This window comes from Sabulicella rubraurantiaca (assembly GCF_017355885.1).
Classification (GTDB): domain Bacteria; phylum Pseudomonadota; class Alphaproteobacteria; order Acetobacterales; family Acetobacteraceae; genus Roseococcus; species Roseococcus rubraurantiacus.
This window is the reverse complement of sequence record NZ_JAFEUU010000002.1, coordinates 274,853-327,936: the sequence shown is the minus strand read 5'-3', so window position 1 is coordinate 327,936 and position 53,084 is coordinate 274,853. Positions and strand designations below refer to the sequence as shown.

Here is a 53,084-nt window from a genome sequence, read left to right as displayed (position 1 = left end):
CAACGGGCAACGTCATCGTGGACCTGCTGCACAATTTTCACCTGGAATGCGGCGCCCGGCTGCACAAGCTGCGCGTCTATGAAAGCCTGACCGATCCCACGGGCCGCGAAGTCTGCGGCTACCTCCTGGTGCGCGGCTCGGTGCACGCCCACGCCTATGCGCTCGCGATCAAGAAGATCACCGGCGCCGATCTCGACAAGGTGCTGCCCACGCCGAACATCCCGCTCGACAAGATCCCCGAGTGCCAGAAATACCTGGCCGAGGGCTCGCATCGCCGCCTCTACACCTTCAGCCCCGAGGATTATCGCGAGATGGCGGGCATCTGGGGCGGTGGCGGCGAGCAGGCCCTGCCGGGCGATCCGCCAGGCGAGCTGGAGGTGGTCGAGGGCATGCCCGAGGGCGGCAAGATCCACGACCTCACCGGCGTCGCCTCCGCCTTCACCCCGGATTACGCGCCGGAGGAAATGTTCGAAGTGGCGACCAAGCTCTACAAGATGTCGCGCTGAGACACGGCGCAGGGCCGGATTCATGCCGGCCCTGCGCCCTGGCGGGCTGGACCGGCGCCTTCGATGATCCTTAATGATCCTCGGATGTCTGGCCAGCCTGATTGATGCACCTCCCCAGCCCACAGCAGCTTCGTTATGTCGTCGCCCTGGCGGATCACGGGCATTTCGGCCGCGCCGCCGCCGCCTGCGCCGTCACCCAATCCACGCTCTCCGCCGGGGTGATCGCGCTGGAGCGGCAATTCGGCGCCAGCCTGCTCGACCGCTCCAACAGCAAGCGCGTGGTCTTCACCCCGCTGGGGCTGGACGTGGTGGCGCGGGGCCGCGCCGCGCTCACCGCGCTGGAGGCGGTGGCGGAAACCATCGCCGCCTCGCGTGACCCGCTTTCGGGCCCGCTGCGCCTGGGCGTCATCCCCACGGTCGGTCCCTTCCTGCTGCCGCGGCTGATGCCCGCCCTGCGCGACGCGCTGCCCCGGCTGCGCCTCTGGCTGCGCGAGGACACGACGGAGCGGCTGCGCGCGCAGCTTCTCGCCGGGCGACTGGACCTGCTGCTCCTCGCGCTTCCCTGCGAATGCGACGGTCTGGAGGTCGAGCCGGTTTTCGCCGATCCCTTCCTCCTGGCCCTTCCGCCCGAGCATCGGCTTTGCGCCCAGCCCGGCGTGGCCGCATCCGCCCTGACCGGCGAGCCCATGCTGCTGCTGGAGGAGGGGCATTGCCTGCGGGCCCAGGCGCAAGAGGCCTGCGGCCTGCCGCGCAGCCTGGCCTCGGGCGAGGAATTCGCCGCCACCTCCCTCCACACGCTGGTGCAGATGGTGGCGGGCGGGCTGGGCCTGACCCTGCTGCCCCGCCTCGCCGTGGAAGGGGGCGTGCTGGGCGGCGCGGACGTCGAGCTTCGCCCCCTCTTCGGCGAACCGGGCGAGGCGCCCTCCCGCACCCTGGCCTTGGCCTGGCGGCCCCGCAGCCCCCGCGCCGCCGAGTTCCGCGCCCTGCTGCCCGTGATCCGCGCCGGGCTGGAGGGCCCCGCACCCTGCCCGGCGGAGGAGCCGGTTTCCGCCAGCACCGTCCTGGCCTAGCGGGCGGTTTCCGGCCCTTCGGAATCTGCCCTAGGCTGACCGGATGGATCTCGGCCGCATTCTTGGCGCCGTGCTGGAAGGCCATGCGCGCCGCCCGGCCCGGCGCACCCCGGCGCGGGGGCGCCTGCCCTTCGGGCTGACGCAGCACGACGGCCGCCAGATCGGCCGGGTGGTCGGTGCCCTGGCCGGCATCGCCGCCGATGCACTGGAACGTCCGCGCAGCACCACCCCTTCCAGCAGCGCCGACCCCGCCCCCCCGCCCCCCATCCGCCGCGGCGCCGAACCGGCGCGCCGCCTGCCCGAAACCGCCTCGCGCCCCGCCGCCCCCGCCGCCGAGACGCGCGAGGCGCTGCTGCTGCTGCGCGCCATGATCGCCGGCGCCAAATCCGACGGCACGCTGGACCGCGAGGAGCGCGCCGCCATCGCCCGCCGCCTGGACGAGGCCGGGCTCTCGGCCGAGGAGCGCGACCTCGTCCTCGCCGATTTCGACCGCCCGGCGGAGGCCGCCGCCCTGGCGCGCGAGGCACGCGACCCGATGCTGGCGGCGCAGATCTACGCCGCCGCCTGCGCCGGGGCCGGCGCGATCAGCGAACGCGAACGCACCTGGCTCGACGGGCTGGGCGAGGCGCTGAAGCTCTCGGCCGCGACGCGCGCCGCCATCGAAGCAAGACTGGGAGGATGAAGCCATGTTCACCCTGACGGCGGAGCAGGAACGCCTGCGCGCGCGCGCCCGCGAACTGGCGCAGGAAGCTGCCGCCCAGGCTGCCGAGACCGACCGCACGGGGCAATATCCCTGGCCCATGGTGCGGCGGATGACGGAGGCCGGCTTCATGGGCCTCACCATCCCGCGCGAATGGGGCGGGCCGGGCGGCAACTACCTGGATGCCGTGCTGGTGGTGGAGGAGATGGCGAAGGGCTGCGCCGTGTGCGGCCGCATCGCCGTCGAGGCCAATATGGGTGCGATCGGCGCCACCATGGCCTATGGCACCGACGCGCAGCGCCGCATCGCCGCCGATGCGGTGCTGGCCGGCGACAAGCCCGCCATCTGCATCACCGAGCCAGAGGCCGGCTCCGCCGCCTCCGAGATGACGACCACTGCCGTCCGGCGGGGCGACACCTGGGTGATCAACGGCGTGAAGCACTGGATCACCGGCGGCGGCGTGTCGCGCCTGCACCTGATCTTCGCCCGCGCCATCGAGGATGGAGAGGAGAAGGGGATCGGCGGCTTCCTCGTGCTCGGGCCGCATCCGAACCTGGTGGTGGAGCGGCGCATCCCCTCCATGGGGCTGTGCGGCATGCCGGAGGCGGAGTTGCATTTCCGCGACCTGGAGGTGCCGGATTCCATGGTCCTGCGTGCGGGCGGCGGCTTCAAGCGCGGCTTCGCGAAGCTGATGGACGCCTATAACGGCCAGCGGGTCGGCGCCGCCACCGCCGCGCTTGGCATCGCCGCCGGCGCCTATGACCGCGCGCTGGACTTCGTGCAGAAGCGTCGCCAGTTCGGCCGCCCCATCGCCGAGTTCCAGGGCCTGTCCTGGATGCTGGCGGACATGTCGATCAAGCTGGAAGCCAGCCGCGCCCTGATCTGGCAGGCGGCGGCCAGCGCCGGCCCCAACGGCTTCCCCGACCGGCTGATGGCGGCCCGCGCCAAGGTGCTGGCGGCCGACAGCGCGGTGGAGGTGACCAACATGGCGCTGCAGCTCTGGGGCGCCGCCGGCTATTCGCGCGACAACCCGATGGAGCGCGCCGTGCGCGACGCCCGCATGTTCCCCATCGCGGGCGGCACGGCGCAGATCCTCCGCAACCAGGTCGCGGAGCAGCTCCTGGGCCGCAAGCTGCCGCAGACGCGCGAGGGCTTCATGGCCCTGGCGCGCGAGGAAGCCGGGCGCCTCGCGGCCGAGTAGGGCCGCTATGCTCCCTGCGCGACGCGCCGCACCGTCTGGCTGCGGAGCGTGCCGAGGCTGAGCAGCGTGCGCGCGGCCACGGTGCGCAGCCCGGGCGGCAGCGCCGCGACGCCGACCTTGGCGTGGACGCGCAGCGGCCGGGTGGAACCGAGCTGTGCGGCAATGGCGCGCACGGCGGCGAAATCCTGCCGCACGAAGGCGGTTTCCAGCGCCTGCAGCCGCCGCCGCCGCGCGCTGGCGCGGATGGCGGGGGCGTGGGGCCGCAGGCTCGGCCGTGTTTGGAGCACGTGGTCGAGAATGGCGGCGTCATCCAGGTTCATCCGTTGCACCTGCGCCGGCGAGAGCCGCGCCGGCTGGCGGATGCTGACCGTGGCGCTGAGCACGAGGCCGATGCGCGGATGCTCCGCGACCCGCAGCGCCGTGGCGAAATCGCTGCTCGCGCCCTGTGGCGCCGCCTCGTCCCAGCCGCCGATGCGGCGGAGGAAGTCGCGCCGCGCGGCCAGGGCCGAGGGAAAGAACGGGGTGAAGCGCAGCAGGCGTGGGAGAGGGGGCTCGTCGAAGAGGGCGAGGCCGCCGCCCAGCAGCCGCGCCCCCGCGAAGAAGCCGGGCGGCGCGTCGGAGAACTTGTCGCGCTCGGCCCAGACGCCGTCGCGCACGAGGCGAAAATTGGCATAAGCGGCGTTCAGCTCCGGAACCGCCTCCCAGAGCCGCGCCAGGGCTTCGAGATGGCCGGGCAGCCAAACATCGTCGCTGTCGCAGAAGGCGACCACGTCCCCGCTGGCGAGGCGCGCCCCGGCATTGCGGGCCACCATCGCGCCCGAATGCGGGATGCAGCCCACCGTCACCCGTCCGGCATAGGCCTCGAGCATGGAGAGCGTGTCATCGGTGGAGCCGTCATCCACCACGATCACCTCGTATGGAGGGCGGTCCTGCGCCAGCACCGAATCGAGCGTCTCGCCGAGCAGATGCGTGCGATTGCGCGTGGGGATCACGACGCTGATGCGAAGCGTCATAGCGAGCACCTCGCCAAGCTGGCGAGATGAAGAAAATGATAATGCGTCGTCATGAACCCCCGTTCGGGAAAGAACCGCCCAGCCAGAGGAAGGTTGCGCGGCGATGGCCGCGCTAGCGGCCTGCTTCGCGCGCCTGCGTCGCCAGACGGTCGGCGCGCTCGTTCATCGTGTCGCCCGCATGGCCGCGCACCCAGCGCCACTCGATGCGGTGCGGCTTGGCGGCGGCCAGGAGGCGTTGCCAGAGTTCGTAGTTCTTCACCGGATCACGCGCGGCGTTGCGCCAGTCGTTGCGGATCCAGCCTTTCACCCAGCGCTCCATCCCGTTGCGGAGGTATTCGCTGTCCGTGTGCAGGATGACGGTGCAGGGCCGCGTCAGCGCCTCCAGCGCCGCGCAGGCCGCCGTCAGCTCCATGCGGTTGTTGGTCGTGGCGGCCTCGTAGCCCGACAGCTCCTTCTCCGCCGTGCCGAAGCGCAGGATGGCAGCCCAGCCGCCCGGGCCGGGATTGGGCTTGCAGCCGCCATCGGTCCAGATCTCGACCGTGCGCTCCTCAGCCACCGATCGCCTCCGCCGAGGGGGCTTTGCGGAAGAAGCGCAGCTTGTGCAGGTATTCCATCGGGTCCTTGCGGGTCACCATGGCCCCGGCGGGGGTGTTCACCCAATCGAAGAGGCGGGTCAGCAGGAAGCGCATCGCCGCGCCCTGGCACAGCAGCGGCAGCGCCGCCCGCTCCTCGCGCGACAGGGGGCGGCGGGCTTCGTAGCCGCGCAGCAGCGAGCGCGCCTTGGTGACGTTGAACTCGCGCGCCTCCTCGAAGCACCAGGCGTTGAGGCACACCGCGACGTCATAGGCGAGCAGGTCCGTGCAGGCGAAGTAGAAGTCGATCAGCCCCGAAACGGCAGGGCGCCGCCCCGAATCCAGAAAGAACACGTTGTCGGGGAAGAGGTCGGCGTGGATGTGGCCGCGCGGCAGAAGCCCCTCCGTCGGCCAGGCGTCGAGGATGGCGGACAGCGCCCCATCCAGCTCCCGCATCAGCGCCGGATCGGCATCCGGGCGGCAGCGCTCCAGCAGCGGCCTCCAGGAATCGGGGCCGAGGCCGTTGCGCCGCGTCGCCGCGAAGCCCTCTCCCGCGAGGTGCAGCGCCCCCAGCGCCTCGCCCAGCGGCTCGCAATGCGACGGGCGGACGCGGCGCGGCCAGACGCCGGGCAGGAAGGTGCAGATGGCGGCGGGACGCCCGGCCAGCTCGCGCAGCGCCTCGCCGTCGCGTGCCGGAACCGGCTCGGGGCAGGGCAGGCCGTGAGCGGCGAGGTGGCGCATCAACCCGAGGAACCAGGGCAGCTCGCCCGGGTCCACGCGCTTCTCGTAGAGGGTGAGGATGAAATCCCCAGCCTCCGTCTTCAGCGCGTAGTTGCTGTTCTCTACCCCCTCCGCGATGCCGCGGAAGGCCAGCAGCGAGCCGAGAGCATAATCCTCCAGGAAGAGGCGAAGCGCCTCGTCCGACACCTCCGTGTAGACGGCCATGGATGGGTCAGGCGGGCTGGGCCGTGAGCGCGGAAGGCAGCTTGAAGATGATCTTCTCCTCCGCCACCACCACCTCCTCGGTGGTGACGGCAAAGCGCTCGCGCAGCCGGGCCAGCACCTCCTCCACCAGCACCTCGGGTGCCGAGGCGCCGGCAGTGATGCCGAGGCGCGACACGCCCTCCAGCCGCGACAGGTCGAGGTCGGCGCCGCGCTGCACCATCAGCGACTGCGCGCAGCCGGCGCGCAGCGCGACCTCCTTCAGCCGCACCGAGTTGGAGGAGTTGGGCGCCCCCACCACGATCATCATGTCCACCTGGGGCGCGATGGCCTTCACCGCCGCCTGCCGGTTGGTGGTGGCGTAGCAGATGTCTTCCTTGGCCGGCGCGGACATCTCCGGGAAGCGGCTGCGCAGGATCTCCACGATCTCGGCCGTGTCGTCCACGGAGAGCGTCGTCTGGGTGATGAAGGCGAGCGGCACGCCCGCCGGCGGCTGGACGCGGCGCGCATCCTCCTCGTCCTCCACCAGCGTCACCGCGCCGGAGGGAAGCTGGCCCATCGTGCCCACCACTTCCGGGTGGCCGGCATGGCCGATCAGGAACATGTGGCGGCCGCGGCTGAAATGATGCTCCGCCTCCCGGTGCACCTTGCTGACCAGCGGGCAGGTGGCGTCCAGGAAGAACATCTGCCGCCGCTCCGCCTCGGCCGGGATGGCCTTGGGTACGCCATGGGCGGAGAAGACGACGGGCTGGCCGTCATCCGGGATCTCGTCCAGCTCCTCCACGAAGACGGCGCCCTGCCGCTCCAGGGACTGCACCACGAAGCGGTTATGGACGATTTCGTGCCGGACATAGACGGGCGCGCCGTAGCGGCGCAGCGCCTCCTCCACGATTTTGATGGCGCGATCCACCCCGGCGCAGAAGCCGCGCGGGCCGGCGAGGAGGACATGCAGGGGGCGCTGTTCGGCCATGGGTCGGGGCGTCCGGACTGGGAATGGTCCCGCTATCTATCCCTTCGGCCGGTTTGGTGCCAGAGACGCGGACCTGGGGCCTGACCCGCGCCGGCGGGCTGGGCTCCTCCGGGAGACGTGGCGGAGGAGGGCTCTTGATGCGGCAGTGGATGGTGGCGGCTGTGGCCTTGGCGCTGGCGGGGTGCGGCAGCGGCCGGCTCGAGGACCGGCTGGTGGCCTGCCCGCAGCTTTCCCTGCCTGCCGACGCGGCCGACCTGACCCGCTACCGCCCCGGCGCCCCGCCCGATCTGTCCACCCTGGTGCTGGATGCGCGGATCACGGCGGTGGACGGCAATTGCCGCCGCGGCCGGCGCGACCGCTCGGTGGATGCCACGGTCTCGGTGCGGATGCGGGTGGATCGCGGCCCGGCCGCCACGACGCGCACGGCAGAACTTCCCTGGTTCATCGCCGTGGTCGAGGGCGACAACGTGCTGAGCCGCCAGGGTTTCGTCCTGCCCGTCACCTTCGCGCCCAACACGACGCGGGCCGAGCTTGCGACCCCATCCATCGAGATTGCCTTCCCCGTGCGGGAAGGGCGCCGCATCCAGGATCTGCGCATCCTGGTGGGGTTCCGCCTTTCGCCGGAGGAACTGGCACTGAATCGGCGGCGCGGTCCGCAGTAGGCTTTTCCAACTCAGGCGGAAACGCCTGACGACCCGGAACATGCGACGGGGCGGAAGCCGCCCCGGGCCGCCTCAGCCGAAGCGCTCGCCCCGCAGCACCTGGCACTCACTGACCGAGACGATGGCCGGGCGGGCGCCCAGCAGCTCCTCGCGCGCCGCCAGCACCCGCTCCGCCAACCCGGCGCTGCCGATGCAGAGGATCAGCACGTTGTCCAACACGCCGGACAGGTCGCCCGATTGGCGGATGCCCTGGCGGCCGCGTCCCTGCGCAACGGGCAGCACGGTCCAGCCCGTCGCGCCCAGCCGGTCGAGCAGCTCCGTCACGTCGTCGGCGCGCTTCGCCTCCACCACGATCTCGATTCGCTTGCGCGCGTGCAGCGCCGTCTCGTTCATGTGCCCGCCATCCTCAGCCACAGGGGAATCCCCACCAGGATATTGAAGGGGAAGGTGACGGCGACGGACAGGGTCACATAGATGCCGGGATCGGCCAGGGGCAGGGCAAGCCGCATCGCCGCCGGCACCGCGATGTAGGAGGCCGAGGCCCCCAGCACCGACATCAACGCCAACCCGCCCGGCGAGAGCCCCGCCAGAAGCCCGCCTGCAAAGCCCGCCGCGCCGCCGATCAGCGGCATGACCAGCGCGAAGAGGATCAGCCGCGTCGGCAGCACGCCCCCGCCGGTGCGAAGCTGCCGCACCGCCATCAGCCCCATCTCCAGCAGGAAGAGGCACAGCGCGCCCGGAAACAGCGCCTCGGTGAAGGGGGCAAGCTGCGCCTTGCCCGCCGGGCCGGTGATCGAGCCGATCAGGAAGGAGCCGAGCAGCAGCACCACCGGCCCGTTCAGCAGCACCTCGCGTGCCAGCTTGCAGCCTTGCAGCTTCGGCCCCCCGGTGCTCCCGCCCATCCGGGCGAGCAGGATGGCGGACAGGATGGCTGGGGTTTCCATCGCCGCCAGCACGGCGGGCATGAAGCCCTCGGCCGGGACGCCGCGCGTCGCCAGGATGCCGGAGGCGGCGGCAAAGGTGACAACGGAGACGCTGCCGTAATGCCCAGCCACCGCGGCGGCCGTGTCGCGGTCCAGCCCGGTGCCCAGGCGCAGGAGGCCGAAGGCCGGCACGGGCAGGAGGAAGGACAGGGCCACCCCCACCGCCAGCGCGGCCCAGAGCCCCTCCGCACCGCCGGGCGCGGCCAGCGCTGCCCCACCCTTCAGCCCGATGGCGACCATCAAGTAGAGCGAGAGCGTCTTGGCCAGGGCGTCGGGGATGGACAGGTCGGCGCGCGCGGCGCCGGCCCCGAAGCCCAGGGCGAAGAACAGGATGGGGGGCGGGAAGAGGGTCGCGAGTCCGGTCACGCGCGCCCCCTAGACCGGAAGCCTGGCCGGGGAAACCCGGTCAGCGCGGGGAGGGGCGGGCCATCGCCGCCCGCATCCGCTGGATCGCGCCGGGAAGCCCCTCGAACACGGCGGCGCCGATCAGGAAGTGTCCGATGGACACTTCCTCCACCTCCGGCATGGCGGCGATGGCGCCCACCGTGTCGAAGGACAGCCCGTGCCCGGCATGGACCTTGAGCCCCATCCCTGCCGCCGCCCGTGCCGCCTCGGCCAATCGGGCGGCGAGGGGGGCGCGCTCGGCCTCCGGCGCCTCGGCATAGGTGCCGGTGTGCAGTTCGATGGCCTGGGCACCCAGCGCGGCAGTGCGGGCGATCTGCGCCGCGTCCGGCTCCACGAAGAGCGAGACCTCGATGCCCGACTCTGCCAGGCGCCGCACGGCATCGGCCAGGAACGGCCCGGCGCCGAGGACATCCAGCCCGCCCTCCGTCGTCAGCTCCGCGCGCTTCTCCGGCACGATGCAGCATGCGGCGAGGCCATGCCCCTCGCGCAGCTTCAGGGCGGTCGCCACCATCTCCTCCGTCGCCGCCATCTCGAAGTTCAGTCGCGTCGGCACTTCGGCGGCGATGCGGAACACGTCGGCGTCGCGGATGTGGCGCCGGTCCTCCCGCAGGTGGACCGTGATGCCGTCCGCGCCGGATTCCATGCAGAGCCGCGCCGCCGCGACGGGGCAGGGGAAGGCGCCGCCGCGGGCGTTCCGCAGGGTGGCGACGTGGTCCACGTTGACGGACAGGCGCATCAGGCGGCGTTCCTCCGGGCTTCGGCCAGCCGCGCCCCAAGGCGCAGCGCGGCGATCAGGCTGTTCGGGCTGGCTCGCCCCGTCCCGGCGATGTCGAGCGCCGTGCCGTGGTCGGGCGAGGTGCGGATGATGGACAGGCCGAGGGTGACGTTCACGCCCCCCTCCATGTCCAGCGTCTTGATCGGGATCAGCGCCTGGTCGTGATACAGGCAGATGGCGGCGTCGTAGCCGGGCCGGGCCAGGGCGGTGAACATCGTGTCCGGCGGGTGCGGCCCGGTGGCGGCGATTCCTTCCGAGCGCAGCGCGGCCACGGCCGGGGCGACGATCGCCTCGTCCTCATGGCCCAGCGTGCCGGCCTCGCCCGCATGGGGGTTCAGCCCCGCGACGGCGAGGCGCGGCGCCGCGATGCCGAAGTCGCGCCGCAGCGCCGCATGGGTGATGCGCGCATGCTCCACGATCAGCTCCGGCGTCAGCCGCGCGATCGCCCTGGCCAGGGGCTCGTGCACCGTCACCGGCACCACACGAAGCTCCGGGCAGGCCAGCATCATCACCGGCGGCACGCCCGTTCCGGCCAGCTCGCCCAGGAATTCGGTGTGGCCGGGATGGGGGAAGCCGGCGGCGGTCAGCACCGCTTTCTGGATCGGGTTCGTGACCACCGCCCCCACGCGCCTGGCGCGGGCGAGGGCGACCGCCTCCTCGATGGAGCGGAGCACGGCAGGGGCATTGGCCGGATCGGGCCGGCCGGGCTGGACGGGGACGGGAAGGGGGTGGTGCAGCACCGGCAGGGACTCGGGGAAGGCGGCCTCAGCCTCCTCGGGCGAGGCCACCCGCGCCACCGGAACCCCGGAAACGAGATCCGCGTCGCCCAGCAGCACGAAGCCCGGCCCTTCCCGCCGCAGCGCCTGCCAGGCGAGGGCAGAGATCTCGGGGCCGATTCCGGCGGGTTCGCCCATGGTGAGTGCGAGCATGGGAAGCGGCTTACCCCAGCCGCGCCGGCCGCGCATCGGGGCCGCTGCGGATTTGATGCGGCGCAATGCGGCGACGCCGCCTTTGGGCTAGGCTTCCCCTCATGCTGGCGGATTGCCTCCATGACCTTGCCGCGCTCGGCCCGGCGGGGCTGCCCGCGCTGGTGGGCAGCTTGTTCCTGGCCGGTCTGGCGGGCGGGCTGACCCATTGTGCCGGGATGTGCGGCCCCTTCGTGCTGGCCCAGGCGGGTGCGCGGGCGGATTCGGCGCTGTCCGGCGGGTCGCTTCGCCGCCTCGCGGGGGCGGCGCTGCTGCCCTATCACCTGGGAAGGGCCACGGGCTACGCGGCGCTGGGCGCGGCCGCGGGCGGGTTCGGCGCGCTGTTGGCGGGGCTGACCGGGATGCGCTTCGTCGCGGCGCTGCTCCTCGCCCTGGCGGCGCTGGCGATGCTGGCCCAGGGCTCGGCAAGGCTGGCGGCGCTCCTGCCGCGCCTGCCCAAGTCGCTCCTGCCCGATTTCCTGTCGCGCCGCCTCGGCCCGCTTCTTGCCGCGCCGGGACCCTGGGCAGGGTTCCGGCTTGGCTTCCTGCTGTCGGCCTTGCCCTGCGGGCTGCTCTGGGCGGCGCTGGCCGGGGCGGCGGCCTCGGGCAGCGCCCTGGCAGGCGCCCTCGCCATGGCGGGCTTCGCCACCGGGACGGTGCCGGCGCTGCTGGGCGTGGCACTGCTCGGGCAATTCTTCCGCCGCGTCGCGGGCGGGCGGGCCCAGGCCCTGGCCGGCAGGCTCTTCATGTTCAACGGCGTGGTGCTGCTGGCACTCGCGCTGCGCCTCGCTGGTTGAGAGGCGCCGCTTACCGGGGGGCTTAAGGGACGATCTCCTAGTCGCCGCCGCATCGGATGCGATCGCAGGGCGCCGCGATGCAGCAGATCAATCTCCTTGGCGGCCTGCCAGGGTGGAAGGCTTCTTCCGTGAGGCCGGCGCCTCCATCCTGACGGAGCAGATCTCCTGGCATAGGTGGGAGGTCGCCCATGGGCGCATGGACGAGGCCGGGTTCCTCGCCGACGCCTCCGGCTGGGTCGCCAACCCGCTGAGCGGCAGCTACGCCGCGCGCAAGCCGGTCAGCGACGTCATGCTCTGAGGACGTCCGGCGCCACCAGGTCGCGATAGGCGTGCCAGGTGGCGTGGCCGATCAAGGGCAGCGCCACGGCCAGTCCCAGAAAGAACGGGATGAGGGCGAGGCCGGTGAAGACCACGATCAGCCCGGCCCAGAGCGCCATGGCCCCCTTGTTCTCCATCACCGCCTGCAGGGACACGGTCACCGCTTCCAGGAAGCTCACCTCCGGCTGATCCACCAGCAGCGGGATGGATACGGCGCAGGTCGCGAAGGCCACGGTGGCCAGCACGAAGCCGAACCCCGTGCCGATGACGAGGAAGGGCAGGACGTGCTCGCTCCGCAGCAGGGCCAGGGGCAGGTCCGCGAGGGTGGGCGCGAAGCCGAAGCCGAAGAACAGCGCAAAGAGCAGCCCGGCCACGCGCGTCCAGAACAGGTGGATGACGAGCAGAAGCGCCCCCATCATCGCCAGCTGGACGCCGTTGCGCCGGAACCCCGCCACCGCCTCGGCCAGCCCCGGCCTCTCGCCAAGCTCCAGGCGGCGGCTGGTCTCGTAGAGCCCGGCGGCGAGGAGGGGCGCCAGGATGAAGAACCCCGCCGTCGCCGGCAGGATCGCCCAGGCCGTCCCCGTCTCGAACAGCAGCAGCGCCATCAGCCAGCCGAACAGGGTCAGCGCGAAGCCGTAGGCGAGGCTGACCGGCTTGGCCGCCAGGAAATCCGCCCAGCCGCGCGCCAGCCACGTCCATGGCCGGTCCGTGGCCACGCGCCGAATCCTTCCGTGCGACGGAATGGGGGTTGGAAAGGTGTCAATGCTCATCCGCGTGATTCTCCCGGGCGTGGGCGAGACTCTGCCATGCGGCGGCGCCGGGACCGCTTGATCCTGATCAAGGACGCCACGCCTTCCCCAGGCGCATGAGCCACCAGCGGGGCGGATTGCGCCCCGGGCCTGAAGGACGAGGAGAGTTTCGCATGGCCAGCGCGAGCATGGCCGCCAGCCCGGGGAATTGGGCGGCGGCGCGACAGGGGACGGGGGTGGCCTATGTGGAAGACCCCATCCGCGCCTTCGCCATCGCCACGATGTTCTGGGGCATTGTCGGCTTCCTGGTGGGGGTCGTCATCGCCTCCCAGCTCGCCTGGCCAGCGCTGAACCTGGGACTGGAATGGACCAGCTTCGGCCGGCTGCGCCCCGTCCACACCTCCGCCGTCATCTTCGCCTTCGGCGGCAATGCGCTGCTGGGCACCTCGCTCTACATCGTGCAGCGCACCTGCCGCGCGCGGCTCTGGGGCGGCGAGGAGATGGGGTGGTGGCTGTTCTGGGGCTACCAGTTCTTCATCGTCACCGCCGCGCTGGGCTACGTGCTCGGCGTCACGCAGGGGAAGGAATACGCGGAGCCAGAGTGGTTCTCCGACCTGTGGCTGACCGTGCTTTGGGTGATGTACCTGCTGGCCTACGCGGGCACGATCATGCGGCGCGAGGAGCCGCACATCTACGTCGCGAACTGGTTCTTCCTGGCCTTCATCATCACCGTCGCGCTGCTGCACATCGGCAACAACGTCTCCCTGCCGCTGGCGCTCACCTCGACCTTCTCCTATGCGGCGCCGGCCGGCGTGCAGGGGGCGATGATCCAGTGGTGGTACGGCCACAACGCGGTGGGCTTCTTCCTGACCGCGGGCTTCCTCGGGATGATGTACTACTTCATCCCCAAGCAGGCCGAGCGGCCGGTCTATTCCTACCGCCTGTCCATCGTCCACTTCTGGAGCATCATCTTCCTCTACATCTGGGCGGGTCCGCACCACCTGCACTACACCGCGCTGCCCGACTGGGCGCAGACGCTGGGCATGGTGTTCTCGGTGATGCTGTGGATGCCGAGCTGGGGCGGAATGATCAACGGGATCATGACCCTCTCGGGCGCCTGGGACAAGCTGCGCACCAATGCGGGCCTGCGCTTCAGCGTCACCGCGGTCGCCTTCTACGGCATGTCCACCTTCGAGGGCCCGGTCATGTCCATCAAGGCCGTGAACTCTCTGTCGCACTACACGGACTGGACCATCGGCCACGTGCATTCCGGCGCGCTGGGCTGGAACGGCTTCATCACCTTCGGCGCGCTGTACTGGCTGATCCCGGTGCTGTGGAAGCGCGCGCGGATGTGGAGCGAGGCGCTGATCGCCTGGCACTTCTGGCTCGCGACGCTGGGCATCGTCCTCTACATCACCGCGATGTGGGTGTCCGGCATCATGCAGGGCCTCATGTGGCGCGCCTACGATGAGCTGGGCTTCCTCCAGTACTCCTTCATCGAGACGGTTGCGGCCATGCACCCGTACTACGTGATCCGCGCCCTGGGCGGCGTGCTCTACCTCTCGGGCGCGATCCTCATGGCCTGGAACGTCTTCAAGACCATCACCGCCGGCGAGGAGGTGGAGGAGGCGCGCGTCGCCGCCCCCGCCGCCCAGCCCGTGCCGGCCGAGTGAGCGAGGCAGAGACATGCTCAAGAAGTTCACCCACGGCACGATCGAGCGGAACGTCATCCTGCTCAGCGTGCTCACCCTGATCACCGTCTCCATCGGCGGGCTCGCGCAGATCGTGCCGCTCTTCACGGTGGAGAGCACGATCGAGCGGGTGCAGGGCGTGCGCCCCTACACCCCGCTGGAGCTGATGGGCCGCAATATCTACGTGCGCGAGGGCTGCTACGCCTGCCACAGCCAGATGGTGCGGCCCTTCCGCGACGAGAACGAGCGCTATGGCCACTACTCGCTGGCGGCGGAGAGCATGTATGACCGCCCGTTCCAGTGGGGTTCCAAGCGCACCGGCCCCGACCTGGCGCGCGTCGGCGGCCGCTATTCCGATGACTGGCAGGCGGCGCATCTGCGCGCCCCGCGCGACCTCGTGCCCGACACGGTCATGCCCGCCTACGCCTTCCTCGACCGCCCGCTCGACTACAGCGGCATCGAGGCGCACCTGCGGGCGCAGCGCGCCCTCGGCGTGCCCTACACGGAGGAGATGGTGGCCAATGCCCGCGCCGACCTGGAGGCGCAGGCCCGGCCGGACGCGGATGCGAGCGGCTTCTCCTCCCGCTACGCCCGCGCCCGCCAGGCGGCCTTCGACGGCAACCCCCAGCGCGTCACCGAGATGGATGCGCTGGTCGCCTATCTGCAGATGCTCGGCACCCTCGTCGATTTCCGCGACGTGACGCCCGAGCAGCTGCGGCAGCAGTGAGGCCCGCGCGATGCACGAGCTGCAATCCCTGTTCAACAGCCTCTGGGTCCTTTGGTTCTTCGTCCTCTTCGGCGGGATCCTGGTCTGGGTGCTGTGGCCGACGCGAAAGAAGACCTGGGAAGAGCGCGGCAAGATGATCCTGCGCGACGACGACCGGGCTGAGAAAGGCTGAACGCACCATGCCGACCAAGATCGAGAAGGACGCCATCTCGGGCCAGATGACCACGGGCCACGAGTGGGACGGCCTCAAGGAACTGGACACCCCGATGCCGCGCTGGTGGCTGTGGACCTTCTACGCCACCGTCGTCTTCGCCCTGGCCTGGGTGGTGATCTACCCCGCCATCCCGGTCAGCGGCCTCACCGGCCTCTCCGGCTGGACGGCGCGCGGCGCCCTGCCGGCCGAGATCGCGGCGGAGCGCGCGCGGATCGAGCCGATGCTGGCGCGGCTGCGCGAGGCAACCCCCGGCGAGATCGCCGCCGACCCGGAGATGCGCGCCTTCGCCCTGGCGGGCGGGCGTGGCGCCTTCAACAACACCTGCGCCGGCTGTCATGGCGCGGGCGGGCAGGGCGCGCTTGGCTTCCCGTCGCTGGCCGACGATGACTGGCTCTTCGGCGGCAAGCTGGACGAGATCCAGCACACGATCCGCCACGGCGTCCGCGCCGGCGAGAGCGACGACCAGCGCGGCATCGCCATGCCCGCCTTCCTGTCCACCGGCATGCTGAACGCCGCCCAGGTGAACGACACCGCCGAATACGTGCTGTCGCTCACCGGCCGCGCCACCAATGCCGAGGCGGCCGGGCGCGGTGAGGCGCTGTTCAGCGAGAACTGCGCGAGCTGCCATGGTGAGCGCGGCGAGGGCAACCGCGACATGGGGGCGCCGCGGCTGAACGACCGCATCTGGCTGTTCGGCGGCGACAAGGCCGCGATCATGCGCACCATCGCCTATAGCCGCGCGGGCGTGATGCCCTCCTGGCAGGGGCGCCTCGACCCGGCGGTGGTGAACATGCTCACCCTCTACGTCCACTCGCTGGGCGGCGGCGAGTAAGGGAACCGCGCGATGGGCATGATGCAGGCCGAGCGGAAGATCGAGGGGGCGGCGCTGCCCTCCCTCTACGCCTCCCACGTCAAGGTGCAGCCGCGCGCGGTCGCCGGGCCGGTGCGGCGTGCCAAGTGGACCGTGCTCTTCCTGCTGCTCGGCCTCTACTACGCCGTTCCCTGGCTGCGCTGGGACCGCGGGCCGGGCGTGCCCGACCAGGCGGTGCTGGTCGACATGGCCCATGCGCGCCTCTTCCTCGGCCCGATCGAGATCTGGCCGCAGGAAGTCTATTACCTCGTCGGCCTGCTGATCCTGGCCGCGATCGGTCTCTTCGCGGCCACCTCGCTCTTCGGCCGCGTCTGGTGCGGCTTCGCCTGCCCGCAGACCGTCTGGACCGACCTGTTCCAGTGGGTCGAGCGCAAGGTGGAGGGCGACCGCAACGCCCGCATCAAGCTGGATGCCGGCCCGCGCAACGTCGTGTGGTGGCGCAAGAAGACGGTGAAGCACGCCGCCTGGCTGTTCATCGCCATGGCCACGGGCGGCGCCTGGATCATGTATTTCAACGACGCGCCGACCTTGACGCGCGAGATGCTGGCCGGTGAGGCCGGCCTCACCGTCTATGGCTTCTTCGCCCTGTTCACCGGCACGACCTGGCTGCTGGCCGGCGGGGCACGCGAGCAGGTCTGCACCTATATGTGCCCCTGGCCGCGCATCCAGGGCGCCATGCTCGACGAGAACTCCCTCGTCGTCACCTATCGCGAATGGCGCGGCGAGCGGCGCGGAAAGCCGAGCGACGCGGCGGCGGGCGATTGCGTGAACTGCAAGGCCTGCGTCCATGTCTGCCCCACCGGCATCGACATCCGCGACGGCCAGCAGCTCGAATGCATCGGCTGCGGCCTGTGCATCGACGCCTGCGACGACGTGATGGGAAGGCTGGGCCGCGAGAAGGGGCTGATCGCCTTCGAGACCCTGTCCAACCTCGCTGCCTCCACCGCCGCGACGAAGGGCATGGAGCCCGGTCCGGCGCGGCGCGAGGCGGGAATGGCGGCACGCCGGGCGCCGAACTTCCTGCGCGTCCGCACGCTGATCTATGCCGGCGCGCTTGGCGCCGTGGCGGCGCTGATGCTCGGCGCATGGATGCTGCGGGAGACGCTGACCATCTCCGTGCTGCCCGACCGCGCGCCGCTCTTCGTGCGGCTCTCCAATGGCGGCATCCGCAACGCCTACACGCTGAAGCTCGCCAACAAGCTGCGCGAGGGCGGAACCCTGACCCTCGAAATCCGTGGTCCTGCGGATCTTTCGCTGATGGTACCAGAGGCGCCACATGACCCGCAGGGGCGGCCCCTGCTGCATGCGCGGCCGGACGCCATCGCCTCCTACCGCGCCTTCGTTTCCGCGCCGCCCTCGCTCCGCTTGCCGGAGCGGGTGGAGGTTACCTTCCGCCTGCTGGACGCAGAGGGCCGCGTCCAGGCCAGCGCCACCTCGGCCTTCCTGGGACCGCACCCATGAGCACCGAACGCAAGAGCCGCTGGATCCCCTGGGTCTTCGTGGGCGGCATGGGCGTGGTGGTGGCGGTGAACGCGGTGCTGATCACCTCCGCGGTCGGCACCTTCACCGGCGTCACCACCGGCCGCGCCTATGATCGCGGCCGCGCCTATAACCACGTCATCGAGGAAGGCCGCCGCCAGGACGCGCTGGGCTGGACGGCGCGCGTGGCGCAGGCGGATGGCGAAATCGCCGTCACGGTGACGGATGCCGCGGGCTTTCCCGTCAACGGAATTCTGGAAGCGGAAATGCTGCGACCGCTTGATGGCGAGCGCGTCGCGATCGGCACCGTCGCCGCACGCGGCCGCTTCGCCCTCACCCCGCCGGAGGCGCTGCGCGCCGGCCAGTGGGAGCTGCGCGGCCGCGTCTCCACCGGCGATGGGCGCCACCTCGACATCCGGCAACGCCTCGTCCTGCCGTGAACCTCGTTGCTGCCCCCGTCTGCGCCCATTGCGGCGCCCCTTCGCCGACGCGCTTCTGCTGCGCCGGCTGCGAAGGCGCGCATGAGCTGGTGGCCGGGCTGGGGCTCGACGCCTTCTACCGGCGACGCGAGGCCGCCGCGGGCGAACTGCGCCCCGCCGAGGCGCCGCAAACCGACTTCGCCCCGCTGGCGCGCGCGGAAGGGCAGGGGGCCTGGACGCTGGAGCTGATGGTCGCCGGGCTTACCTGCGGCGCCTGCATCTGGCTGGTGGAACAGGCCCTCGCCGCCGCGCCGGAAGTGCGCCGCGCCCGCGCCAATCTCTCCACGCGTCGCCTCATCATCACCTGGGTGGGCGAGGCGGAACTCGCCAACCACCTCGCCGGCCTCGTGGCGCGGCTGGGCTTCCGCGTTGCCCCCTTCTCGCCGGCCTGCATGCGGGCGACCGAGGATTCGGAGGGGCGCGAGATGCTGCGCGCTCTGGGCATCGCCGCCTTCGGCGCCATGAACGTGATGCTCGTTTCCGTCGCCGTCTGGGCGGGGGGCGAAGATATGGGGCCGCAGACCCGCCACCTGATGCACTGGCTGGCGGCGCTGATCGGCCTGCCGACCGTCGCGGTCGCCGGCATCCCGCTCTTCCGCTCGGCCTGGAACGGGCTGCGCGGGGGGCGGCTCAACATGGATTGCGCGGTGTCGCTGGGCATCCTGCTCACCACCGCCATGTCGCTCTCCGAGACGCTGCGGAACGGCGACTACACCTGGTATGACGGCGCTACGGCGCTTCTGGCGCTGATGCTCGCTGGGCGAGTGCTGGACCGTGCGGCGCGGCGCAAGGCGCGGCAATCCGTCGCCGAACTCCTGGCCTTGCAGGAAGGCAGCGTGACGGTGCTGGGCGAGGCGCATCCCGTCCCGGTGGATCGCGTCGCGCCCGGCGCGCGCATCCTGGTCGCCACCGGCGAGCGCCTTCGCCTCGACGCGGCGCTGGAGGATGGCGAGGCGCTGCTGGACACCGCCGCCACCACGGGCGAGAGCCTGCCGCGCTCCTTCGCGCGCGACGGGGCGTTGCCAGCCGGCGCGGTGAATATGGGCGCGCCCTTCGTGGCGCGCGTGACCGCTGCCGCCGCCGATGGATCCCTCGCCGCCATGGCGCGGCTGCTGGAGCGGGCGGAGCAGGCGCGCGGCCGCTGGGCCTCGCTCGCCGACCGGGCGGCACGCTTCTACATCCCCGTCGCGCATGTCGTCTCGCTGCTGACCTTCGTCGGCTGGATGGTGCTGGGCGGCGCCTCCTGGCAGGACGCGCTGGTGCCCGCCGTCGCGGCGCTGATCATCACCTGCCCCTGCGGCCTCGCCATCGCCGTGCCGGCGGTGCAGGTCGTCGCCGTGGGTGCGCTGTTCCGGCGCGGCGTGCTGGTGGCGAGCGAGACGGCGCTGGAGCGCCTTGCCGCCGCCGACCACGCGGTGCTGGACAAGACGGGCACGCTGACCGAGGGCAAGCCGCGCCTCCTCCCCGGCGGATGGGCTGCCTCCGACCTTGCTGCCGCCACCGCGCTGGCCGCTGCCAGCCGCCATCCCCTCGCCGTTGCGCTGTCCCACGCCCGCCCCGGTGCCCGCCCGGCCGCGGGCGCGGTGGAACATCCCGGCCAGGGCATGGAGGCGGAGGGCGCGCGCCTCGGCTCCGCCGCCTTCTGCGGCGTCCCCGATGCCGGAGGCATGGCGCTGCACTTCACCCGCCCGGGCCACGCGCCGGTCGTGTTCCGCTTCGAGGACGGGCTGCGCGCGGATGCCAAGGACGCGGTGGTGGCGCTGCGCCGCGCCGGGCTTTCCGTCGCGCTGCTCTCCGGCGACGGCGAGGACGTGGTGGCGCGCATCGCCGCCGAGGCCGGCATCGCCGACTGGACCGCCGGCGCGACGCCCGAGGCCAAGGCCGCGCGCATCGCCGCGCTGCGTGCCGAGGGGCGGCGCGTGCTGATGGTGGGCGACGGCATCAACGACGCAGCTGCCCTCGCGGCCGCCCATATCGGCGCTGCGCCGGGCGAGGGGACCGACCTCGCCCAGGCGGCGAGCGACGTGGTGCTGCGCGGCGGCGGGCTGCTGCCGCTGGCGGAGGCGATCGACGTGGCACGCCGGGCGCAGCGCCTGGCGCGGCAGAACATCCGATTCGCCTTCGCCTACAATGTGGTCGCGGTGCCGGTGGCGATCGCGGGCTATGCCACGCCGCTGATCGCGGCGCTGGTGATGGCCTCCTCCTCGCTCATCGTCATCGGCAACTCGCTGCGCGCCGGGAGGGCGGATTGATGGACATCCTGGTGTACCTGATTCCCGTGGCGCTGTTCCTCGGAGGGCTGGGGCTGCTCGGCTTCCTCTGGGCCATGCGCTCCGGCCAGTACGAGGATCTGGACGGCGCCGCCGCCCGCATCCTGTTCGACGACACCGAAACCCCGCGAAAGGGACGCTGAACCATGCCCGCCTTCTTCCTGATCTTCTATGCGCTGATCGCCCTGCTGGGCCTGTTCACCACCGCCGCAGCAGAGGGCTACCTCGCCACCTTCGGGGGGCTGATGGGCATCTTCGGCCTGCTGATGGCCTATGGCGTGGTGAAGCGGCACTTCGACGCGAACGAGGCGCATTAGCCTCTGCGGTAGAGCCCGTCTCTCGATAGAGGCGTGATGGAGTAGAACCGAGACACTATCGGCATCCATCCGGCCGCAAGGCGGCCGGCGCCGCCAGACCAACATTTCAGCCAGCGCTACTGGTGCGCGGCGAAAGCCAAGCGGCCGGAGGCCGCGCCCGGCGCCTGAGGGCAAAAAAAAACCGGCGGCCCGAAGGCCGCCGGCGGGTCCTGCCTCAGCAGGAGTAGTACATCTCGAACTCGACCGGGTGCGGGGTGTGCTCGAAGCGGTACACCTCCTGCCACTTCAGCTCGATGTAGCTCTCGAGCTGGTCCTTGCTGAACACGTCACCGGCCAGCAGGAAGTCGTGGTCGGCTTCCAGCGCGCCCAGCGCCTCACGCAGCGATCCGCACACCGTCGGGATGCCCTTCAGCTCCTCCGGCGGCAGGTCGTACAGATCCTTGTCCATGGCGTCGCCCGGGTGGATCTTGTTCTTGATCCCGTCGAGCCCGGCCATGAGCATCGCCGCGAAGGCGAGGTAGGGGTTCGCCGTCGGGTCGGGGAAGCGCACCTCGACGCGCTTCGCCTTCGGGCTCGTCGCGTAGGGGATGCGGCAGGAGGCGGAGCGGTTGCGGGCCGAATAGGCCAGCAGCACGGGCGCCTCGAAGCCCGGGATCAGGCGCTTGTAGGAGTTGGTGGACGGGTTGGTGAAGGCATTCAGCGCCTTGGCGTGCTTGATGATGCCGCCGATGTAGTACAGCGCGATCTCGGAGAGGTCGGCATAGCCGTTGCCTGCGAAGACCGGCTTGCCGTCCTTCCAGATGGACTGGTGCACGTGCATGCCCGAGCCGTTGTCGCCGTAGATCGGCTTCGGCATGAAGGTCGCGGTCTTGCCGTAGCTGTGCGCGACGTTGTGGATCACGTACTTGTAGATCTGCATGTGGTCCGCCTGGCGGACCAGCGTGCCGAACTTCGTGCCCAGCTCATGCTGGCTCTGCGCCACCTCGTGGTGGTGCTTCTCGCCCTCGACGCCCATCTCGATCATGGTCGAGAGCATCTCGGCGCGCAGGTCCACCTCGGAGTCCACCGGGTTCACCGGGAAGTAGCCGCCCTTCACGCCCGGGCGGTGGCCCATGTTGCCCTCGGGGTAGTCCTTCATGGACGCGCCCGGACCCTCGATGGAGTCGAGGTGGTAGGTGCCGAAATTGCCGCCCGTGCCGAACTTCACGTTGTCGAACACGAAGAACTCGGCCTCGGGGCCGAAGAAGGCGGTGTCGCCGATGCCCGTGCTCTTCAGGTACTCCTCGGCCTTCTTGGCGGTGGAGCGCGGGTCGCGGTTGTAGCGCTGGCCCGTGGACGGCTCGTAGATGTCGCAGAACAGGATCAGCTGCGGCTTGGCGGCGAACGGATCCATGCAGGCGCTGTCGGCGTCCGGCATCAGGATCATGTCGGACTCGTTGATCGCCTTCCACCCGCCGATGGAAGAGCCGTCGAACATGATGCCTTCCTCGAAGATCTCAGGCTCGATCGTCGAGACGTGCTGCGCCGTGTGCTGCCACTTGCCGCGCGGGTCGGTGAACCGGAAGTCCACGTACTCCACGCTGTTCTCCTTGATCATGTCCATGACCTTGGAGACGGCTTCGGAGGAATTCATCGCCATGCTGTCTCTATCCCGTATCTGCGTCCTTGAATGCTTCGCCGCCGCTTGCGCCGCGCGGCCGCCACGCTTCCGTCCCGGGACGCACCGGGACGGCTCGCGGCTCAACCCGTGCCGTCGGTTCCTAGACGGCGTCCTCGCCCCGTTCGCCGGTGCGGATGCGGATCACCTCCGCGATGTCGGACACGAAGATCTTGCCGTCGCCGATGCGCCCCGTGCGGGCGGCGGCGGTGATCGCCTCCACCGCGCGCTCCAGCATGTCGTCGGCGCAGACCACCTCGATCTTCACCTTGGGCAGGAAGTCCACGACATACTCGGCACCGCGGTAGAGCTCGGTATGGCCCTTCTGCCGGCCGAAGCCCTTCGCCTCGATGACGGTGAGGCCCTGAAGCCCGATCTCGTGCAGCGCATCCTTCACCTCGTCGAGCTTGAAGGGCTTGATGATGGCCTCGATCTTCTTCATCGCATCCGTCGTGTCTGTCGCGGGCGATGGTCGGCCCGCTGGTTTCCTTGCGGCCCGGCGCGATGCGTGCCGCGCCAGGTCCGGATTGGTGTTTGGCATGGTGGCGGCGGGGGGCGCAATCATGGCCGGGCGGGGGAATCGCGGGGGGGTAGCCGTGACTCCGCCCGAAAGCGCGGCAGGATGCCTGCGGCTTGGGCAGGCATTGCCGGGCGCTTCGCCCCGCCCCAGAATAGGGGTCTCCGCCGCGCCTGAAGGTTTCCGATCCGATGCAGCCCCAGAACCACCTGCTCTCCGCCACCGGTACCACCATCTTCACGGTGATGTCCGCCCTCGCGGTGCAGCACGGGGCGATCAACCTCGGCCAGGGCTTCCCCGACTATGACGGGCCGGAGGACGTGATCGAGGCCGCGGCCGCCGCGCTGAAGGACGGCCGCAACCAATATCCACCGCTGACCGGCGTGCCCGAGCTGCGCCGCGCCGTGGCCGAGGCCAATCGCCGCTTCTACGGGATCGAGGTGGACCCGGACCGCGAGGTGGTCGTCACCTCCGGCGCCACCGAAGCCATCACCGCCTGCCTGATGGCGGTGCTGAACCCGGGCGATGAATGCGTCCTGCTGGAGCCTCTCTACGACACCTACCTGCCGGTGGTGCGCCTGCTGGGCGCGGTGCCGAAGCTGGTGCGCCTCTCCCCTCCGAAATGGGAGCTGCCGCGGGCCGAACTGGCTGCCGCCTTTGGCCCCAATACCAAGGCGATCCTGCTCAACACGCCGATGAACCCCTCCTCCAAGGTGTTCACCGCGGCCGAGCTGGCCTTCATCGCCGATTTGCTGGAGCGTCATGACGCCTATGCTGTCTGCGATGAGGTGTATGAGCACCTAACCTACGATGGGTGGAAGCACATCCCGCTGATGACCCTGCCCGGGATGCGCCCCCGCTGCATGCGCGTAGGCAGCGCGGGCAAGACCTTCAGCCTGACGGGCTGGAAGGTGGGCTACGTCACCTGCGACGCCACGCTGCAGCCCAACGTGGCCAAGGCGCATCAGAACCTGACCTTCACCACCCCACCCAACCTCCAGCGTGCCGTGGCGGTCGGGCTGGCGAAGGATGATAGCTACTTCGCCTCGCTTTCGGGCGAGTTGCAGGCGCGGCGCGACCTGCTGGCCGAGGGTCTGGCGCGGCTGGGCTTCGCCGTCCTGCCGGCCCAGGGTTCCTACTTCGTTACCGCCGATATCCGCTCCATCGGCTTCGCGGGGGACGACGTGGCCTTCTGCCGCACCCTGACGGAGGAGGCGAGGGTGACAGCCATTCCCGTTACTGCCTTCTATGCTGGGCCGGACGCGCCGAACCACTACGCCCGCTTCGCCTTCTGCAAGAACGAGGCAGTGCTCCGCGAGGCGCTGTCGCGCATCGGCGCCTGGATCGAGCGGCGCGGCGATCGGCGCGCCGCGGGGTAGGGGTTCAGGCGGCGCCGGACTCCTTGGCGTCCAGGCAGAACTCGTAGCCAGCCACCGCCTCGCGCTGCCAGCGACAGCAGGCTTTTCGGACGACGCCGCCGGGCAGGTGCAGGACGGCCTTCTCTGGCGCCGTGCGGGCGGTCAGCAGGTGGATGCGAGCGCCGCACTCCGACATGTCGAGCACCACGCAACCGTCGGAAACGCCGCCGGCCACGATGCGGCCACCGCTGATCATGGTTTTGCGGACCGCACGACGGCGTTCCGGCGTCGCATTTCCTTCCATTCCTCTTGAAGGTCGTAAAATGTCGAAAGTTTGACCTTAGACTGCAAAAAAGGGAAGGTGGCGAGCGGCGCGCTCGGCTGGCCGTTTGGTTGCGATACGTCTGGCGCCGGAGAGCCGTTATCCGTCCCCGGGGGGCACGGAAATGGACCGTGAGCAGGGCCAGATCCCGCGCCGGGCTTGCGCATCACCTCCCGCCGGGCAGCGGGCGGTGGTCGTACCGGCGCGGGCTGGGCTTCGCCGCAACCGCCTCCTTTGCGTCACGTTGCGCGGGAATGGAGCAGCAGATCACCATCGCCCGCCCGGCCACCGAGGTCTTTGCCTATCTGGCCGACCCCACCCACCTGTGTGACTGGCTGACGCATCTTCGCCGCGAGGAAACGGAACTGCCGGGGGACGGGCTGGAAAGCGACCACGCTGCCGGCACGGTGCGCTGGTCCTTCGACCCTGCCGGGGAATGGCGGGTTCAGGAAATCGAAGGGGTGACGAGGCTGACGCTGCACCTTGAACGCGACACTGCGCTGGCAGCTGATCCCACCGGACCCGAGACGCCGGAGGACGCCGCTAGGTTCAGCGCCGAGGCCGCGTTGCAGAGCCTGAAGTCGCATCTCGAGGGCGCCGGGGGCGGCGACCCGGATCTGCGCACCGGTGATGTTTCAAGCCGTGCCTACGGCCGCAGTGCCACCCAGGATCCGGACATCTGACAAACCGCCCGCGGCAGCCGGGGGCATCGGCTATCGCCGCCTACGCGATCACGCGCCCCTGCCGCGACGCACCACCTGTTCCGCCCAGAGGTTCGCCCCGTAGAACACCATCACGCATGTCAGGAGCCTGAGCGCGATCTCATAGGTTCCGATGCCGGATGACGCGAGCGAGATGTCATTGACGAGCCAGAAGCCGAGCCCGATGGCGAGCAATGTGGCCCCGATCACAGCGATGCCCCCGAGCAAGGCGCGGCGCAGCCCGATCCGACGGCGAGCCCCAAGAAGCCTGACAGCGCTCCACGTCGCGATCCCGAGCAGGATCGTGGCGTGGAGCAGCATCAACGAGAAAACGGCCTCGCCACCCTGAGGGCCGCCGCCTGGGATGAAGTCGCGAAAGTACAGATAGTAGACAGCGAGCGGTCCCAGCACGACGACATGCTTGAGCAGACGGAGGAAGCCTCGCATGGCTCCGCCTGGACGGAACGGCTTTGTGCCGGCTTCAGGCGAAGCCAGCGCGGGAGGGGAGGTTCATCCGCTTGAGCGCCATCACCACAGGGCAAAGGCCGGTGAAGGAAGCCTGGATCAGATGCGCGCCCATGGCGCCGGTCAGCCACAGCCAGCGAATGTCGTGCAGGGCCGCAAGCAGCACGCTGCCCAGCACGACCAGCCCCACGACGAGAAGGATCGTTCGCTCCACAGTCATCTCTTGTGCCTCCCACAAGGGCACCGAGCATGCTGGCGCGCCGTGAGAGCCAGCAAGTTACTTCTCTGCGAGGTTACCGACCCTGTCTGCGCCACGGGTGCAGGCGAACGGGACGAATGATGCGCCTCTTCTCAGTGCCGCGCTCGGCGAGCGTCATATCGACGTCCTGATCGCAAAGGGGGATGCAGCGATGGGCGCGCCCGCTGCCCGCGATAGGTCAGGCTCGCCCGGAGGCCCAATGCTGTGGGAGTTGGAGGGAACGCCCATGACGAGAGCCGCCGCCCTTTGCGCACTCACCGCCGCGATGTCCGCGGCGCCTGCCTCGGCGCAGCAGATCGAGTGTGCGGGCCGCATCGTCCCCGTTTCTTACAACATCCATTATTATACCTCGCCGGATCATGGCCTCATTCCTGCGGGAACGCGGTTCTTCGTCATCTACTTGCGCAACCAGGATGCCGGAAAAGTCGCCTTCGGTTTTTCGTCCGAGAACTTCCCAAACGATGTCCAGTCGATCGACTACAGCTTCGCCTCGAAGCACCTCTACCCCAGCGCCACTCAAGGATACCAATTCGCGCGCACCATGAATGCGAACTCAGCGTCTATTCATTTGCGGTGGTGCACGACAGCGGTTCGAGCAGTTGCCGAAGGTGGTGATCCGAAGCGCACCTCGCTGCACTTCGAAGCCCGCCGAGCGCCAAGGATGCGCACATCAGCGCTCAGCCACCAGCCCCCATGTCAGAATGACGAGCCAAGCCAGGAGCGAGGCGGCCAGCAGGACGCGGACAGCGTCGGGCCAAGGCAGGCTGCGGAGGCGCTGGCACCGGCGACGCTTGATGGGGGCACGATCCATCGAGCAGAGACGTCCTGAATTTCTGCGGTCTCAAGAAACGCTCCGGCCCTTGTGGGACCGGAGCGCTGTCATGTGGCCTCTGACGAAGAAGTGTCAGGCGGCCTTGCGTCGGACGAGGCCGAGGCCGAGCAGGCCAGCGCCCAGCAGGGCAAGACCGGCCGGCGCGGGCACCGGAAGCGCCGCCGCGCCACCGGAGAAGGTGAAGGTGCCCGTGAGGTTCACGCCATCGGTCTGGCCGGAGAAGGTGAAGGTGCCAGGCGTGGGATCAAAGCCCGCCGCCCGCAGCGTGCCGACGCCGCTGATCAAGAGGTAGTCGGTGGGGCTGGTGCCCGGGGGCAGGGGCGGGACGGTGAACTGCGTCGCGGTGATCGCGCTCAGGTCGAAGGACAGGCCGCCCACCGTGAAGAAGTTGGCGATCGGGCCCGCGAAGGCGGCGAAGTTGAAGTCCTGGATGGTGCCGACATCGCCCACCGAGACGGGCATGTTGCTGCCGGTGCTGACCGCGTCCACGGTGAAGGCGCCGCCCGCGCCGGTGACGCAGTTGCCGACCACGTTGGCGCAGAAGGCGACGGCCACGGCGTCGGCGAGGCGGACATTGGTGCCGCTGCCGTCGACGCCCTGGAACAGGCCACCGAAGTCGATCGAGCCCGTCAGGGGTGCGGCATGCACCGCCACAGGCGCCGCCAGAAGAGCGAGGCCCAGTACCGCTTGCTTCAGAATCTGCATCTTTTGTTTTCCTCTTTGTGCTGGCCCAGTGGGACCACCGGCACACCCGGCGTAACGGGTGCATTTCCTTCCAAGCAAGAGGCGTGCCAAGGAAAAATTTCTTTTACATTCAAATGATTATGGCGAGAAGCGGTGAGAGTCCGCTGGCTGTCGCATAGGTTGCTGACATTGCGGTCAGTTGCAAGGTCGAGAGAATTTTGCGTAGCGATGATCTCATGGCCGCGACGGGCTCAACCGTATTGTTCGCTCGCTGCGCCGGGCAGAACAGTCGACGGGCCTCTTGGTGAAGGCACGTCCTGCCGCTTCAAGGTGATGGAAGGGCGTAGCTGTTCCTCGAACCAACAACCCTGGGAAAGGCAGATTTGAGAATGCGACGAGAAAATGCTGGAACGACAGGCGGCTTCATCGCTCCATGAAGCCCGCCCCGTTTCGCTCGAAGCGCATTCGTTCACCGGCACCCAGTTCCGCGCGATGGCACCGCCGCGCCGCTGATCCGGCCATGGGTAAGGAAGCGGTAGCTGCCGGCATGTCTCTGCGCGGTGCCGAAGGAAAGTGCTAGGCGCCAAGCAAGGGCTGCACGACGAAGTGACCAAAGAACAGCCCCACATAAAGGGCATAAGCCAGAATTGCGGCGAAGCGCAGCGGCTCAAGGTGTGTGATTTTCGTGATGCCACCGGCCGCTCCAACGCGGCCCGCGAGATAAATATAACCCAGTATCTGCGCGGCGGTGATGAGCGAGAGCATTCCACCGACGACCGGACCTTGGCCGACCGCCGCTGCGATCAGCTTCAGCGGCTCGCTGAAGAGCATCGAGTAGGCCCATTTCGCGGCCTCGGCTTCGAGGCGGTCTAGGTTCCGCAACTCGGCTTCCGACATGAGCGCACCTTCCGCAGGCCAGAGGGCCCGCCCAAGACCAACCTTACTCCTCCATGGCTGCCTCCGCTTGGCTTGATGCGGCCCGCGCCGCGGCGGAGACCGGCCGCCGAACCAACTGCGCGATAGGCTTTAGAAAGGACGCATCAGCATATCGCCGGCGATGACGCTTTTAGGGAGCAGGCGGACGGGCAGGGACCCGCAGGTCTGCTTCAAGGCGCAATCGGTCTACGATCCGGCCACGCTCGCGCCCCCAAATTCTCGGCGGCCGCCGCGCAAGAGCGTCGCTCAACAACTCGGCGTGAGGATCGCCCCTTCTCGCAACACAAGGATGCGCCCTAGTTCACCGGATATGACCTTCCCCTAGACCGAGTGCTCCACCAAAGCCTCGTGCTTCGCTCGAAGGCGTGGCTCGACACTGGTCCCATCGGCAACAGGCCTTAGATGGCAGCAGAGAGTTCCGCTTCTTCGAAATGAGGTGCGTCCGGCCGCTCTTCCGCTGTCGTTTCGAAGAGGTTGCGAAGCGCTGTCGCCATGGCTTGCAGCGAGACCGCCTTGCCCTCAAGCCGCTTGATCTCCGCCGCTGCTCGCCTCCGCACTTCCTCTGGGGTCGCGTCGCAGCCCCAAAGACTGAGCAGTGCTCTCACCTCTGCGAGCGGCATGGCGAGTTCGCGTGCATGCCTGATGAAGCGCAGCTTCGCCACGGTGTGCTCCGTGTAGACCCGGTACTTGTTGACGTGCCGGCCAGACTGCACCAAGCCGATCGACTCATAATGCCGGATCATCTTGGCGTTTACCCCACTGCGTCGGGCCGCTTCGCCGATATTCATTGAGCCAGGGTCCCCTTCGCCACTTTACTTCGCCTCTCAGCAACATCTGTGCCGGAGCGATTTCTTGTGGCGCGTCAAAGACTTGCGACGCGGAGACGGCCAACGTTGCTATGCGACGTAAAGAAATCCGTCACCCCCTGACACAAGAGGTGGCGATCGTGCCTTGGATGGGTGACCCGGCTGCTTGTCGGCCGTCGCTGATCCTCTCAGGCGCAATTGCTGGCCACGCAAGGGCAGGGCAGCATCGAATCCGCTGCAACTCCAAAGAACCTGCCGGTTCACCAATGCTTTTAGTCTTTGAAGATGGTGTCCCCGGCGGGAGGGGACGATAGAGGTAAGGTTTGGGATAAAAGTAAACAATATCAATTGGTTATCTGTAACGCTGGCCTTGTACCGCTGCGTTACTACCGCTAAGTCCTGCGCCCCTTCTCATAAGCCGCCACTGCGCGGTGCGCGATGAATAGCAAAACGATGAGCAGCCAGACCACGGCTTAAGTTGGGTCTGGGTGGGGACCGGGTCTTGAGCCGTTGATTTTTCAGGTCACCACGGATGAGATGCGGCCTGCGCAAGAGGAGCCGACCCGTGAAACTGCCAATGACAGGCGGCTGCGTGTGCGGGGCCGTTCGCTACGAGATCACGCACGCGCCGACCCGCGTGTACGCCTGCCACTGCACTGACTGCCAGCGCGTGACGACCAGTGCGTTTTCGATCGGCGTCTCGGTTCCGGGCGAGGCGTTCCGGGTGACTGGGAAGGAACTACGGCCGGTGCCGGGCGGCGTCACCGAGAGCGGGCGCGCCAAAACGCGGTGGGTGTGCCCAGACTGCGGGGTCTGGCTTTGCGGCGGCGTGAAGCCCGGAACGGAACCGCCGGGCTCCATCCGCCACGTCCGCGGCGGCACGCTGGACGACACGTCGTGGTTGCGGCCGACACTGCATCTGTTCACGCGGAGCAAGCAGTCCTGGGTGATCCTGCCGGAGGACGCCACGGTCTACGAAGCTGCGGCACCTCGCGCGTGATGCAAGGATAACCACCGCTTCGCTGACGGAAAGCCCAGGGCCGCAAGGCGGAGGCGCCGACAAGGGGCGAGAGCAGCCATGGTCTGGTGGGTATTAAGCGTCCGGTTTCATCCGCTAGAAGGCTGTCACACCGCCACCATCTCCAGGGCCGCTTATTCGTCTGCGCGTTCGTGGCCGGCCACCAGCGGCCTTAGATAAGCGGCGAGGCGGGCGAGTGGTGCCCCGCGGCTGAATCCCCCGGTACTTCAAAACGTACCCCCCTGTTTGCCCTAGTGTTCTGAAAGGGGGCGGGGGGTCTGAACAACAAGAACAACCTTTAACCCTTTTTTTGAAGTCGATTGGCTTTGACGGGTGGGGGTCTGTTGGCTGGCTTCGTGACGTCCTGCGGCGGGCTGGGAGAGGTGTGCAGCAAGGTCAGTAGGGCGCAACCAGCGTCTCCTCCTTTATTGAAGACATAATTGGGGTCCGGCTTGCCGAAGTAGGCATTCACCCCAAAAAAGCTGTACCCAGGTCCGTAGCAGCCTCAGAGGCCTATCAGAGAGAACAGCCCCTCAATTAATGCCTCGATATCTTCGTCTGGGACCATGTCCACTCCAGGGACAACATCGATCCCGAGTAGGTGCTTTGCGAGATAAGCTAGGGCTAGGAAGCTGAGCAGTGCTGAGCCAGCTAGGAAACGCAATAGAATGACCCAAACGAGGGAGGCTAAGGCCCGCAAAGCAGATCTGAGCGCGAAAACAGGGCGGCTGTTAAGGTTGACCAAACGTGCCACTGGGCTGCGGGTTCCTCTGCCTTCGTAAAGCCGTCTTTTCGAGCTGAGGGCGGTCCTACAACTCAGGATTGAGAATTACAACTTCCAGAAGTAGTCATGCTGAAGCGGAGTGTGGGGTCCGTCTGCCTGCCTCCAGACCTTGTCAGGTAGTGTCAATGTTCGTTGACTGCTATTGACATGGTATGTTGCGGGGACTCAGGGTGTCATAATTGGAACCCAGGAGTCGCTGATGGCCGCCTCAATGCCCCGCCTATTCGTCGCCTATGCCCGCGTCAGCACCGCGAAGCAGGGACGAAGCGGTCTCGGCCTGGAGGCCCAGCAGGAGGCCATCCGCAACCATCTGAGCAGCCACGGCGGGCACCTCCTCCTCCCGGTCTTTGTGGAGGTCGAGAGCGGTCGCACGACGTCACGCCCCCAGTTGGACAAGGCGTTGGCAAAGTGTCGGGCTACGGGTGCCACCCTGCTTATCGCCAAGCTGGACCGCCTGTCGCGCGATGCTCACTTCCTGCTAGGTCTTCAGAAAGCCGAAGTGGACTTCGTTGCGGCGGACATGCCTCACGCGAACCGCCTCACAGTGGGCGTCATGGCGCTGGTCGCGGAGGAGGAAGCACGGGCCGTCTCCGCGCGCACTAAGGCCGCTCTGGCAGCCGCTAAGACACGCGGGAAGAAGCTTGGAGGGCTTAGGGAGGGCCAACGTCCACCCTCTGCCAAAGAACGCCTCCAGGGCGCCCAGCGCAGCCTAGAGGTCCGGCAACGGGCTGCCTCCAACCATGCCCATCTGCTTGCCCCGCGTTTGCTGGCTCTGCGAGAGCAGGGTGCCAGCCTCCATGAGATCGCCCGGACCCTAGAAGCCGAAGGAATGCCCACGCCCAGGGATGGCTCCTGGACCGCAACAGCAGTGCGCCGAGTGCTTGCTCGCATTTCCGATGGGCAAAACCCTCAGAACGGACAGGCAGCTTGCGGGAAGTATCCTACTTGAGAGCGATTCTCATTTAGAGAGAAGCTACGAACGACGGCAGAAGGGTCGCAACCCAGGACGATTTCCAAGACGGTAATGACGAAACCGCCCAGCCCGCCGGTTCACCCCGCGCGGGCTTCTTGCCGTTTGGAGGCCACCGGATGTTTGAACCTGAAGCCGTGCTTAGTAACCACCACGAAGCCATCGCCAGCCCTGCCATAGAGCCGCCCCGGGAGGCATGGTTCTCTCCGCACCGGACCTTGGGAGGCGACAGCGGAGAAGCCTTCAGGACGGCCTTAGAGGCGCTTCTAGACTCCCTGGAGCGCAGCCATGGGGGCAGGGTGCGGGCGCGCCGGAAGACCGCTGTAGAGTCCTGGAAGCGCGTCCTGGGAGCACTTGGCGCGGGCCTAGCGACGACCGTTGTGGGTGGCTACTTGGAGGGCTTGGCGCTGTCTCTCGCGAACCCCCAGCGGGCCGCCAAAGTCTCACGTTACGAGCCGTCACCCCTTCCACCCGAGATGCTGCGTACCGCGGCCGATCTGTTGGTTGCTGGGGAGTACATCGTGAGGACTCCCGGCCGTCCAGGGCGTCTCTCGACGCTGGCACCAACTCCCCTGTTTGCCGCGTTGGTGGAGGCTCATGGCGTCACGTTGGAGGACGTGGAGACGGTCGAGGGGGACGAAGTGATTCACCTTCGGGGCTACAATCCGAACAAGGGGGAACGCGGACCGTCCATCGAGTATGTGGACACCCCAGCCACCTACGCCATGCGGCGCCAAATGGTGACGCTCAATGCTTGGCTACGGGATGCGCCCTTGGACGTGGCACCAGGTGGGCCTTGGGTGGACACGGGGCGCCGCTCCATGATCCGCGTGTTCAACCGGGCGCCTCCCGGTGTGCCCTCCTCCCCGGACTTTACGCTGGGGGGCAGGCTGGCAGGGGGCTTCTGGATTAACATGAAGCGGGATGACCGGCTGTCCCGCCTGCGGATCGAAGGGGCGCCTGTAGCGTTCGTGGACTGGTCAAGCGCCTGGCCGCGCATTGCCTTCGCTATGGCTGGTCAGGAGCCGCCGGAGGGCGATCTCTACGCCGGGCTTCCAGGCACCAGAGAGGGGGCGAAGATGGTCGTGAACGCGCTGCTCTCCTCCTACAAGGCCCTTAGCCGGTTCCCGCAGGACACTCGGGTTCACTTCGCCTCTCGCGACCGATGGCCGGACATTCAGCGCCGCATCTTCGATGCACTCCCACCGGTAGCCCGGGTGGCTGGTACAGGGTTCAACCTAAAGGCCCAGCGTGTGGAGTCAGACGCATTGCTGCTGGCCCTAGGTGACTTTCAGCGGCTTGGGGTTGTCGCTCTGCCCCAGCACGACGCGGTGGCGGTGGGTATGCACCATGTCGAGACAGCGAAGGAGGTCATGGTGTCCGCCTTCCGACGCGTCGTGGGTGTCGAGGGGGCGGTGAAGGTGGAGACCCACTGTTAGCCCAACAGGAGGACCACGGTTTGACTTACCGTGGTTCACTCCTCTGCACATGCCCTCGGGTAAGCTGAAGGTGACTCCCAGAGGACGTAGGGGTGTGGACTCTCAGTAGTCCATCCCTCTGCACCGGCTTAAGGGGAGGCTTAGAGCGACTACGAGTGGGCTCTATGGGTAATCGCCCAGTTGTCCCATAGGTAGGGAGATAGTGAGCCACCCGGTAAGCTGGTGGTACGGCACCAAGCCCAGCAGCAGGCCGTGACCCGCGGTCGGCTCATGGGTGCCCAATGCGCTTGCTTCGAGGGAGCGGCTAGTCCCTCAGACGAGGTGCGGGGCAAAGGCTCAGTCGGATTGAGGCCCCCCCCCGCCTCGAACGGGGGGTAGCCACACTACCTGCCCTTTTGGGCTCCTCCTCGTGCCGACACCTAGCGCCAGGCGAACACCGTAAAGCCTCCACGTCAGACCTAGGGGTTGGCGTACGGGGCGGGTACGTGCGGCAAACTGGATGACCCGTTCTGGGCTTTAAGCCGCAAAGGGTGGAGGTGAGAATGGCAGACCGCGACGACAGGGATGCCTTGCTGACCGCCCTCCAGGCTCGGTTGCGTCTCACCGGGGAACGCCTGGCCGAATCGCGTCGGCTTCTGGAGGCCAGTACAAAGGCCGTTTTCGCGTCGCGGCGGCTGAACGACGCATCCAATCGGATCTGGACGGAGGCCACTATGGCGAACGACCACCGCGACGAACTAGGGAGCGCGGAAGCTGACCGGAAGGCAGCTGAAGCAAGGCGCGAGAGCGCGGAACACCGTCGAGAGGCGGCAGCCAATCGGCATTGGACGGCTGAAGCTGAGCGCATGGTCTCAGAGGAGCAGCGCGTCATCTCGGAGGAAGGACGCCGGTCTGGCGAGGAACTCCGTGGCATAGCGGAGGCGGCACGCTCGGCCGCCGAAGACGTGCGGATTGCCCGAGAGGAGGCGAGCCGCCTAACCGAGGAGATCAGGCAGCTTGCGGAAGCCAGCCGCATCGAGGCTGAGCGCCTGCGAGCCGATGCAGACGAATTGCGGGAGGGCCTTCGGCAGCAGAAGGAGGTGCTGGACGAGATGCGCAGGACCATGCAGTTCAGCCACTTGCCTGAAAGCGGCGGCACACAGAATCTTCAGTGAGCGGCCTGAAGCAGACATAACCAGCAGCCCAGGGAAAGCCTGGGCGTGCCCCCAGGAGTCCGCAGGAAGCCCGTACAGGCCCCTGTGATGTCTCGCCGCGCCCATCCTACTGCCCGGCTTCCTGAATGACTCCTTGCGAGTCCTAGGGGCTTCCAGGGGTGGTGTGATTGGCGCCAGTCAGAAGCACAATCTTCCGTTCGTCACCTCGTTCTGGGGAGGTAGGTCCACACGGCCCAGAGCACCGCCAAAGCGATGGGCACCACGACGGCGACAGAGGCGTTGGCTTCTTCGTTCGTCGCCCCGTTCGTCAGAGCAAGGACCATCCAACCTGCGTAGAGGCCGGCGGCCAGCAGCAGCCTCCAAGTCAGCGACCAGAGAAACGACAGGACAAGCATGGCGTGGCTCCCGGTTGAAAGGTGAGTCTGCTGCCCGCCCCGCAATTAGGGAAGGCTGGCCAATTCGCGCTAGGGCGCCTGGAGGCTCTCCCATCAAACCTACACACCGATGCAGCAAGCCCAGCGCCACGCTGTCCGGCTGGTTGACCCTCTGGCCGATGAGTTGCAGGCTCTGAAAACAATCACGCCGCGCAGAAGTTCTGCATTCAAGTGTGAACGCTGAGGTTCCTAGTGGAGAAGTCGACTTATACGCTTAGGTATCACGGAGTTCAGCCTATGGATGGTAGTCAGTCCTCACAGTGGCGCGACTTTGACTTGGAGGCTGGCAGGGTTGAACTGTCTGAAAGCCGTATTCTTATATTGGAAGGTTTGCCGGTTATTGGAGCCTTCATCGCAAGTCGCCTAGTTGGGCAGGGCTTTGAGGTAGTCGGTCCCTGCCTGCATGTTAAAGACGCCCTCACAGAGATTGCGCAGCGCAACCCCGCAGCGGCACTCGTGGATGCCGATATTGCTGACGAGCAGGGCCATAGGGAGTTGCTTGCGGAACTCAGGCGCCGGAACGTGCCAACGGTACTCGCAACCGGCGAGCGCCTTGACGCCACGCGGTTGCGCTTTCCTGACTGGCCGCTGATCCCCAAGCCACTCGCGGGGCGGGATGTTCAGAAACTCTTGCTTCGCCTCCTGACGGCACAAGCAAGCCAAGGCTCCCGGCCTTAAGTTCATAACGGGCTAGTGGTGGCGGCGCCGCGGACCCTGGGTCTGAACCCGAGTCAAAGCATCTGGCGGAAGGTTCAGCCTGGTGCTTCAACCACTAGCGCCCCCCCATACCGTTCCCGCAGTGCCTCTCGCAGCGCAGCCGGGATGCCCTGCTGTTCGATGGCCGCTACGGCGCGCTCCAGGTGCCGTTGCAACACGCCCGGTGCGTAGGTCCGCAGCGCCAAGGTCCGCTCGCGGTGTCCCATGAGCGCCCCCAGCAAACTCTCGGTCACCTCTCCCCCGCCTTCGTTCATGGCATCTCGCCCGAACTGCGCGAACGTCCGGCGGAAGCTGTGAAAGTCAGTCGCGTGGAGCGGAACGTCCAGCCCAGCGTCCTGCATGATGCGACGCCGGATGGCCGGGAAGCGGGCAGACATGAGTTTTCCCTTCTCGGCGGATGGAACTTCGGGCCACAGCGAGCTTGAGGGCGGGGCGTCATTCGGCAGCTTCGCCATACGCGCCCGCAGGACCATCCGTGCGGTCTCTCCTAGGGGCACCTCTCGCGCTGCGTTGGCGGACTTCCCGCGGCGTATGGTGAAGGCGTCCCTCCCGGCTGACACGTCGCGAACCTCCAGCCCTGCCACCTCGCTCATGCGGCACCCGGTTAGGACCGCTAGTGCGGCAGCATCCCGGAGTGCGGTGCCGTACCCCTTGCCGCTTGGTGCCCATGCCTCCAGGGGAGCCGCAAAGAAGGCCAGCAGTTCCTCCAGGCTGTAGGGACGCTTCGTGGCGTCATCGTCCTCTGTGTCGGCATGGCGGCTGGGCAGGGGAGGAGACACCTCACGCCAGGGGTCCAGCGTCGTCTCCTCACGGGTCCGTGCGCGGGTCCATACGCCCCGGAAGGTGGACAACTCACGGCGGATCGCTGCGGCACTCACGGTCTTCCCAGCGCGCTTGCTGGAGGGCTGGGAGCCACGCCAATCCACAAACTCGGCGGCAACGCGAGGCGTCACCAGGGCGAAGGGCGTAGCTCGTAGGCTGGGCATGTGGTGGCGCTCTTTGAGGAAGGCCGCAAGCAGCGCCAAGGCCGCACGGTGTCCCGTCAGTGCCTTCGGGCGTGTCCGACGCTTCTCCAGGTCCGCCAACCAGTCATCAGCCACGACGCCAACGCTGGCGGACTTTCCAGTGGCAGCCGCAAAGAATGCATTAGCCGCCTCTGCGCCGACCTGATGGGCCAGCTTCGTGGCATCCTCTCGAATGTCATCTAGCACCCGGTCGCGTGGCGTCTCGCCTTCCTCATACCCCGCCATCAACTCGTTTTCCGTCAGGAAGCCCCTGGCACTCTCCAGAGTGATACGGCGGGACTCGGCACGGTCAGCCCAATCCGCCTTCCAGTCGGTCAGTGGGGCTAAGCCTGCGTGTTCCAGCCGGCGATTGAGGTTAGAGACGATGGCGGCGACCGCGGTGTCTCGACGGCTTTCCGCCACGCGATGATCGGAAGTGCTCAGCGTGCGGACGATCTCTCTCCGCTCACCTCCAGCCGCCTTCTCGATCCGCCCTACGTCGCGCCATCGGTCCTTCGGCACGGCATATCGAACGTACCAAGTGAGGCCGCGACGGAGCAGGCGATGAGGCATCGGCTAGCGGGTCCAGATGTAACGCTAGGGGTGTAACGCAAGGCTACACCTATTCGCAAACCTGCCCTGTAATCGACTGAAATTGCTCAGTTTTTAGGAGATGGTGTCCCCGGCGGGATTCGAACCCACGGCCCCCAGATTAGGAATCTGGTGCTCTATCCTGCTGAGCTACGGAGACGCCCGCTCAGGCCCATACCACACCGCCCGGTCGGGGCGAAAGCGGCCAGGAAAACCCTCCCCGCCAGAACTGATCTCAGTGACCAAGTAGCCGGTCCCATCCGAAGGCCCACCCACGCCCTCCCTGCGCGTTCGATCGGTGCGGCGGTGACACCGCGCCACCGCCAAGGGAGTGTCCATGTCACGAAAGCCCCGTCCCGCCCGCCCTTCACGGCCCGGCCCCAGCTACCGCCTCGCGATGTTCGACCGCGACTTCCTGCTGGGAGACTCCATGCGCGGGATGCGCCTGCAGATGGAGTACAAGAAGACGGAGGAGGCCCTGCTGGCCTGGGGCGTGCGCTCCACCATCGTGGTGTTCGGCGGCGCTCGCGTGCGGGAGGGCGGAACCGGCGGCCATGCGGCCTGGTACGAGGAGGCCCGGCGCTTCGGACGGATCGCGTCGGAACGCGGCGGCGCGCTGCGCAACAGCGATGGGGTGCGCGACAACGTGATCGCGACGGGTGGCGGCCCCGGCATCATGGAAGCGGCAAGCCGCGGCGCGCGTGAGGCCGGTGCGCCTTCGGTCGGCTTCAACATCCGCCTGCCGCACGAGCAGGCGCCCAACCGCTACACCACGCCGGACCTCACCTTCCAGTTCCACTACTTCGCCATCCGCAAGTTCCACCTGGCGATGCGGGCGAACGCGCTTGTGGTGTTCCCCGGCGGCTTCGGAACGCTGGACGAGTTGTTCGAGCTGCTGACCCTCCGCCAGACCGGTCGCATGCGGCCCACGCCCATCGTTCTGGTGGATGCGGAATACTGGCGCCGGATCATCAACTGGGAGGCGCTGGTCGAGGCGGGCGTGATCTCGCCGGAGGATATCGACCTGGTGAGCTTCGTCGCGAACGCGGCGGAAGCCTGGGCCGTGCTGGAGGAGGCAGGGGTGGCGCGGGAGGAGGTGGCGGCAGCGCCCTCGCTCCCTTCGCCGGATTCCGCTTGACAGGATGCTAGGGCACGAAATGAGGATGCATGGGCCGGGTGCCGCCTTCTCTAGGGAGAAGCCCCATGCTTCGTGCATCCGCCATAATCGCCCTGCTTCTCGTTGCCGCGCCTGCCTTCGCGCAAGGCCTCCGGACCGGAGAATACCGTCAGGCTTATTGCGAGCTGTATGAGCACCGGGACATGCAGGGGAGAAGGCTCCGGATCGCCAACGGCGACCGGGTCAGCTTCAACAATCCGGGCCGGGTCAGCAGCAATGCGTGGAGCTACCGACCCAGCCGCAACGACTCGATCTCCTCGGCCTATGTCCCTCCACGCTGCACATTGCGCATCTGGGAACATGCCGAAGGCCAGGGCCGCTCGGCGGAGTGGCACGGTAGGGACACCGGCTGGAACGTCTCCTATTTCGGCGGCCAATGGAACGACCGGATCTCCTCCGTCGCCTGCATCTGCCGCTGACGCCGCGCCCAAAGGCGGGGGATCAGATCCCCGCCTTCATCCCTGCCGCCTCGCGCTGCGCGTATTCGAGCGTGATCTTCTCGATGCGCTCGCCGATCCACTGCGCAGTCTTCTCTTCCTCGGCGAGGCTCTGCTGCAGCACCGGGATGGCCTGGTTGTCGCCCGCCGCCTGGGCCAGCGCGATCAGCGAGCGATAGGCCGCGATCTCGAAATGCTCGAAGGCGAAGTTGGCGAAGGTGTTCTTGATCACCTCGTCCTGCATCGGCGCATGGGCCAGGGCGGCCACGTTGCCAGTCAGCCCGGTGACGAAGTCCTTCAGCATGGAATGGCTGGTGCCGTGCCGCTCCAGCAGCTGCTCCAGCCGCTTCGCCTGCTCCTCGCTCTCGGCCAGATGCTCGCGGATCTTCGCCGCCATCTCGGGATAGGATTCAATCCGCTCCAGCTGGCGGGACAGGAGCTGGACCGCCTGGGTTTCCAAGGCATGGGCATTCTTCAGCCCGGTGACATAGGTTTCCTGGATGCTCGAAGCCATGGCGCGGCCTTTCAATGAAAACGAATACGGTCCGCGAGCAACGCCTGGCTTGGCCGCCCGGTTGGCGCGGCGCATAACCCCGGCTCCATGGCATCTCCCGCCCCCCGCCTCCTTCTGCCCGAGGCGCCTTCCCTTGTTGCCGCCTTTGGCCGTGCCACCCTCCTCTCCACGGAAGGGGAGGTCCGCGTGCTGGGGGCGGCTTCGGTCGCCCATGCCCTGGCGGAACAGGCCGCGCCGCTGCTGGTCCACGCGCCGGCCACGGCGCGCCGCCTCGACCTCCCGCCTTTCGAGGAGGCGCTGGACCTGCTGGAGCTCTTCGCCTTCGTCTGCCCGGCCGAGCCCGCGCCACCGACCCCACGCGGCCTCGCACTGGCGCTGGACCTGCCCGTGCCGGCGGATGACGAGGCAGCCGCCATCCTGCTGCCCGAACTCGCCGGGGCGCTGCTGCGCCGCCTGTCGCGCCTCGCAGGGACGGAGGCCGGGCGAGGCGCTGCCGCCATCGCCGCGCATCTGCGCGACGCCATCGCCTGGCCTTGGGCGGAAAGCGTGCTGGCCGCCCTCGGCCAGACCGGAATGAAGGCGACACGCGACGCGCTGAAAGTCTGGCGCCGCCTGCCGGAATGGGAGGAGACCGGCCCACCGCCGCCCCCTGCTTCGCACGCCGTCTCCCCGGCCGATGCCCGCCGCCGCCTCGCGGAGATGCTGGGCAGCGTCGCCGAGCAGCGTCCGCAACAGGCCGACTTCGCCTCCGCCGCCGCGGCGGCCTTCGCCCCGCGCGAGGCAGAAGGCGCGCCGCAGCTTGTCCTGGCCGAGGCGGGGACGGGCACGGGCAAGACGCTGGGCTACATCGCCCCGGCCTCGCTCTGGGCTGAGCGCAACGGTGCGCCGGTCTGGCTGTCCACCTTCACCCGCAATCTCCAGCGCCAGATCGACGGCGAGCTCGCGCGGCTCTTCCCCGACCCGGAGGAGCGGCGCAGCCGCGTTGCCATCCGCAAGGGGCGCGAGAACTATCTCTGCCTGCTGAACTTCGATGAATCCCTCGGCCAGGCCGGGATGCGCGGCATGGCGCTGCCGCTCGCCCTCGTAGCGCGCTGGGCCTCGGCCACGCGCGACGGCGACATCCAGGGCGGGGACTTCCCGGGTTGGCTGCTGGAACTCTTTCCGCCCGGCACGCTGGCGGGCTTCGCCGACCGGCGCGGCGAGTGCATCCGCTCCGCCTGCCCGCACTACAAGAAATGCTTCGTCGAGCACTCGATCCGCCGTGCCCGCCACGCCCGCCTCGTCGTGGCGAACCACGCGCTGGTGATGGTGCAGGCCGCCACCGGTGGCGGCGAGGATGGGCGCCCCACGCGCTTCGTCTTCGACGAGGGGCACCACATCTTCGACGCCGCGGACAACGCCTTTTCCGCTGCACTGTCGGGGGTGGAGGCGCTGGAGCTTCGCCGCTGGCTGCTGGGCGCGGAGGGTGGGCGTTCGCGCGCCAAGGGGCTGCGCGCCCGCATCGAGGAATTGGCCGGCGACATCCCTGATCTCCTGCCGCCGCTGGAAGCCGCACTGCACGCCGCCCGCACCGCCCTGCCGACCTCCGGCTGGTTCAGCCGCATCGGCGACGAGGCGCCACTCGCCCCCAACCCGGCGGAGGTCTTCCTTCATGCCGTGCGCGCCCAGGTGCTGGCGCGGGTGCCGCAGGATGACGGGGTCTATTCCCTCGAATGCGACCTCCATCCGGTCGGCGAGGCGCTGGCCGAGGCCGGCGACGCCCTGCGCCGGGCGCTGGAAGGGCTGGAAACCCCGCTCACCACGCTGCGCGACCGGCTGCGCGCCCGGCTGGAGGAGGAGGATTCCGGCACGATGGATGCAGGGGAGCGGATCCGGCTGGAAACCGCGATGGGTGGGATCGAGCGCCGCGCCCTCAGTCCGCTCGCCGCGTGGCGCGGCATGCTGGGCACGCTCGCCGCCCCCGCGCCGGAGTCGGGCACGCGCCCGGTGATGGTGGACTGGCTGCAGCTCGACCGCCGCGACGGGCGCGACTGGGATGCCGGGCTGCACCGGCACTGGCTGGACCCGACCATCCCCTTCGCCCAGGTGGTGGCCGCGCCGGCGCACGGGCTGCTGGTCACCAGCGCCACCCTCACCGACGCTGCCCGCCGCAATGACCCCGAGGCGGCCTGGCGCGAGGCGGAGGCGCGCACCGGCGCCGTCCACCTGCCGGCGCCCGCCATCCGCGCCGCTGTGCCCAGCCCCTTCGACTACGCGCGCAACACCCGCGCCTTCGTCGTCACCGACGTGGACACGCGCATGGCCGGGCAAGTGAGCGGCGCGATGCGCGACCTGTTCCTGGCGGCGGGGGGCGGGGCCCTCGGCCTCTTCACCGCCATACGCCGACTGCGCGAGGTGGCGCGCCGCATCGCCCCGCCGCTGGAGGCCGCCGGCCTGCCGCTCTACGCCCAGCACGTGGATGCGATGGACAATGCGACGCTGGTGGACGTCTTCCGCGCCGAGGAGGATTCCTGCCTTCTCGGCACGGATGCCATGCGCGACGGGGTGGACGTGCCCGGCCGCTCCCTGCGCCTCCTGGTCTTCGACCGCGTGCCCTGGCCGCGCCGCACCATCCTGAACCGCGAGCGGCGCTTGCACCTCTCCGGCGGCCACCCGCAGAACCACGACGATGCCGAGGCGCGGCACCGGCTGCGCCAAGCCTTTGGGCGCCTCGTGCGCCGCGCCGATGACCGGGGCGTCTTCGTCCTGCTGGACCGCGCCGCCCCGTCACGCGTCCTCGCCGCCCTGCCGGAAGGCGTGGTGCCGCGCCGCGTCCCCCTGGCCGAGGCGATCCGTGAAACTCGCGCTCTGTTGGAGGGTTACGGCACCGAACGAGGAGAGAATCCGGGATGAACGCCATTCCCGACCAATTAACCCCCCACCAGGCCCTGCTCTGTTCCATGCTGTTCATGGCGGCGTCCGGCGCGCATATCGACGAGGCCGAGCTGCGGCGCATGACCGGGCTGGTGCGCGACCTGCCGGCCTTTGCGGGGGTGGACGCGCAGGAGGTGGACGAGGCGACGGAGGCCTGCCTGCCGCTCCTGGCCGCAGGGGACGGGCTGGACCGCGCGCTGGACCTGATCCGCGATGCGCTGCCGATGCGCCTGCGCGAAACCGCCTACCTCCTCGCCTGCGACGTGGCGGCGGCGGATGGCGAGGCGACGGAGAGCGAGCTGGTTTTCCTGCAGCAGCTTCGCATCGGGCTGGAACTGGACCGCCTCATCGCCGGCGCCATCGAGCGCGCGGCGCGGGCGCGCTACCAGATCATTTGATCCCCACGAAAACGCTTCGCATTTTCGCGAGGGCTCCGGTCTTCGTCGCTTCGTCCTGAGCGCTCCGCCCCGTTGCGCGGGCAAAGCCCGCGCGCCAACCGGAGGGCAGCGGTCGGTGAGGCGTCAGGAGCGGGTGAGGGGAATCTCCCGTCCGTGGCTGATGACGCGGATGGGGCGGTCGCGGCTCACCACCGCCTCGGCCGGCGTGTCGGCGTCCAGCAGCACGATGTCGGCGCGGGCGCCGGGCGCCAAGCCGTAATCCGCGAAGCCGCAGCCTTGCGCGCCGAGGGTGGAGACGGCCTCCAGCGCCCATTCCACCTCGTCGTCGCGGCGGAAATCGTTCTTCAGCGCCACCGCTTCGGCCCGCTCGCGCATGTCCGGCGCATTGGCGGGGTTCCAGCCGTCGCGGATGTTGTCGTTGCCGGCGAAGAGCACCACCCCGGCCTCGCGCGCGCGCCGCACCGAGGGCGTCGCCCGGTAGGCAGGCGCCGAGGTGCAGAGCGCAACCCCCGTTTCCGCCAGCAGCGCGTAGAGCGCGGCGGCGCGGTCGGGTGCGACCTCGCCCATCGCGAAGGCGTGGCTCACCGTGACGCGCCCCTTCATGGACAAGGCCCGCGTCCGCTCCGCCACCAGTTCCAGCGCGAAGGCGCCCAGCTCGCCCGGCTCGTGCAGGTGGATATCCACGGGCTTGCCGTGCCGCTCGGCGAGGTGGAACACCGCGTCCAGATGCCCCACCGGGTCGCGGTCGATGACGGAGGGGTCGAGACCGCCCACCGCGTCGCACCCCATCCGCAGCGCCTCGTCCATCCATTCCTCGCAGCCCGGGGTGCGGAGAATGGCGGCCTGCGGAAAGGCGACGAGCTGGATCTCTACCCGCCCGCGCATCTCCTCGCGCAGCGCCAGCAGCGCCTCGACGTGGCGCAGCCGGGAATCGTCGTCGATATCCACGTGGGAGCGCAGCCGCGTCGTGCCGTTCCGCAGATGCTCCTCCGCCAGGGCGCGGCCTTCCCGGCGTGGGTCGAGCGACCGGCGCGCCACGCGGTCATTGGCGATGCGGTCCTCGCGCCGCGGCCCCACCTCGTTGCGCCACCAGGGCCGGCCCCAGAATGTCTTGTCGAGGTGGCAATGCCCTTCCACCAGCCCGGGCAGCGCCAGCAGAGACGGGCCCTTCGCGGCGGATGGCGTAATGGCGGCGATGCGGTCGCCCTCCAGCGCGATGTCGCAAGGCGCGCCGCCCCAGGGCCGCACGTGGCGGATGATCATGGGAGCACCCAATCCCGGAACAGGTCGAGGTCGATATTGCCGCCGCACAGGATCACCGCGGCGCGGCGGCCCTTCATCGCATCGCGTTCCTGCATCAGCGCGGCCAGCGGCGCGGCGCCCGCCCCCTCGGCGAGGTTGTGCGTGTCCTGCCAATAGGCGCGGATGGCGTCGCGCACCTCGTCATCCGTGACGGTGACGATGCGCGAGGCGCCACGCCGGATGATCTCCAGCGCCGCCGGGTCCGGCACGCGCGTCGCCATGCCGTCCGCCTTCGTGTCCGCCCGCTCCGTCTCCACCACGCGCCCCTCGCGGAAGGAGCGCGCATAGGCATCCGCCCCCGTGCTCTGCACGCCGATGATCTCGGTCGAAAGCCCCAAGAGGTCGCGCGCCATGATGCAGCCGCAGATGCCTGAGCCGAGGCCGATGGGCACGTAGAGCGCATCCGGCACCGGAATGCCGCGCAGCAGCTCCAGCGCATAGGTGGCGACGCCACGCACCAGCGGTTCCGCGAAGGAGGGGGCGAAATCCAGCTCGTCCTGTTCCGCCAGGCGCTGCGCCTCCACCCGCGCCTCGTCGAAATCGGTGCCGTGCTCGATCAGCGTCGCGCCCAGTGCGCGCATCGCGGCGTTCTTTTCGCGGCTGTTGCCGTGCGGCACGACGATGGTGACCGGGACGCCGTAGCGCGCCCCGGCATAGGCGAGGGACTGGCCGTGATTGCCACGCGTGGCGGTGATGACCCCGCGCGAGTGCAGCCCGTCCATGTAGACCAGCCCACCACGCACCTTGAAGGCGCCGGTGGGGGTGTGGTTCTCGTGCTTGACCCACACCTCGCACCCTGTGCGCGCTTCCAGCAGCGGCCAGTTGTATTGCGGCGTGGCGGGGAAGAAGCGGCGCACCAGCTTCTCCGCCTCCTCCAGGGCATGCAGGTTGAACATCTCAGTTCCCCGCGCGCAAATAGTCATAGGCGGAGAGCAGATGGACCCGCACCACGGCGAGGTACTCCTCCTCCGTCACGTTCTCGTCGCCACGCCCCATGGAAACCGGCGAGGGACCGTAGAGATAGGCGGGCACGCCCTCATAGCGCCAGTAGCGGCTATCCGAGCCACCAAGCGAGGACATGGGCACCGGGCGCCGCCCGGTGGCAGCCTCCGCATTGTCCTGGATGATGCGCATCATCTCGCTCTCCGGATCGGCCATGCTGCCCGGGTAGGAGTGGCTGTGGACGACCGAGAACTCCGCCTCGTGCGCGGCGCAGACCTCCGTCACCTCCTCCAGCACCGCGTCGCGGTCGATGCCGACGGGGATGCGGAGATCCACCTCGAAGCGGCATTCATGCGGGATCTGGTTCACCTTCAACCCGCCCTGGATCACGCCGGGGTTGAAGGTCATGCGGCGCACGACCTCCGCCGCGCCGGCACCCATTCCGGCTTCCAGCACCGCCACCGCCTCCGGCGTCGTCAGCGCGCGCGAGACGGCTTCGGGCAGCACGGTCTCGCGCATGTGGAAGCGCCGCTCGAACTCCGCGATCATCTGCGCTGCGATCTTGACCGGGTTGCGCGACAGATGCGGGTAGCCGCCATGCCCGCCCGGCGCGCGGATGGTGACGATGACGCGCAGCGTGCCCTTCTCCATGAAGCGCACGTTGTTGAGGCCCGAGGGCTCGCCATTCAGGCAGCAATCGCCCAGCACCTCGTTGCGCATCGTCTCGAACAGCCAGCGCGTGCCGAACTCGCCACCCGTCTGCTCGTCCGACACGGCGGTGAGGGTGAGCCGCCCGCCCAGCTCGGCGCGCAGCCCATGCAGCCAGGCATAGGTGATGACGCCTGCCGCGGTGCCCGCCTTCATGTCGGAGGCGCCGCGGCCGAAGATCCTTCCGTCGCGCCGCTCGCCCGACCAGCCGCTTTCGTCCAGCGGCGGGAAGACGTCGATATGGCCGTTGAGCACGAGGTGCCGCCCCGGCCGCGCCCCCTCGAAGCTCCCGACGATGTTGGGGAGGTGCGGCTTGGCAGCGGCGATCCGCCAGGGCGCACCCTGCTTGTCCAGCCAGTCGCCCAGGAAGGTTGCGGCCTCCGTGGTGTCGCCCGGTGGGTTGGCGGAGCGGGCGCGCAGGAAACCCTGCAGGAAGGCGATCAGCCCCTCCCGCTCATCGTCGAGACGCCGGAGCAGGGAAGCGCGCGTCGCATCCGCCATGACTCAGCGCCCCGCGTTGACCGTGATGGCGGAGAGCGCGTTCGCCTCCAGCCCGTGCTTGCGGAGCAGCTCTCGGTAAGTGCCGTTGGCCAGCAGCCGCTCCAGCGCCGTCTTCACCGCGTCGCGCAGCTGCGGTTCGGAGGAGGCGACGGGAATCCCCGTCAGGTTCTCGGTGAAGGGCTCGCCCAGGGTGCGGTACACGCCCGGCTCCTGCCGCATCAGCCAGCCCATGGTCTCATTGCCCTGGACGGAGCCGTCGATGCGCCCGGTGCGAAGCTGGGTGCGCGCATCCACCGAACCCTCGGTGCCGACGACCGTAATGGCGGGGCGGCCCTGCGCCACGCAATTCTCCTGCGACCACGCCTCGATGTTGCGCGGCCAGTTGGTGGAACGGCTGGCGCCGACGCGCTTGCCGCACAGATCGGTGGGCTGCCGAATCTCGGCGTTGCGGTCCAGTGTCATGAACTGCGCCCCGGTGCGGAGGTAGTTCACGAAGTCGAGCGGCCCGCGCCGCGCGGGCAGGTCGGAAATGCCATCGATGGCGAGGTCGATCCGCCCCGTCTGCAGTGAAGGAAAGAACTGCACGAAGGGCATTTCCTGCCACTCCACCGCCACCCCCAGTTCCCGCCCGATCGCCTCCGTCAGCTCCACGTCGAAGCCAAGCCGGGCATTGGTCTGCGGGTCGCGGTAGGTCAGCGGCGGGTAATTCGGATAGGTGGCGACGATGATCTTGCCGGCGCGGCGGATGCGGTCCGGCAGGGCGATGCGGTCCTGCGCCATGGCGGCAAGCGGGGCGAGCAGCAGTGCCGCGCCCAGCAGGGCGGCTGCACGGCATCGGATTCGGTGGAACATCCTCGGTCTCCTCGATTTCAGGCCAGCACGGCGGACAGGAAGGCTCGGGTGCGGGCCTGGCGCGGCTGGCCCAGCACCTGCGCGGCCGGTCCTTCCTCGACCACCGTGCCCGCATCCATGAACACGACCCGGTCCGCGACCTCGCGCGCGAAGCCCACCTCGTGCGTGACCACCATCATGGTGATGCCGCTGCGTGCCAGGTCGCGCATCACCGCCAGCACCTCGCCAACCAGCTCGGGGTCGAGGGCGGAGGTCGGCTCGTCGAACAACATGACCTCCGGCTCCATGGCGAGGGCGCGCGCGATGCCGACGCGCTGCTGCTGCCCGCCCGAAAGCTGTGCCGGCCAGGCATCGGCCTTGTCCGCGAGGCCAACTCGGGCCAGCAGCGCCTCGGCCCGCTCTCGCGCCTCGCGAGCCGGGCGGCGTCCGACTCGCAGCGGACCTTCCATGACGTTCTGCAAGGCCGTCCTGTGCGGCCACAGGTTGAAGCGCTGGAACACCATGCCGAAGCGCCGCCGCTGCCGCGCCACCTGCGGGTCGGGCAGCTCAAGCAGCCGGTCACCCTCCCTCCGGTAGCCGATCAGCTCCCCGTTCAGCCAGACCGCGCCGGCATCCGGCTTTTCAAGGTGGTTCACGCAGCGCAGCAGCGTGGACTTGCCCGAGCCGGATGGGCCGAGCAGGCACACCACCTCGCCCTTCGCCACGTCCAGGCTGACATCGGTGAGGGCCTTCACAGCGCCAAAGGACTTGGACAGGTGGCGCACCGCCACCATGGGCATCGCTTCGCTCATGCGGGGCGGCCCGCCGTCGAGACGCCGCGCGCCAGCCGCCGTTCCAGCATGGCCTGGAACAGGGACAGCACCGTCACCGCCGCGAGGTACCAGGCCGCGGCGACGATCAGCAGCTCGATCACCCGGGCATTGGCGTAGTAGATGGTCTGCGCGTTGCGCAGGATCTCGGAGAACTGGATCACGCTGGCGACGGAGGTGAGCTTCACCATGCTCACCACCTCGTTGCCCACGGGCGGCACGATCACGCGCAGCGCCTGCGGCAGCACGATGCGGAACATGGCCTGGATGCGCGTCATCCCCACCGCCTGCGCCGCCTCCGCCTGGCCCCGGTCCACGGACAGGATGCCGGAGCGCACCACCTCGGCCGTATAGGCCCCCTGGTTGATGCCCAGTCCGAGCCAGGTGGCGACGAAGGGCGTGATGACGTCCACCGTCCGCGCCTCGAACAAGCCGGGAATGCCGAGGCGCGGGAAGATCAGCGCGAGGTTGAACCACAGGAGCAGCTGCAGCAGCAGCGGCGTGCCGCGGAAGAACCAGATGTAGAACTTCGCCACGCCCACCATCACCGGGTTGGGCGACATGCTCATCACCGCCGCCAGCACGCCGAGCGCGAGGCCAAGCGCCATGGCGCAGACCGTCATCACCAGCGTGTTCACCAGCCCCGCGAGGATGACGGGCGCGGTCATGTATTCGCCCACCACCGACCATTCGATCTGCCCCAGGGCAAAGGCGCGGATGACGAGCGCGAGCAGCGCGAGGACGAGGATCGTGGCGAGCCAACGGCCGGGCCGCCGCCGCTGCACCACGCGAAGCGTCCGCGCGTCAGGCAGCATGGGGCCTGAGGGTGCGGAACGTGGCTCCGCGTGCCTTGCTCGTCAGCATGGCGAAGTCTAGGTCTGGCGTTTCAACTCCCGCAAGCCCTGCTGCGGTGCGACACGAGGGCGTCATGACCTTCTCCCTGCTGATCCATTGCCCGCGCACGGGCGCCTTCGGTGCCGCCGTCACGACCTCTTCGCCCGCCGTGGGAGCGCGCGTGCCGTGGACGGCCGCAGGGCAGGGGGCGGTGCTGACCCAGGCGCGCACCGACATGCGCCTCGGCCCACGTGGACTGGCGCTGCTCGCTTCGGGATGCACGGCAGAGGAAGCGGTGGCGGCGCTCGTCGCCACCTCGCCGCACCGGCAATGGCGGCAAGTGGCGGTGCTGGATGCAGCGGGGCGCACCGCGCACTTCACCGGTCCGTCCATCCGTGGCGTGCTTGCTTCCGCCGAGGGGCCGGGATGCGTCGCCATCGGCAATATCCTGGCCAATGACCGCGTGCCGCGCGCCATGCTCGACGCCGCGCTGGCCGCGCCGGACGAAGCCATGGCCGAGCGCCTGCTGCGCGCGCTGGAGGCAGGGGAGGCGGCGGGCGGCGAGGGCGCGCCACTCGTCTCCGCCGCGCTGCGCGTGCAAGGGCCGCACGTGTTTCCCGACGTGGATCTGCGCGTGGATTTCTCGCCGCATCCCCTGGCCGCGCTGCGCGCAACCTGGGAGGCCTATGAACCCATGGCCGAATTGTTCCTGGCCCGGGCGCTGGAGGCAGCCGCGGGCTAGCCCGCGAGGTTGCCCAGCACCTCCAGCGTCACCGCCAGGATCACGGCGTTGAAGGCGAAGGAAACGAGGGCGTGGGTCATCACCAGCCTTCGCATGTCCGGCTTGTTGGTCGGCGTGTCGCTCACCTGACCCGCCGTGCCGACCATGGTGGCGACGTAGAGGAACTCGGTGAACTCCGGCGTGCCGTCGCCGCCGGGGAAGTCGATGCCGCGATCCTCCTCCCAGTATTCGTGCGCGTATTCCTGCGCGAAGAGCAGTTGCACATGCGCCCAGGCCGAGATGATGGTCAGCACGGCCAGCACTCGTTCCCAGATCGCGGCGTTCTTCTCCATTATCAGCTCCGCGACCACCGTGCCGCCCGCCACCGCCGCCGCCAGCAGGGCGATGGCGAGGACCGTGCCGCGACCCTGGCCCAGGCGCCGCGTCCTTTCGCGCATCGCCTCGGGCGTGGCGCAGCCCAGGTGCTTCCAGGCCCAGGTGGCGTGCGCGACCACATGGGCGATCCAGCCGATCATCAGCCCGTCCGTGCCCGACAGCCCAGTGAGGGATACGAGGCCCCAGATGACTGCGCCGCCAGGCAGGGAGAAGAAGATGAACCGGTTGCGGAGCGCCTGTTTCATACCCTCCCCAACGCGGCAAGGATGCGTTGCGTCACCCCGCGAAGCGCTTCGGGTCCACCGGCCCGACGGCGGGGGCAACATCTGGGTCCGGCGCCGACCCGCGCACCAGCGCGGCAATGAGGCGCCCCGCCCCCGGCGCGGTCTGGATGCCGTAGCCGCCCTGGCCGCACATCCAGAAGAAGCCGCGCTCCTCCCCCTCGCCGATGCAGAGCGAGCGGTCGGGGGCGAAGGTCCGCAGCCCGGCCCATTTATGCTCAACCCGCTTCACCTCGATGGCGAGGCCCTGTTGCATTCGGTCCACCGCCACGGCCACGTCGTACTCGTCGGGCTGGGCATCAGTGGGCTCGCTATCCGTCTCGTCGGCCGGGCTGACCATCAGCTTGGACCGTGCCTCCGGCCGCGCGTACCAGCTATGGATCACGTCGCCGACCAGCGGCCAGTCGGTGCTGGTGTAGGGTGCGGGGTCCACGATGCAGGCGGTGCGGCGCTTGGGCTGGAGGCCGAGCGGGCGCAACCCCGCGTTGCGCGCCACCACGTCGCCCCAGGCCCCGGCGGCGTTCACCACGACCGGCGCGGCGAAGATGCTGCCGCCCGAGGTCTCGGCGCGCCACTCGCCGCCCTCGCGCCAGACGCGGCCCGTGCGGCGGCGCAACTCCAGCGCGCCCCCCGCCGCCTTCACCTGCCGCAGGAAACCCTGGTGCAGCGCCGCGACGTCGATGTCGAAGGCGTCGCGCTCGATCAGCGCCGCCTCGGCATAGCCGTCGCGGATCGCCGGCACCAATTCCTTGGCCTCCGCGACCGTGATCGGGGTCAGCCCCATGCCGACGCGCAGCATCTGCTCCATCGCCTCCATCTGGTCGGGCGGCGCGAGGGAGAGGATGGCACGCTTGTGGGCGAGGGGGCCGAACCCTTCGGGCGAATCCTCGAAGAAGGCGCGTGACGCGCCCGTCAGGATGCGGACATCCGTGTTGCCATAGTTGAGGATCCAGATCGCGGCGGAGCGGCCGGTGGCGTGGAAGCCTGCGCTTTCCTCCGCTTCCAGCAGGGCGACGCGGTGCGTGGGGGCGAGGTGGGCGGCAGCCGTGGCGCCGGCCATTCCGGCGCCGATCACCAGCGCATCGAAGCGGTGCATGTCCATGCTTTCATCCTAGGCCACGGGCGGGGGGCGGCAAGGCGGTTGCGCGGCGCCACGCGCGGTGCCTAAGCTTCAGGCAGCGGCGCAAGACCGCATGATGATACAGGAGGAAGTTCGGGATGGCAGACACGTCTCTGCCCCGCCGCGGCGTATTGGCCGCCGGCGCGGGACTCGTTGCAGGGTTGCACGCCCCGGCCGTCTTCGGCCAGGCCACCACCACGCTGCGCTGCGCCTTCTGGGACCACTGGGTCCCCACCGGCAATGGCGCCCTTCGGCAGCTGTGCGGGCAGTGGGGCGAGCGCAACCGCGTCAACGTCCAGCTCGACTTCATCAACACGACCGGCAATCAGCTTCAGCTCACCGCTGCCGCCCAGGCGCAGAGCCGTTCGGGCCACGACATCATCTCGCTCTCGCCCTGGGATGTCGGCACCTATGCCGACCAGCTGGAGCCGGTGGATGACGTGATGAACCGGCTGATCGCCAAGTACGGCCCGGCCAACCAGGTGGCCGAGTACCTGGCGAAGCATCGCGGCGGCTGGCGCGCCATCCCTGCTACCTCCGGCACGCAGAACAAGCCGGCGCTGTGCCGCTTCGACCTGCTGCAGGAACATGCGGGGCTGGACGTGCGCGCCATGTGGCCGGCGGAGAACCGAAAGGGCCCGGGTGCCGACGACTGGACCTGGGAAACCTTCCTTCGCGCCGCCGAGGCATGCCACCGCGCCAACGTGCCCTTCGGCCTGCCCATGGGCCAGTTCACCGACGCGGTGGACTGGGTCGGCGCCCTTTTCGCCTCCTACGGCGCGCGCGTCACCGATGAGCGCGGCAACCCGACCATCCGCAATAACCAGCAGCTCCGGCAGGTGATGGACTATGCCGTGCGGCTGGCACGCTTCCTGCCTAACGACGTCTGGGCCTGGGACGACGCCTCCAACAACCGCGCGCTGATCTCCGGCCGCTCCGCGCTGGTGTTCAACCCGCCCTCCGCCTGGGCGGTGGCGAAGCGCGACGCGCCGCAGGTGGCGGAGAAGTGCTGGACCATCCCCATGCCCTCCGGCCCGCAGGGGCGCTTCCTCGCCTACCTGCCCTGGAACAGCGGCATCTGGAGCTTCGGCCGCAACAAGACCGCCGCGAAGAACCTGCTGGAATTCCTTACCGAGCGGGACAGCGCGGAGGCGACGACCAACACCTCCAACGGCTACGACATCCCGCCCTTCGCCACGATGAGCGACTTCAAGGTGTGGGAGACGGAGGGGCCGCCCGTCGGCACCCTCTACAACTACCCGTTGAAGCCGCACCACGACGCGCGCCCGTCCATCGCCTTCGCGCCCGCGCCCGCCGAGCTGGCGAGCCAGATGTACATCCAGGCGCTGAACACCAAGGTCATCGCGCGTGTCGCCCAGGGCGGCGAGACGATCGAGCAGGCCCTCGGCTGGCTCGAGCGCGAGATCAACAACATGCGCCGCGGCTGAGCGGCGAAGGGGGCAGGGCGGTGCCCTGCCTCCGTCTGACCAAGAGGAACGCGGATGGCCAGTGACGCCACCATCGCCCACGCCGCGCCCGTCATCGCGCCGCGGGCCACCCCGCCCACCACCTTGCAGAAGATGGCGCGGCGCAGATCGACCATCGCCTTCCTGCTCACCCTTCCGCTCCTGGCCGTGATCGGCGGGCTGGTGGCCTGGCCGGCGGCCTACGCCATCTACCTGTCCACGCTGAACCGGCGGATGACCGCCTTCATCGGGCTGGAGAACTACGCGATCCTGCTCGAGAACGACACGTTCCGGATGGTGATCTGGCAATCCTGCTTCTTCGCCATCACCGCCGTGATCCTGAAGGCGCTGATCGGCTTCTGGCTGGCGCACATGCTGCACCACATCCC

The 53,084-nt window shown here is 69.0% G+C and carries 59 protein-coding genes and 1 tRNA gene (2 of these 60 running past the window's edge); 30 read left to right on the top strand and 30 right to left on the bottom strand.

What is annotated here, in order from left to right:
- From JTJ31_RS05570 to acdA, 4 genes are all read left to right on the top strand, one after another.
- On the top strand, positions 1-506 hold the 3' portion of the coding sequence (locus tag JTJ31_RS05570; protein ID WP_207537622.1) for a manganese catalase family protein. Its footprint begins 421 nt before the window's first position; the window shows 506 of its 927 coding nt (coding positions 422-927); its start codon lies beyond the left edge, outside the window; it ends in the stop codon at positions 504-506.
- Positions 507-607: 101 nt separating this feature from the next.
- On the top strand, positions 608-1,576 hold the full coding sequence (locus JTJ31_RS05565; RefSeq protein WP_207537621.1) for a hydrogen peroxide-inducible genes activator: 969 nt from the start codon (positions 608-610) through the stop codon (positions 1,574-1,576).
- A gap of 43 nt (positions 1,577-1,619) precedes the next feature.
- Entirely contained in the window at positions 1,620-2,258 is a 639-nt protein-coding gene (locus JTJ31_RS05560) for a DUF533 domain-containing protein (protein ID WP_207537620.1), read from the top strand.
- 4 nt (positions 2,259-2,262) lie between these two features.
- Positions 2,263-3,477 (top strand): 3-sulfinopropanoyl-CoA desulfinase, encoded by a 1,215-nt coding sequence (gene acdA / locus JTJ31_RS05555; RefSeq protein ID WP_207537619.1) that lies wholly within the window; start codon positions 2,263-2,265, stop codon positions 3,475-3,477.
- Positions 3,478-3,482: 5 nt separating this feature from the next.
- Here acdA and JTJ31_RS05550 read toward each other — a convergent pair whose 3' ends face one another.
- From JTJ31_RS05550 to ispH, 4 genes are all read right to left on the bottom strand, one after another.
- Complete coding sequence (locus tag JTJ31_RS05550; protein ID WP_207537618.1) at positions 3,483-4,490, bottom strand: glycosyltransferase family 2 protein; 1,008 nt, start codon at positions 4,488-4,490, stop codon at positions 3,483-3,485.
- Positions 4,491-4,602: 112 nt separating this feature from the next.
- Positions 4,603-5,046 (bottom strand): ribonuclease HI, encoded by a 444-nt coding sequence (rnhA, locus tag JTJ31_RS05545; RefSeq protein WP_207537617.1) that lies wholly within the window; start codon positions 5,044-5,046, stop codon positions 4,603-4,605.
- Positions 5,039-6,007 carry a homoserine kinase gene (locus JTJ31_RS05540; protein WP_207537616.1) on the bottom strand — a complete coding sequence of 323 codons (969 nt, stop codon included), beginning with the start codon at positions 6,005-6,007 and terminating at the stop codon, positions 5,039-5,041. Before JTJ31_RS05540 ends, rnhA begins: the two co-directional genes overlap by 8 nt.
- Positions 6,008-6,014: 7 nt before the next feature.
- On the bottom strand, positions 6,015-6,974 hold the full coding sequence (gene ispH, locus JTJ31_RS05535) for a 4-hydroxy-3-methylbut-2-enyl diphosphate reductase (protein ID WP_207537615.1): 960 nt from the start codon (positions 6,972-6,974) through the stop codon (positions 6,015-6,017).
- Between the two features lie 137 nt (positions 6,975-7,111).
- Between ispH and JTJ31_RS05530 the strand changes: the two genes are divergently transcribed.
- Positions 7,112-7,636, top strand: coding sequence for a hypothetical protein (locus JTJ31_RS05530; protein ID WP_207537614.1), 525 nt, complete (start codon positions 7,112-7,114; stop codon positions 7,634-7,636).
- Positions 7,637-7,708: 72 nt separating this feature from the next.
- On the opposite strand, the gene JTJ31_RS05525 is transcribed toward JTJ31_RS05530, so the two are convergent.
- From JTJ31_RS05525 to pdxA, 4 genes are read right to left on the bottom strand one after another with little or no spacing between them, the layout of a single operon-like run.
- On the bottom strand, positions 7,709-8,029 hold the full coding sequence (locus tag JTJ31_RS05525) for a P-II family nitrogen regulator (protein ID WP_207537613.1): 321 nt from the start codon (positions 8,027-8,029) through the stop codon (positions 7,709-7,711).
- On the bottom strand, positions 8,026-8,985 hold the full coding sequence (locus JTJ31_RS05520) for a sodium-dependent bicarbonate transport family permease (protein ID WP_207537612.1): 960 nt from the start codon (positions 8,983-8,985) through the stop codon (positions 8,026-8,028). Before JTJ31_RS05520 ends, JTJ31_RS05525 begins: the two co-directional genes overlap by 4 nt.
- 40 nt (positions 8,986-9,025) lie before the next feature.
- Entirely contained in the window at positions 9,026-9,760 is a 735-nt protein-coding gene (locus JTJ31_RS05515; protein ID WP_207537611.1) for a pyridoxine 5'-phosphate synthase, read from the bottom strand.
- Complete coding sequence (pdxA, locus tag JTJ31_RS05510; protein WP_207537610.1) at positions 9,760-10,728, bottom strand: 4-hydroxythreonine-4-phosphate dehydrogenase PdxA; 969 nt, start codon at positions 10,726-10,728, stop codon at positions 9,760-9,762. Before pdxA ends, JTJ31_RS05515 begins: the two co-directional genes overlap by 1 nt.
- A 101-nt stretch (positions 10,729-10,829) precedes the next feature.
- Between pdxA and JTJ31_RS05505 the strand changes: the two genes are divergently transcribed.
- Together JTJ31_RS05505 and JTJ31_RS05500 are read left to right on the top strand one after the other, a co-directional pair.
- Complete coding sequence (locus JTJ31_RS05505; protein WP_207537609.1) at positions 10,830-11,561, top strand: sulfite exporter TauE/SafE family protein; 732 nt, start codon at positions 10,830-10,832, stop codon at positions 11,559-11,561.
- A 112-nt stretch (positions 11,562-11,673) separates the two neighbouring features.
- Positions 11,674-11,859, top strand: coding sequence for a hypothetical protein (locus JTJ31_RS05500; protein ID WP_207537608.1), 186 nt, complete (start codon positions 11,674-11,676; stop codon positions 11,857-11,859).
- On the opposite strand, the gene JTJ31_RS05495 is transcribed toward JTJ31_RS05500, so the two are convergent.
- Positions 11,849-12,595 (bottom strand): DUF2189 domain-containing protein, encoded by a 747-nt coding sequence (locus JTJ31_RS05495; RefSeq protein WP_328805677.1) that lies wholly within the window; start codon positions 12,593-12,595, stop codon positions 11,849-11,851. The two genes, JTJ31_RS05500 and JTJ31_RS05495, sit on opposite strands and share 11 nt — an antisense overlap.
- A gap of 206 nt (positions 12,596-12,801) precedes the next feature.
- Between JTJ31_RS05495 and ccoN the strand changes: the two genes are divergently transcribed.
- Genes ccoN through JTJ31_RS05450 form a run of 9 tightly spaced genes read left to right on the top strand, consistent with a single transcriptional unit; the run spans position 12,802 to position 20,676 of the window.
- Entirely contained in the window at positions 12,802-14,301 is a 1,500-nt protein-coding gene (ccoN, locus tag JTJ31_RS05490) for a cytochrome-c oxidase, cbb3-type subunit I (protein ID WP_207537606.1), read from the top strand.
- Positions 14,302-14,314: 13 nt separating this feature from the next.
- Positions 14,315-15,046: a cytochrome-c oxidase, cbb3-type subunit II gene (gene ccoO / locus JTJ31_RS05485; RefSeq protein WP_207537605.1), complete on the top strand. Its 732-nt coding sequence runs from the start codon at positions 14,315-14,317 to the stop codon at positions 15,044-15,046.
- Between the two features lie 10 nt (positions 15,047-15,056).
- On the top strand, positions 15,057-15,218 hold the full coding sequence (locus JTJ31_RS05480) for a cbb3-type cytochrome oxidase subunit 3 (protein ID WP_207537604.1): 162 nt from the start codon (positions 15,057-15,059) through the stop codon (positions 15,216-15,218).
- 7 nt (positions 15,219-15,225) lie between these two features.
- Positions 15,226-16,092 carry a cytochrome-c oxidase, cbb3-type subunit III gene (ccoP, locus tag JTJ31_RS05475; protein WP_207537603.1) on the top strand — a complete coding sequence of 289 codons (867 nt, stop codon included), beginning with the start codon at positions 15,226-15,228 and terminating at the stop codon, positions 16,090-16,092.
- Positions 16,093-16,104: 12 nt separating this feature from the next.
- A complete protein-coding gene (gene ccoG / locus JTJ31_RS05470) occupies positions 16,105-17,592 on the top strand; it encodes a cytochrome c oxidase accessory protein CcoG (protein WP_207537602.1) in 1,488 nt (495 codons plus the stop codon).
- The gene (locus tag JTJ31_RS05465; RefSeq protein ID WP_207537601.1) at positions 17,589-18,050 is read left to right on the top strand and encodes a FixH family protein; all 462 of its coding nucleotides are present in this window, start codon (positions 17,589-17,591) and stop codon (positions 18,048-18,050) included. The genes ccoG and JTJ31_RS05465 overlap by 4 nt, the downstream gene beginning before the upstream one ends.
- Entirely contained in the window at positions 18,047-20,341 is a 2,295-nt protein-coding gene (locus JTJ31_RS05460; RefSeq protein WP_207537600.1) for a copper-translocating P-type ATPase, read from the top strand. Before JTJ31_RS05465 ends, JTJ31_RS05460 begins: the two co-directional genes overlap by 4 nt.
- Complete coding sequence (ccoS, locus tag JTJ31_RS05455) at positions 20,341-20,502, top strand: cbb3-type cytochrome oxidase assembly protein CcoS (RefSeq protein ID WP_207537599.1); 162 nt, start codon at positions 20,341-20,343, stop codon at positions 20,500-20,502. The genes JTJ31_RS05460 and ccoS overlap by 1 nt, the downstream gene beginning before the upstream one ends.
- 3 nt (positions 20,503-20,505) lie before the next feature.
- Entirely contained in the window at positions 20,506-20,676 is a 171-nt protein-coding gene (locus tag JTJ31_RS05450) for a hypothetical protein (protein ID WP_207537598.1), read from the top strand.
- 214 nt (positions 20,677-20,890) lie between these two features.
- Here the strand turns inward: JTJ31_RS05450 and glnA are convergent, their stop codons facing one another.
- Together glnA and JTJ31_RS05440 are read right to left on the bottom strand one after the other, a co-directional pair.
- Positions 20,891-22,315, bottom strand: a complete 1,425-nt coding sequence (glnA, locus tag JTJ31_RS05445; RefSeq protein WP_207537597.1) for a type I glutamate--ammonia ligase — start codon at positions 22,313-22,315, stop codon at positions 20,891-20,893.
- Between the two features lie 121 nt (positions 22,316-22,436).
- Positions 22,437-22,775: a P-II family nitrogen regulator gene (locus JTJ31_RS05440; RefSeq protein WP_207537596.1), complete on the bottom strand. Its 339-nt coding sequence runs from the start codon at positions 22,773-22,775 to the stop codon at positions 22,437-22,439.
- Positions 22,776-23,041: 266 nt separating this feature from the next.
- Between JTJ31_RS05440 and JTJ31_RS05435 the strand changes: the two genes are divergently transcribed.
- A complete protein-coding gene (locus JTJ31_RS05435) occupies positions 23,042-24,229 on the top strand; it encodes an aminotransferase (RefSeq protein WP_207537595.1) in 1,188 nt (395 codons plus the stop codon).
- A gap of 4 nt (positions 24,230-24,233) precedes the next feature.
- On the opposite strand, the gene JTJ31_RS05430 is transcribed toward JTJ31_RS05435, so the two are convergent.
- The gene (locus JTJ31_RS05430; protein WP_207537594.1) at positions 24,234-24,464 is read right to left on the bottom strand and encodes a hypothetical protein; all 231 of its coding nucleotides are present in this window, start codon (positions 24,462-24,464) and stop codon (positions 24,234-24,236) included.
- 197 nt (positions 24,465-24,661) lie between these two features.
- On the opposite strand from JTJ31_RS05430, the gene JTJ31_RS05425 reads away from it, so the two are divergent.
- The gene (locus JTJ31_RS05425) at positions 24,662-25,213 is read left to right on the top strand and encodes an SRPBCC family protein (protein WP_207537593.1); all 552 of its coding nucleotides are present in this window, start codon (positions 24,662-24,664) and stop codon (positions 25,211-25,213) included.
- A 48-nt stretch (positions 25,214-25,261) separates the two neighbouring features.
- On the opposite strand, the gene JTJ31_RS05420 is transcribed toward JTJ31_RS05425, so the two are convergent.
- Both JTJ31_RS05420 and JTJ31_RS05415 read right to left on the bottom strand, forming a co-directional pair.
- Positions 25,262-25,678, bottom strand: coding sequence for a hypothetical protein (locus JTJ31_RS05420; RefSeq protein ID WP_207537592.1), 417 nt, complete (start codon positions 25,676-25,678; stop codon positions 25,262-25,264).
- Between the two features lie 34 nt (positions 25,679-25,712).
- Positions 25,713-25,916 carry a YgaP-like transmembrane domain gene (locus JTJ31_RS05415; protein ID WP_207537591.1) on the bottom strand — a complete coding sequence of 68 codons (204 nt, stop codon included), beginning with the start codon at positions 25,914-25,916 and terminating at the stop codon, positions 25,713-25,715.
- A 265-nt stretch (positions 25,917-26,181) separates the two neighbouring features.
- Between JTJ31_RS05415 and JTJ31_RS05410 the strand changes: the two genes are divergently transcribed.
- A complete protein-coding gene (locus JTJ31_RS05410) occupies positions 26,182-26,784 on the top strand; it encodes a hypothetical protein (protein WP_207537590.1) in 603 nt (200 codons plus the stop codon).
- 75 nt (positions 26,785-26,859) lie between these two features.
- Here the strand turns inward: JTJ31_RS05410 and JTJ31_RS05405 are convergent, their stop codons facing one another.
- From JTJ31_RS05405 to JTJ31_RS05395, 3 genes are all read right to left on the bottom strand, one after another.
- The gene (locus JTJ31_RS05405; RefSeq protein WP_207537589.1) at positions 26,860-27,492 is read right to left on the bottom strand and encodes a PEP-CTERM sorting domain-containing protein; all 633 of its coding nucleotides are present in this window, start codon (positions 27,490-27,492) and stop codon (positions 26,860-26,862) included.
- A 555-nt stretch (positions 27,493-28,047) separates the two neighbouring features.
- Entirely contained in the window at positions 28,048-28,368 is a 321-nt protein-coding gene (locus tag JTJ31_RS05400; RefSeq protein ID WP_207537588.1) for a hypothetical protein, read from the bottom strand.
- Between the two features lie 437 nt (positions 28,369-28,805).
- The gene (locus JTJ31_RS05395; RefSeq protein WP_207537587.1) at positions 28,806-29,195 is read right to left on the bottom strand and encodes a MerR family transcriptional regulator; all 390 of its coding nucleotides are present in this window, start codon (positions 29,193-29,195) and stop codon (positions 28,806-28,808) included.
- Positions 29,196-29,778: 583 nt separating this feature from the next.
- Here JTJ31_RS05395 and JTJ31_RS05390 point away from each other — a divergent pair.
- The 4 genes from JTJ31_RS05390 to JTJ31_RS05375 all read left to right on the top strand — a co-directional run bounded on the left by JTJ31_RS05390 (position 29,779) and on the right by JTJ31_RS05375 (position 34,578).
- Positions 29,779-30,213 (top strand): GFA family protein, encoded by a 435-nt coding sequence (locus tag JTJ31_RS05390; protein ID WP_207537586.1) that lies wholly within the window; start codon positions 29,779-29,781, stop codon positions 30,211-30,213.
- Positions 30,214-31,214: 1,001 nt separating this feature from the next.
- Positions 31,215-31,964 carry a recombinase family protein gene (locus JTJ31_RS05385; protein ID WP_328805676.1) on the top strand — a complete coding sequence of 250 codons (750 nt, stop codon included), beginning with the start codon at positions 31,215-31,217 and terminating at the stop codon, positions 31,962-31,964.
- Between the two features lie 140 nt (positions 31,965-32,104).
- Complete coding sequence (locus JTJ31_RS05380) at positions 32,105-33,424, top strand: serine/threonine-protein kinase (RefSeq protein WP_207537585.1); 1,320 nt, start codon at positions 32,105-32,107, stop codon at positions 33,422-33,424.
- A gap of 845 nt (positions 33,425-34,269) precedes the next feature.
- The gene (locus JTJ31_RS05375; protein WP_207537584.1) at positions 34,270-34,578 is read left to right on the top strand and encodes a hypothetical protein; all 309 of its coding nucleotides are present in this window, start codon (positions 34,270-34,272) and stop codon (positions 34,576-34,578) included.
- Between the two features lie 200 nt (positions 34,579-34,778).
- On the opposite strand, the gene JTJ31_RS05370 is transcribed toward JTJ31_RS05375, so the two are convergent.
- The 4 genes from JTJ31_RS05370 to JTJ31_RS05360 all read right to left on the bottom strand — a co-directional run bounded on the left by JTJ31_RS05370 (position 34,779) and on the right by JTJ31_RS05360 (position 37,484).
- Complete coding sequence (locus JTJ31_RS05370; protein WP_207537583.1) at positions 34,779-34,973, bottom strand: hypothetical protein; 195 nt, start codon at positions 34,971-34,973, stop codon at positions 34,779-34,781.
- Between the two features lie 402 nt (positions 34,974-35,375).
- On the bottom strand, positions 35,376-35,501 hold the full coding sequence (locus JTJ31_RS24940; RefSeq protein ID WP_268956996.1) for a hypothetical protein: 126 nt from the start codon (positions 35,499-35,501) through the stop codon (positions 35,376-35,378).
- 263 nt (positions 35,502-35,764) lie between these two features.
- Entirely contained in the window at positions 35,765-37,306 is a 1,542-nt protein-coding gene (locus tag JTJ31_RS05365; protein ID WP_207537582.1) for a tyrosine-type recombinase/integrase, read from the bottom strand.
- Between the two features lie 101 nt (positions 37,307-37,407).
- A tRNA-Arg gene (locus tag JTJ31_RS05360) sits at positions 37,408-37,484 on the bottom strand.
- A gap of 177 nt (positions 37,485-37,661) precedes the next feature.
- Between JTJ31_RS05360 and JTJ31_RS05355 the strand changes: the two genes are divergently transcribed.
- Positions 37,662-38,462, top strand: a complete 801-nt coding sequence (locus JTJ31_RS05355; RefSeq protein ID WP_207537581.1) for an LOG family protein — start codon at positions 37,662-37,664, stop codon at positions 38,460-38,462.
- Positions 38,463-38,527: 65 nt separating this feature from the next.
- A complete protein-coding gene (locus JTJ31_RS05350; RefSeq protein WP_207537580.1) occupies positions 38,528-38,920 on the top strand; it encodes a peptidase inhibitor family I36 protein in 393 nt (130 codons plus the stop codon).
- A 22-nt stretch (positions 38,921-38,942) separates the two neighbouring features.
- On the opposite strand, the gene JTJ31_RS05345 is transcribed toward JTJ31_RS05350, so the two are convergent.
- Complete coding sequence (locus JTJ31_RS05345; protein WP_207537579.1) at positions 38,943-39,452, bottom strand: ferritin-like domain-containing protein; 510 nt, start codon at positions 39,450-39,452, stop codon at positions 38,943-38,945.
- A gap of 87 nt (positions 39,453-39,539) precedes the next feature.
- Here JTJ31_RS05345 and JTJ31_RS05340 point away from each other — a divergent pair, with 87 nt between their 5' ends.
- Positions 39,540-42,344: an ATP-dependent DNA helicase gene (locus tag JTJ31_RS05340; RefSeq protein ID WP_207537578.1), complete on the top strand. Its 2,805-nt coding sequence runs from the start codon at positions 39,540-39,542 to the stop codon at positions 42,342-42,344.
- Positions 42,341-42,763 (top strand): tellurite resistance TerB family protein, encoded by a 423-nt coding sequence (locus JTJ31_RS05335; protein WP_207537577.1) that lies wholly within the window; start codon positions 42,341-42,343, stop codon positions 42,761-42,763. Before JTJ31_RS05340 ends, JTJ31_RS05335 begins: the two co-directional genes overlap by 4 nt.
- 123 nt (positions 42,764-42,886) lie before the next feature.
- Here the strand turns inward: JTJ31_RS05335 and JTJ31_RS05330 are convergent, their stop codons facing one another.
- From JTJ31_RS05330 to JTJ31_RS05305, 6 genes are read right to left on the bottom strand one after another with little or no spacing between them, the layout of a single operon-like run.
- Positions 42,887-44,026, bottom strand: coding sequence for an amidohydrolase (locus JTJ31_RS05330; RefSeq protein WP_236019898.1), 1,140 nt, complete (start codon positions 44,024-44,026; stop codon positions 42,887-42,889).
- Complete coding sequence (locus JTJ31_RS05325) at positions 44,023-44,961, bottom strand: threonine dehydratase (protein WP_207537575.1); 939 nt, start codon at positions 44,959-44,961, stop codon at positions 44,023-44,025. The genes JTJ31_RS05330 and JTJ31_RS05325 overlap by 4 nt, the downstream gene beginning before the upstream one ends.
- Position 44,962: 1 nt before the next feature.
- On the bottom strand, positions 44,963-46,216 hold the full coding sequence (locus JTJ31_RS05320; protein ID WP_207537574.1) for a M20/M25/M40 family metallo-hydrolase: 1,254 nt from the start codon (positions 46,214-46,216) through the stop codon (positions 44,963-44,965).
- Between the two features lie 3 nt (positions 46,217-46,219).
- Positions 46,220-47,068: an ABC transporter substrate-binding protein gene (locus JTJ31_RS05315; protein WP_207537573.1), complete on the bottom strand. Its 849-nt coding sequence runs from the start codon at positions 47,066-47,068 to the stop codon at positions 46,220-46,222.
- A gap of 17 nt (positions 47,069-47,085) precedes the next feature.
- Positions 47,086-47,859, bottom strand: a complete 774-nt coding sequence (locus JTJ31_RS05310) for an amino acid ABC transporter ATP-binding protein (RefSeq protein ID WP_328805675.1) — start codon at positions 47,857-47,859, stop codon at positions 47,086-47,088.
- Positions 47,856-48,692 carry an amino acid ABC transporter permease gene (locus JTJ31_RS05305; RefSeq protein ID WP_207537572.1) on the bottom strand — a complete coding sequence of 279 codons (837 nt, stop codon included), beginning with the start codon at positions 48,690-48,692 and terminating at the stop codon, positions 47,856-47,858. The genes JTJ31_RS05310 and JTJ31_RS05305 overlap by 4 nt, the downstream gene beginning before the upstream one ends.
- A 113-nt stretch (positions 48,693-48,805) precedes the next feature.
- Between JTJ31_RS05305 and JTJ31_RS05300 the strand changes: the two genes are divergently transcribed.
- Positions 48,806-49,453 (top strand): DUF1028 domain-containing protein, encoded by a 648-nt coding sequence (locus tag JTJ31_RS05300; protein ID WP_207537571.1) that lies wholly within the window; start codon positions 48,806-48,808, stop codon positions 49,451-49,453.
- Here the strand turns inward: JTJ31_RS05300 and JTJ31_RS05295 are convergent.
- Entirely contained in the window at positions 49,450-50,073 is a 624-nt protein-coding gene (locus JTJ31_RS05295) for a DUF1345 domain-containing protein (RefSeq protein WP_207537570.1), read from the bottom strand. The two genes, JTJ31_RS05300 and JTJ31_RS05295, sit on opposite strands and share 4 nt — an antisense overlap.
- Before the next feature lie 31 nt (positions 50,074-50,104).
- Positions 50,105-51,211 carry an NAD(P)/FAD-dependent oxidoreductase gene (locus JTJ31_RS05290; protein WP_236019897.1) on the bottom strand — a complete coding sequence of 369 codons (1,107 nt, stop codon included), beginning with the start codon at positions 51,209-51,211 and terminating at the stop codon, positions 50,105-50,107.
- A gap of 116 nt (positions 51,212-51,327) precedes the next feature.
- On the opposite strand from JTJ31_RS05290, the gene JTJ31_RS05285 reads away from it, so the two are divergent.
- On the top strand, positions 51,328-52,677 hold the full coding sequence (locus tag JTJ31_RS05285; protein ID WP_207537569.1) for an ABC transporter substrate-binding protein: 1,350 nt from the start codon (positions 51,328-51,330) through the stop codon (positions 52,675-52,677).
- Between the two features lie 54 nt (positions 52,678-52,731).
- Positions 52,732-53,084 carry the 5' portion of a carbohydrate ABC transporter permease gene (locus tag JTJ31_RS05280; protein ID WP_207537568.1) on the top strand. The gene runs 595 nt beyond the window's last position, so the window shows 353 of its 948 coding nt (coding positions 1-353); its start codon is at positions 52,732-52,734; its stop codon lies off the right edge, out of view.

Excerpts from the sequence above, each read along its gene's own strand:
- JTJ31_RS05560 (WP_207537620.1), top strand. The coding sequence starts at position 1,620 with ATGGATCTCGGCCGCATTCTTGGCGCCGTGCTGGAAGGCCATGCGCGC.
- acdA (WP_207537619.1), top strand. The coding sequence starts at position 2,263 with ATGTTCACCCTGACGGCGGAGCAGGAACGCCTGCGCGCGCGCGCCCGC.
- JTJ31_RS05550 (WP_207537618.1), bottom strand. The coding sequence starts at position 4,490 with ATGACGCTTCGCATCAGCGTCGTGATCCCCACGCGCAATCGCACGCAT.
- JTJ31_RS05540 (WP_207537616.1), bottom strand. The coding sequence starts at position 6,007 with ATGGCCGTCTACACGGAGGTGTCGGACGAGGCGCTTCGCCTCTTCCTG.
- ispH (WP_207537615.1), bottom strand. The coding sequence starts at position 6,974 with ATGGCCGAACAGCGCCCCCTGCATGTCCTCCTCGCCGGCCCGCGCGGC.
- JTJ31_RS05530 (WP_207537614.1), top strand. The coding sequence starts at position 7,112 with ATGCGGCAGTGGATGGTGGCGGCTGTGGCCTTGGCGCTGGCGGGGTGC.
- JTJ31_RS05525 (WP_207537613.1), bottom strand. The coding sequence starts at position 8,029 with ATGAACGAGACGGCGCTGCACGCGCGCAAGCGAATCGAGATCGTGGTG.
- JTJ31_RS05515 (WP_207537611.1), bottom strand. The coding sequence starts at position 9,760 with ATGCGCCTGTCCGTCAACGTGGACCACGTCGCCACCCTGCGGAACGCC.
- pdxA (WP_207537610.1), bottom strand. The coding sequence starts at position 10,728 with ATGCTCGCACTCACCATGGGCGAACCCGCCGGAATCGGCCCCGAGATC.
- JTJ31_RS05505 (WP_207537609.1), top strand. The coding sequence starts at position 10,830 with ATGCTGGCGGATTGCCTCCATGACCTTGCCGCGCTCGGCCCGGCGGGG.
- ccoN (WP_207537606.1), top strand. The coding sequence starts at position 12,802 with ATGGCCAGCGCGAGCATGGCCGCCAGCCCGGGGAATTGGGCGGCGGCG.
- ccoO (WP_207537605.1), top strand. The coding sequence starts at position 14,315 with ATGCTCAAGAAGTTCACCCACGGCACGATCGAGCGGAACGTCATCCTG.
- JTJ31_RS05480 (WP_207537604.1), top strand. The coding sequence starts at position 15,057 with ATGCACGAGCTGCAATCCCTGTTCAACAGCCTCTGGGTCCTTTGGTTC.
- ccoP (WP_207537603.1), top strand. The coding sequence starts at position 15,226 with ATGCCGACCAAGATCGAGAAGGACGCCATCTCGGGCCAGATGACCACG.
- ccoG (WP_207537602.1), top strand. The coding sequence starts at position 16,105 with ATGGGCATGATGCAGGCCGAGCGGAAGATCGAGGGGGCGGCGCTGCCC.
- JTJ31_RS05465 (WP_207537601.1), top strand. The coding sequence starts at position 17,589 with ATGAGCACCGAACGCAAGAGCCGCTGGATCCCCTGGGTCTTCGTGGGC.
- ccoS (WP_207537599.1), top strand. The coding sequence starts at position 20,341 with ATGGACATCCTGGTGTACCTGATTCCCGTGGCGCTGTTCCTCGGAGGG.
- JTJ31_RS05450 (WP_207537598.1), top strand. The coding sequence starts at position 20,506 with ATGCCCGCCTTCTTCCTGATCTTCTATGCGCTGATCGCCCTGCTGGGC.
- glnA (WP_207537597.1), bottom strand. The coding sequence starts at position 22,315 with ATGGCGATGAATTCCTCCGAAGCCGTCTCCAAGGTCATGGACATGATC.
- JTJ31_RS05440 (WP_207537596.1), bottom strand. The coding sequence starts at position 22,775 with ATGAAGAAGATCGAGGCCATCATCAAGCCCTTCAAGCTCGACGAGGTG.
- JTJ31_RS05435 (WP_207537595.1), top strand. The coding sequence starts at position 23,042 with ATGCAGCCCCAGAACCACCTGCTCTCCGCCACCGGTACCACCATCTTC.
- JTJ31_RS05430 (WP_207537594.1), bottom strand. The coding sequence starts at position 24,464 with ATGATCAGCGGTGGCCGCATCGTGGCCGGCGGCGTTTCCGACGGTTGC.
- JTJ31_RS05420 (WP_207537592.1), bottom strand. The coding sequence starts at position 25,678 with ATGCGAGGCTTCCTCCGTCTGCTCAAGCATGTCGTCGTGCTGGGACCG.
- JTJ31_RS05415 (WP_207537591.1), bottom strand. The coding sequence starts at position 25,916 with ATGACTGTGGAGCGAACGATCCTTCTCGTCGTGGGGCTGGTCGTGCTG.
- JTJ31_RS05410 (WP_207537590.1), top strand. The coding sequence starts at position 26,182 with ATGACGAGAGCCGCCGCCCTTTGCGCACTCACCGCCGCGATGTCCGCG.
- JTJ31_RS05405 (WP_207537589.1), bottom strand. The coding sequence starts at position 27,492 with ATGCAGATTCTGAAGCAAGCGGTACTGGGCCTCGCTCTTCTGGCGGCG.
- JTJ31_RS05400 (WP_207537588.1), bottom strand. The coding sequence starts at position 28,368 with ATGTCGGAAGCCGAGTTGCGGAACCTAGACCGCCTCGAAGCCGAGGCC.
- JTJ31_RS05395 (WP_207537587.1), bottom strand. The coding sequence starts at position 29,195 with ATGAATATCGGCGAAGCGGCCCGACGCAGTGGGGTAAACGCCAAGATG.
- JTJ31_RS05385 (WP_328805676.1), top strand. The coding sequence starts at position 31,215 with ATGGCCGCCTCAATGCCCCGCCTATTCGTCGCCTATGCCCGCGTCAGC.
- JTJ31_RS05380 (WP_207537585.1), top strand. The coding sequence starts at position 32,105 with ATGTTTGAACCTGAAGCCGTGCTTAGTAACCACCACGAAGCCATCGCC.
- JTJ31_RS05375 (WP_207537584.1), top strand. The coding sequence starts at position 34,270 with ATGGTCTCAGAGGAGCAGCGCGTCATCTCGGAGGAAGGACGCCGGTCT.
- JTJ31_RS05370 (WP_207537583.1), bottom strand. The coding sequence starts at position 34,973 with ATGCTTGTCCTGTCGTTTCTCTGGTCGCTGACTTGGAGGCTGCTGCTG.
- JTJ31_RS24940 (WP_268956996.1), bottom strand. The coding sequence starts at position 35,501 with ATGGCCCTGCTCGTCAGCAATATCGGCATCCACGAGTGCCGCTGCGGG.
- JTJ31_RS05365 (WP_207537582.1), bottom strand. The coding sequence starts at position 37,306 with ATGCCTCATCGCCTGCTCCGTCGCGGCCTCACTTGGTACGTTCGATAT.
- JTJ31_RS05355 (WP_207537581.1), top strand. The coding sequence starts at position 37,662 with ATGTCACGAAAGCCCCGTCCCGCCCGCCCTTCACGGCCCGGCCCCAGC.
- JTJ31_RS05350 (WP_207537580.1), top strand. The coding sequence starts at position 38,528 with ATGCTTCGTGCATCCGCCATAATCGCCCTGCTTCTCGTTGCCGCGCCT.
- JTJ31_RS05345 (WP_207537579.1), bottom strand. The coding sequence starts at position 39,452 with ATGGCTTCGAGCATCCAGGAAACCTATGTCACCGGGCTGAAGAATGCC.
- JTJ31_RS05340 (WP_207537578.1), top strand. The coding sequence starts at position 39,540 with ATGGCATCTCCCGCCCCCCGCCTCCTTCTGCCCGAGGCGCCTTCCCTT.
- JTJ31_RS05335 (WP_207537577.1), top strand. The coding sequence starts at position 42,341 with ATGAACGCCATTCCCGACCAATTAACCCCCCACCAGGCCCTGCTCTGT.
- JTJ31_RS05330 (WP_236019898.1), bottom strand. The coding sequence starts at position 44,026 with ATGATCATCCGCCACGTGCGGCCCTGGGGCGGCGCGCCTTGCGACATC.
- JTJ31_RS05325 (WP_207537575.1), bottom strand. The coding sequence starts at position 44,961 with ATGTTCAACCTGCATGCCCTGGAGGAGGCGGAGAAGCTGGTGCGCCGC.
- JTJ31_RS05320 (WP_207537574.1), bottom strand. The coding sequence starts at position 46,216 with ATGGCGGATGCGACGCGCGCTTCCCTGCTCCGGCGTCTCGACGATGAG.
- JTJ31_RS05315 (WP_207537573.1), bottom strand. The coding sequence starts at position 47,068 with ATGTTCCACCGAATCCGATGCCGTGCAGCCGCCCTGCTGGGCGCGGCA.
- JTJ31_RS05310 (WP_328805675.1), bottom strand. The coding sequence starts at position 47,859 with ATGAGCGAAGCGATGCCCATGGTGGCGGTGCGCCACCTGTCCAAGTCC.
- JTJ31_RS05305 (WP_207537572.1), bottom strand. The coding sequence starts at position 48,692 with ATGCTGCCTGACGCGCGGACGCTTCGCGTGGTGCAGCGGCGGCGGCCC.
- JTJ31_RS05300 (WP_207537571.1), top strand. The coding sequence starts at position 48,806 with ATGACCTTCTCCCTGCTGATCCATTGCCCGCGCACGGGCGCCTTCGGT.
- JTJ31_RS05295 (WP_207537570.1), bottom strand. The coding sequence starts at position 50,073 with ATGAAACAGGCGCTCCGCAACCGGTTCATCTTCTTCTCCCTGCCTGGC.
- JTJ31_RS05290 (WP_236019897.1), bottom strand. The coding sequence starts at position 51,211 with ATGGACATGCACCGCTTCGATGCGCTGGTGATCGGCGCCGGAATGGCC.
- JTJ31_RS05285 (WP_207537569.1), top strand. The coding sequence starts at position 51,328 with ATGGCAGACACGTCTCTGCCCCGCCGCGGCGTATTGGCCGCCGGCGCG.